Raw genomic sequence first — 55,322 nt, 5'->3', positions numbered from 1 at the left:
GAGCGCGGGTGGCGGAAGCCGCCCTGGCCGCCGGTGCGGCGGTGGTCAACGACGTCTCCGGCGGGCTGGCCGACCCGGACATGGCCCGCGTGGTCCGCGACGCCCACTGCCCCTGGGTGTTGATGCACTGGCGGGGGCACTCCCGCACGATGCGCGAGCTGGCCACCTACACCGACGTGGTCGCCGACGTCCGAGCCGAGCTGGCCCAACGCATCGACGCGGCGCTCGACGCCGGGGTGGCCGCCGACCGTCTCGTCGTCGACCCCGGCCTCGGCTTCGCCAAGACGGCCGCGCACAACTGGGAGCTCAGCGCCCGACTGCCGGAACTGCTGGACCTCGGCTACCCGCTGCTCTTCGGGGCCAGCCGCAAGTCCTACCTCGGTGGGCTGCTGGCCGCCCCCGACGGCACCCCACGGCCGACCGCCGAGCGGGAGGCGGCCACCGTGGCCACCAGCGTGCTGGCGGTGGCCGCGGGCGCCTGGGGCGTACGCGTGCACGACGTGCGGGCCACCGCCGACGCGCTCGCCGTCTGGGCCGCGACCGGCAGCCCGCGCCTGGCCGGCGCCCACCACGACCGCCAGCAGGACGCGCGCCACCACCACCGGCAAGAGGTGCAACGATGACGACGGACCGCATCCAGCTGACCGGCCTGCGGGCCCACGGCCGGCACGGGGTGTACGACTTCGAGCGGGCGCAGGGGCAGGACTTCGTGGTCGACGCCGTCCTCGAACTGGACCTCGCCCCGGCCGCCGCCAGCGACGACGTCACCGACACCGTCCACTACGGGGAGTTGGCCGAACGCCTGGTCGCCGTGGTGACCGGCGAGCCGGTCAACCTGATCGAGACCCTCGCGGACCGGCTCCTCGCGGTCTGCCTGGCCGACGAGCGGGTCGGCGTCGCCACGATCACCGTGCACAAACCAGAGGCCCCGGTGCCGCACACCTTCAGCGACGTGGCCGTCACGATGACCCGGGCGCGTGCCCGGTGACCCGAGCCGTGCTGTCGCTCGGCAGCAACCTGGGCGACCGTCTGGAGCACCTGCGCACGGCTGTCGCCACGCTCGGCGACGCCGTGCTCGTGCTCTCCGGGGTGTACGAGACTCCACCGTGGGGCGACGCCGACCAGCCCGCGTACCTCAATGCGGTGTTGCTGGCCCAGGACGAGACCGCGACCCCGCGCGACTGGCTGGAGCGGGCCCGCGACGCGGAGCGCGCGGCCGGTCGCGTGCGTGACCCGCAGCGGCGGTTCGGGCCGCGCACCCTGGACGTGGACGTGATCGCCGTGTGGGGCGACGACGACGAGCCGGTGCTCAGCGACGACCCGGAGCTGACCCTGCCGCACCCACGGGCGCACCTGCGGGCCTTCGTGCTGCGACCGTGGATCGACATCCAGCCGTACGGTCGGCTGCCCGGTCACGGCTGGCTGACCGACCTGCTGACCACCGGCCCCGCGGCGGACGAGGCGCTGGAACTGCGTCCTCGGCCGGAGTTGGCGTTAGAGTCGACGGCATGACCGAGCGGAGCCGGCCGGCATGACGCAGGCGAAGTCCCCACCACCGGGCGGGTCGGGCCCGGATCGGTCCCGGATGGGTCCCACCCGGATCTCGACCCTGGTCGTGGCCGCCCTGGCCGCCGCGGCGGTGGCCTGGCTGCTGATCAGCACTCTCTACTACAGCGGCATCCCCCGGCTGCCCTGGCTGCCGGTGGTGACGCTGGCCGGGCTCGCCGTGCTCGAGGCGTACGCCGCGATCAACACCCGGGGCCGGATCGAGCGCAAGCCCGGCCGGGAGCCGGTCAACCCGCTGATGGTCGCCCGTTTCGTGGTGCTGGCCAAGGCGTCGGCGCTGGCCGCGGCCATCTTCGCGGGGTTCTACGCGGGACTCACCGGCTGGCTCTTCGTGGAGACCACCCGCGCCGCCCTCGACGACCGTCCGGCGGCGGCCGGGGGCCTGCTCGCCTCGCTGGCTCTGGTCGGTGCCGCGCTGTGGCTGGAGCGTTCCTGCCGGGTGCCGGAACGCCCGGACGACGAGCGCGAGCAGGACCCACGCGAGAGCCGCCCCGGCCAGCGCTGAGCAGGGGGTTACGCCCGGCTGCGGGCGCGGGTACGGTGCCTGCGATCGGGGAGCAAGGGCCGCCCCCTGTTCGTCCGCGCGCCGGACCGGGGACGGCCGGCCACTGGGGAGGCGGCGTATGGGGTACGAAGAAGCGGGCCGGGACCGGTCGGCGGAACCCTCGTCAGGGGTGCCCGCCGCCGTTCTGGAGAACGTCTTCGACGACCCCACCCATGGAGAGCCCGGCCGGGATCGGCTCGGCGTGCACCTGGGATGGGAGTTTCTGCTGCTGGCCGGGCTGGCGGCCCTGGGCTGGCTGCTCTGGCAGGAAGACTCGGCCGCCCTGCGCGGCGACAATCTGCGGACGCTGCTGGTCGCTGCGGTCGGGCTGGGGTTGCTCGCCCTGGCTGCCGGGCTGAGCCTGCGGACGGCGGCACCGAACCTGGCCGTCGGGCCGATCGCGCTCGCCGCCGCCCTGCACTACGCCGAGCAGGGCGATCGGGGCCTGCCGGCGTCGGTCGGCCCGGCCGTGGGCGTCGCCGCGCTGGGTGGGCTGGCGCTGGCGCTGGTCGTGGTGGTGCTGCACGTGCCCGGTTGGGCTGCCAGCCTGGCCGGCGCGGCCGGTGTGGTGGTGTACATCGAACGTCGGTCGGCGCCCGTGCTGGTGCAGGGCGACTACGACCCCGGGCGCAACGCCGGGTACCTCATCGCCGGCTTCGCCGCGGTGGCCATCCTCGGCGGGCTGTTCGGCGCCACCCGGGCTGTTCGCCGGCTGGTCGGCCGGTACCGGCCGATCGCCGATCCGGCCCGTCGGCGGGGCACGTTGGCCGCCGTGGTCACCGCTGTCGCGTTGGTCGGTTCCAGCGCGCTGGCCGCCCTCGCCGGCGTGCTGTTCGCCGCCAACGGCCTCGAAGCGGTCGCGCCCACCTCCGGCCTGGACTGGACGGTGCTGGCGATGGGGGTGGCCATGCTCGCCGGCACCAGCGCGTACGGCCGTCGGGGCGGGGTGTTCGGCACGGTGCTGGCGGTCGGCGTGGTCACCCTCTTCCAGACGTACGCGCCGGAGCGTGGCTGGACGCTGAGCAACTGGGCGGTCGGCGGGGTGGCGCTCGGCGTCGGCGTGCTGGTCACCCGGCTGGTCGAGACCTTCGGGCGGCCCCGACCGGGCAGCACCGACCGGCCCGAGCCGGTCGGCGACGGCACGATCAGCACGGGTTGGACCATGCCTCAGTCGCAGCCGGTCGACAACTGGCCCCCGACGCTGCCGACTCCCGCCGCGCCCCAACCGGCCGACCCGTGGCGGGATCCGCGCTGGGAGGACAGCCCACGCCGGTGGGACACCGACGAGCGGTGAGCCGCGTCGCGTCCGCCGGGCCGGGGCTGATCTCGACCGTTAGGCTCGGCGACATGACCGACACACCTGCCGCCGCCCCCGGCGGAACCTCGTTCGAGGAACTCGACGCGTTGTCCACCGAGGAGCTGCGGGAACGGGCGTTCGCCCTGGCCCGGGAGCGTCGCGACGTCAAGTTCTACTGGTCGGTGCTGCGGCACCTGCCGAACGCGGACGAGGCCACGGTGCTGGACGGCGCACCGAACTCGATCGGCCCGACGATCGACGAGGCCAACGCGCTGTGGCGGGAGCTGACCGGTCACGGTTATGAGGAGTCCGCGCCACTGCTGCGGGCCGCCTTCATCGACTACCTGATGAAGCACTGAGCCGCTCGGGACAGCCCAGGTCCGCCCGAACGACCGGTTCGGGGCCTGGGCGGATCACGTCGCTCATGCACCGATCCGGCCCGGTCGGCCGCTACGGCACGGCGGCCGGCACCGGCGCTCTCGCCGTGTTGCTGCTGGTCGGCATCTGTGGCAGCCCGGCCTTCACCAGCTGGGCCGGTACGCAGACCGACCCGAACTCGGCCGCCGCCTTCTACGTGCGCCTGCTTGCGTGGCCGGCCTGGCGGCTCGACGCGGACGGGCAGGCCGGCGGGTTGTTCGCCGCCGACGTACGGGCTGTGCTGCTGGTGGTCCTCGCGGTGGGCCTGCTCTATCTGTTGCCCGCCGCCCAGGTGGCCCGGGTGCCCGGCTCGGTCAGCCAGTTCTTCTCCGGCTGGGCCGCGTACGTGCTGGCCGGCGGGCTCGCCGCCGTGCTCGCGGCGCTGCTCGGGCCGACCCCGTCGATGCTGGGCGCTCTGCAGGATGCCAGCACGGGCGCCGGCTACGGCTTCCTCACCGGGTGGATCATCGGCACCGCCAGCCTCGGCGGTCGCGCCTGAGCCGGTCGGCACGGTCGCCCGGCGGCCACCTGGACGTGACCGCCTCCGGCAGCGGGACCGGGCCGCCGACTGCGGCAGCCCGGTCTTCGTCAGTTCAGTTTGCCGGGCGGCCGAGGTCGAGCAGCCGCTGTCGGCTGAGCGTGCCCACCGGTCGGCCGCCGTCGGTCACCACGAGCTGGTCCCGCCCCGAGGTGAGCAGCACCGCCAGCGCGTCGTACGCGGAGCCGTCCAGCGCGACGGTCGGCAGGTCCGCCGCGGCGTCCCCGGGTACGGGTTCGAGCGACTCCCGGTCCAGCGGAGTGACCGCCAGCCGGCGGATGCCCCGGTCGGCGCCGACGAACTCGCGTACGAACGGGGTGGCGGGTGCGCCGAGCAACGCGGCGGGCGTGTCGTACTGCTCCAGGTGCCCGCCCTCGGAGAGCACCGCGATCCGGTCGCCGAGCCGGACGGCCTCGTCGAGGTCGTGGGTGACCAGCACGATCGTCTTGCGGACCTCGGCCTGGAGGCGGAGGAACTCCTCCTGGAGGCGCGCCCGCACGATCGGGTCGACGGCCGAGAACGGCTCGTCCATCAGCAGCACCACCGGGTCGGCGGCGAGTGCCCGCGCCACCCCGACCCGCTGCCGCTGGCCGCCGGACAGCTCGTGCGGGTAGCGACCGCCGAACTCGGCCGGGTCCAGCCCGACGAGGTCGAGCAGTTCGTCGACCCGTGCCCGGGTCTGGCCCTTGGGCCATCGCAGCAGGCCCGGCACTGTGGCCACGTTGGCCCGGACCGTCTGGTGTGGAAAGAGGCCGACGTTCTGGATCACGTAGCCGATTCGGCGGCGCAGTTGGACCGGGTCCACGTCGGTGACGTCCTCGTCGCCCAGCAGGATCCGGCCGGCGGTCGGCTCGATCAGGCGATTGATCATGCGCAGCACTGTCGACTTGCCGCAGCCGGAGGGGCCGATCAGCACGACCAGCTCGCCGGCCCGGACGTCCAGGCTGAGGTCCCGGACGGCCTCGGTGCCGTTCGGGTAGCGCTTCTGGATGCCCTGTAGGCGGATCTGCGCCGCGCGAGGGGATTCGGCCACGTCGGCAGCCTCCGGGGTAACGTCCACGTATGTCCTTCCGCCTGAGCTACCGGGCCGACCCGGGTAACCCCTGGTTCTCCTGGCAGTACGTGCGGGACAACTCTGACACGATCCTCGCCGCGGTGCGCGAACACGCCTCCCTCACCGGGCGAGCGGTGCTGTTCGCGGTGTTGATCGCCCTGCCGTTGTCCGTTCTGGCGTACTGGTTCCGCCCGCTCGCCGGCCCGATCCTCGCCGTCAGCGGGGTGGCCTACACCATCCCGTCGCTGGCGCTCTTCGCGTTCATCGCCCCCTACCTGGGCACCGGGACGACCACGGTGCTGGTCGGGCTGGTCCTCTACGCGTTGCTGCTGATCGTGCGCAACGTGGTGGCCGGGCTCAACCAGGTGCCTCCGGAGGTCGGCGAGGCCGCCGAGGGCATGGGCTACGGCCGGTGGGGTCGGCTGTTCCGGATCGATCTGCCACTGGCCCTGCCGGGCATCGTCACCGGCGTACGGTTGGCGACCGTCTCGACCGTGGCGTTGGTCACAGTCGGGGTGCTGGTCGGGCACGGCGGCCTCGGGCAGTTGATCTTCGCGGGTTTCCAGAACAACCTCTACAAGGCTGAGATCATGACCGCCGCGCTGCTCTGCGTGGCGCTCGCGCTCGTGCTCGACCTGCTGCTCGTCCTGGTCGCCCGGCTGGTGACCCCCTGGTCCGCCCGGAGGGCACGGTGAGCGTCGCGGACAACCCGATCGGCCAGGCGATCGTCTGGATCAACGACCCACTGAACTGGACCAACCCCGGCGGCATGCTGGACCGCCTCGGTGAGCACCTGACGATCTCGGCGATGGCGGTGGCGCTCGGCTGCCTGGTGGCCTGGCCGCTCGGGCTCTGGCTGGGGCACCTCGGCCGGGGCGGTGGCCTGGTGGTGCTGGTGTCCAACGCCACCCTGGCCATCCCCACCCTGGCGCTGCTGACCATCCTGCCGGTGGTCTTCGCCAGCGGCTTCGGGCGTACGCCGGTCGTGGTGGCGTTGGCCGTCTTCGCCGTGCCACCGCTGCTGGCCAACGCGTACACCGGGGTGCGGCAGGTGGACCCTGAGGCCCGCGACGCGGCCCGGGGGATGGGCCTGTCCGGCGGGCAGTTGCTGCGCCGGGTCGAGTTGCCGCTCGCAGTGCCCTACCTGGCGGCGGGTTTCCGGACAGCGGCGGTCCAGGTGATCGCGACCGCGGCGCTGGCCTCGTTCGTCAACGGCGGTGGCCTCGGCCAGATCATCCGAACCGGCTTCGGTATCGGTATCGCCGCCGGTGGCGGGCAGATCGTCGCCGGCGGCCTGCTGGTGGCCGGGCTCGCGCTGCTGGCCGAGGTGGTCCTCGGCGGCGTCGAACGACTGGTCACCCCCCGACCGCTGCGGCGCGGCCGGCAGCGCCTCGGACGGCCCCGGCCCGCCGACGCCACCGGGAGCGCCTGACCCGTCCGGGTGAGCCCCGCGTCGAGCCGGCGGCCCGTGCCCATCCGATCGGTGACGATGCGGTGACGAAGTCCACCTCAGGTTGTCGGTCGGGTGCGGACAATGTTGGGTGGATATTCGCGGGCGACCGACAGTCAGGATCGCCCGTCGGACACGCGGCCGGCCCGGAACGGGCCGCGCCGGGACACGGAAGGCGGGCACATGCGCGCAGGTTCACGTCTGGCGATCGGCGCTGTCGGCGTCGTCGCCGGGGCAGCGCTCCTCACCGGTTGCGGTGGCGCCGGCTCGTCCGGCACCGACGCACCCGCAACCAGCGCCTCGGGCGCCGGGTGCGCCCCGGTCGCCGGTCAGCAGCTCATCGCTCTGCAGGACGACAAGAAGCTCCAGAACTCCGACAACGTCATTCCCGCGGTCAACAGCAAGGCGGCCAACCCGCAGCTGATCGCCGCACTGGACAAGGTCTCCACCTCGCTCGACACCCCGAAGCTGATCCAGCTCAACAAGGCCGTGAACGAGGACCGCAAGACCCCCAAGGTGGCCGCCGAGGAGTTCGCCAGCGCCAACAACCTCACCGCGGGCATCGCGAAGGGGTCGGGCGGCGACATCACCGTTGGTGCCGGCAACTTCGCCGAGAGCCAGATTCTGGGTGAGCTGTACCGGATCGCGCTCACCGCTGCGGGCTACCAGGTCAAGGTGCAGCAGATCGGCAACCGTGAGCTGTACGCGCCGGCGCTGGAGAAGGGTGAGATCCAGGTCGTCCCGGAGTACGCGGCGACCATGGCCGAGTTCCTCAACACCAAGGCCAACGGCGCCAACGCCCAGCCGATCTCCTCGCCCGACATCAACACGACGGTGACCGCGCTGAAGACCGAGGGCGACAAGGCCGGCCTCACCTTCGGCACCCCGGCCGCCGCCCAGGACCAGAACGCCTTCGCGGTGACCCAGGCCTTCGCCGACAAGTACGGCGTTCGGACCCTGTCCGAGTTGGCCGCGAAGTGCTCCGGCAGCGCGACCGTGCTGGGCGGCCCGCCGGAGTGCGAGCAGCGTCCGTTCTGCAAGCCGGGTCTGGAGAAGACCTACGGGCTGTCGGTGGGCAAGTTCTCCTCGCTGGACCAGGGCGGACCGCTGACCAAGAGCGGCCTGCGCGACGGTTCGATCAGCGTGGGCCTGATCTTCTCCTCGGACGGTGCCTTCGCCACGAGCTGACCTCTCCTGAGGCGCTGAGGACGCCCCCGCCCCGACCCGGGCGGGGGCGTCCGTGCGTCCGGGGACCCGTTCCCTCCGGCGGATCTCCTCGGTAGGCTGCACATCCATGCCAGCCCCGGCCACCTCTGACGCCCGACGTCAACCACAGCTGTTGACCATGCTCTTCTGGGCGGGCGTCGCTCTGGCGCCGGTGGCGGCGCTGATCCTGCTGGTCGCTGACGGCAACGGCCCGCTCCGCTTCGCCGCGGTGCTCGCGATTCTCGCGGTGGTGCTGATCGGTCTCTCCATCGCGTTGCGTCCCGACGCGGAGGGCGCCTCGGCACGAGCCGACGAGCTGCTGGATGAGATCGAGGAACTCCGCCGGGAGTTGCACGCCGAGATCGTGGCCGCCGCCCAGCGCGGCAACCAGGCACTCGACCAGGCGCAACGTGCCCAGGAGGGGATCGTCGCGGTCCGCCGTCGTCTCGACGCCAGCGGTGCTGCCCTCGCCGGCGCCGCCCCCGAGCCGGCAGGCGCCGGGCGGGCGCGGGTGCCAGCCGTCGAGCCACCAGTGGACGACGTGCCGGTGGCCCGTAGCCGGGTCCAGGCACCGGGTGACCCGTCCGCGGGCCGCGCCCGGGTCGCGAGCCCGGCCGAAGCACCCCGGCGGGGTCGATCCGAGCACAGGGAGGACGACGAGCCGGCGTACCCACGGGAGGCCGCCACGCCGCCGGCCGCCTCCGGGATGTACGGCGCGGAACGGCCGGCCGCCGCCGCGTACGGCTCAGCCCGCCCCCGGGAGCACGACCGCCCCGAGCCGGGGCACCGGCCGGGCGTGGTCCGGCACACCGAAACCGTGCACGTCACCACCAGGCACACGGTGGTGGATGGCGGGCCGGCCGAGCCGGCTGGGCGCTACGGCGGTGGATACGCGGGCCAGTGGACCCCGCCAGCGCAGGAGTGGAGTCGAGGCGCCGGCGCGGACGAACGTCCCCGCGCGGCCGGTCGTTCGAGGGGCGAGCCGGAGGAGCGCCCCGGAACCGGCTACGGCGACGACCGGCCGCACCCCGGTGACGGCCGAGCCCGTCCCGACAACCGCTCCTGGGGTGCGCAGCCCGCGACCCGCGATGAGCCGGAGTGGACCGATCCGCGCGACGCGTACGCCCAGCCCGACGAGCCCAGCCGGTCGCACCGCACCCCGGAGAGGCCCGACGCGCCCTCCTGGGGCAGCCCGGAGGATCGTGGCTGGTCCGAGCAGCGCGATCGGGCGGGTGCCGCACCGCAGCCCGGGCCGCCTCTGCGAGCCGACGACACCGGCGAGTACTGGTCGCAGTTGCGGGCCGGTGACCGGTGGGCTGCCGTCCGCGACGACGAGAACGGCCGTGAGCTGCGGGTCGGCGAGCGCCGGGCCGAGGTGCACGCCGACGCCACCGGCACCGAATACCGGGTGGCCGACCGCTGGGCCGAGGTCCGCCACGAGGAACCGCGCCGCCATGACGCGCCGCGTCAACACGAGGATCCGCGCCGCTACGACGAACCGCGCCGCTACGACGAACCGCGTCGCTACGACGAACCGCGCCGGTACGAGGAACGCGAGTCGTACCACCGGGCCGAGCCGACGGACCGGCCGGCGCTGCCGATGGGTGGCGTCCCGGTGCCGGACGAGTGGCGTCCACCGCGCCAGCGCGGCCACCAGGCCGAACCCGCCCCGGAACGGACCGGTCGACGCCGGGTCGACGAGCGCTACGGCTACCCGCCGCAGGACGACGTACCACGTGCCGGTGGCACCCCGCCCGGCGACCGCTGGCGCTGACCGGTCAGCCGGCCCCGCTCACTTGTCGATGTCGCCGACAACGAAGAACATCGAGCCGAGGATCGCGATCAGATCCGGCACCAGGCAGCCGGGGAGCAGGGTGGCCAGCGCCTGCACGTTCGCGTACGAGGCGGTGCGCAACTTCAACCGCCACGGCGTCTTCTCACCCCGGGACACCAGGTAGTAGCCGTTGATGCCGAGCGGGTTCTCCGTCCAGGCGTACGTGTGCCCCTCCGGCGCCTTGAGCACCTTCGGTAGCCGGGTGTTGATCGGCCCGGTCAGCTGGTCCACCCGGTCCAGGCACTGCTCGGCGAGGTCGAGCGACGCGTACACCTGGTCCAGCAGCACCTCGAAGCGAGCGTGGCAGTCGCCGGCGGTGCGCGTGACCACCGGCACGTCCAGCTCGTCGTACGCCAGGTAGGGGTCGTCGCGGCGCAGGTCCAGGTCGAGCCCGGAGGCGCGGGCCACCGGACCGGACGCCCCGAACGCCGCGGCGTCCGCAGCGGACAGCACGCCCACGCCCACCGTCCGGGCCAGGAAGATCTCGTTGCGCCGGATCAGGTGGTCCAGATCGGGCAGCCGCCGACGTACCTCGCCGATCGCCGCGCGGGCCCGACCGGTCCAGCCGTACGGCACCTCTTCCTTGAGGCCGCCCACCCGGTTGAACATGTAGTGGATCCGGCCGCCGGAGACCTCCTCCATCACCGCCTGGATCGTCTCCCGCTCCCGGAAGGCGTAGAAGATCGGGGTGATCGCCCCGATCTCCAGCGGGTACGAGCCGAGGAACATCAGGTGGTTGAGCACCCGGTTCAGCTCAGCGAGGGCCATCCGCAGCCAGGTGGCCCGCTCCGGCACCTCCATGCCCATCAGGCGTTCCACAGCGAGCACCACACCCAGCTCGTTGGAGAACGCCGAGAGCCAGTCGTGCCGGTTGGCCAGCACGATGATCTGCCGGTAGTCACGCACCTCGAACAGCTTCTCCGCGCCCCGGTGCATGTAACCGATGATCGGTTCGCAGGCGACCACCCGCTCGCCGTCGAGCACCAGCTTCAGCCGCAGCACACCGTGCGTCGAGGGGTGCTGCGGGCCGATGTTCAACACCATGTCGGTGCCGAGTTGCTGGTCGCCGGTGCCGGCGACCAGCCCGGCCCCGGTGCCGACGGTCAGTTCGCGAAGGTCCCCGGCGTCGGTGGTCATGCCCGTCATCGTGCCACGGCCGGCTCCTGCGGGATGCCGACCGGTTGCCGCAGCCACCAGTGCCCGCCGAGCCCGGCCGGGTCGGTCAGCTCGGCCACCGCCGACGCCGCGGCCAACGCCCGCACGTACCCCGCCGGGTCGGTGCCGGCCAGGCTGAGCGGCGGTCGGCCGCCGTCGGCCCCGAGCGCCCGCAGCGCCTCCCGCTGAAGGACCAGGGAGTACGCGCACCGGGCGACCTCGGAACCAGCGGAGGCGACCGAGTCCATGGCCACGTGCGCTGTCACATCACTCGACCCGTCCGGCACCGGAGGCACCTGCCGCCCACCCCGATACCCGGTCAACGTCCCGTCAACGGGCCGGTCGCCGCTCAGGTGCCCGTAGTCCACGGCCAGCGCGAGCCCTCGGCTGATCTTTCCGACCGCGTTGGCCCAGGCTTCGTCTCTCGTCCTTCCGATTTCTGCCCTGAAACCCGACTCGCTGTCGCTGGTCGCGTCGGTCCAGGGCAGCCCCGGCCTCGGGTCACTGTCCGTACCGGGCGAGGGGTCGGGGCTGGACCACCAGGTCGTGAGCCAGTCGAGATCAGCGGGGCTGACCAGCTCGCCAATGGATTCGGCACCGCTGCCGGGGTCGACCAGGACATATCGCCAGCCATCGGCGGTGTGCACCGCCGCGTCCAACGGGACGTTGTCCAGCCATTCGGTAGCGATCAACAGTCCGGTGATCCCCTCGGGAATCTCAGACACCCAGTTGATCTCTTCGGGCAGGTTCTCGGGGCGCTCGGCGTACTCCACAGCTGTGAAGCGGACACGTTCCGCAAGTGACGGACGAACGGTGCCCGACGACGGATCGGAGCCCAACGCACGGGCGGACGCTGCGGGAGTCAGGGTTTCCGGGGAGCCCGCCCACGGAGGGATCAAGCCTGACCGCCCGGAGTGGGCGGGCTCCCCGGAAACCCCCACCGCAACCCCCGCGAGAGAACTCAGCAACTCCCCCCGCCCCGCACCCACGTCGACCACGTCGAGCCGCGCAGGGTGGCCGAGGGCCGCGTCGACCTGTGTGAGCAGGCGCAGCAGGGCGGTGGCGAACGCCGGGGACGCGTGCACGCTGGTCCGGAAGTGGGCGGCGGGTCCGCCGCCGGCCACGAAGAAGCCGCCCGGCCCGTAGAGGGCGTGGCTCATCGCGTCCCGCCACCGGATCGGCATCGTCCTCCTCCAGGTTCAGCATGAGTAGCCGTGCCGACCCTACGGTCCCCGCCGGGCGGCTTCCGGGTTCAGGCCCGAAAGTAGTGGCCTTCGTGCAGGTCGGCGATCAGGCCGGGGTGGGTGGGGGTCCAGCCGAGCAGTTCGCGGGTGATGGCGGACGAGGTGGGGTTGTCGATCTGGACGAACGATCCGAGGAAGCCGAAGTGGTCGTCGGCCTCGACGGGACTGATGCTCCGGACCGGGATGCCGAGGTTGTCGCCGATGGCCGCCGCGATCTGCTGGAAGGGGACGCCTTCGTCGTCGGCTCCGTGCAGGCGCGTACCGGCTGGGGCCTTCTCCAGGGCGAGTCGGTAGAGCGCTGCCGCGTCGAGTGTGTGGACGGCGGGCCAGCGGTTGGTGCCCTCGCCGACGTATGCGGCGCAACCCTTGCGTCGGGCTGCGGCGATGATGGCGGTGATGAAGCCGTTGCGGTCGAGCGAGCTGTGCACAGTGGGCGCGAGCCGGACGATGGAGGAGCGCACGCCGCTGGTGGCGAGGTCGGCGACGAAGTTCTCCGCATCGATCCGGTAGCCGCCGCTGGGGAAGGTGTCGCGCTCGGTGCCGGCGCGGCCGACGACGCCGCCCATCACGAGCATCGCCGTTCCGCCCGTGCCGACGAGGGGCTTGCCGGAGCCGGCCAGGCCGTCGGCGATCGCCGTGAGGGCGTCCAGGTCGGCCTTGGCGGCGCCGGGCAGGTCGCCGTCGACCATGAGGTCGTGGCGGAACGCCAGGTGGATCACCCCGTCGGAGGCGTTCGCCTCTTCCCGCAGCACGTCGAGGTCGGACAGGTCGCCGCGGCGTACCTGGGCGCCGAGCTTCTCGATGGCGGCGGCGGACGTGTCGGAGCGGGCCAGGCCGGTGACCTCGTGCCCGGCGGAGAGCAGTTCCGGGACGACTGCCGAGCCGAGGTGGCCGGAGGCGCCTGTGACGAATACGCGCATCGTAGTTCCTTCGTGAGTGCCGATGTCACCTTGCGACATCACCGTACCTCGGGTGATGTCGCACCGCGACATGCGGCTGGATTTAATGTCGCAGTGTGACGTCGGATACCATCGGCGCATGGCCCGCTGGCAACCGGACGCGCGCGGCCGCCTGGAGGCGGCCGCCTTCGAGTTGTTCCGTGAGCGCGGCTTCGAACAGACCACCGTCGCCGACATCGCCGCCCGTGCCGGTCTGGACAAACGCACCTTCTACCGGCACTTCGGCGACAAGCGCGAAGCGCTCTTCAGCGGCAGCGGGCACCTGGAGGAGGTCCTGGTCCGGGCGGTGACCGAGTCCGACGCCGGCCCGTTCGAGGCTGTCGTCGCCGCCTTCCGCCTGGTGGCGGAGGAGGTCTTCGCGGACCGTCTCGACCTGGTCCGGGCCCGGCAGGCCATCATCGAGAGCAGCCCGGAGCTGCTGGAGCGAGAACTGCGCAAGACTGGCGCACTGGTGGCCGCTGTCACCGCCGCCCTGCGGGCCAAGGGCCTCGACGAGACAACTGCCACCCTGGCCACCGAGTCGGGTGCCACAGTCTTCCGAATCGCGTACGCCCGCTGGGTCGCGCCGGACAGCGCCACCCCGCTCAGCGACCTGATCGCCGAGGTGGCCGCGGAGCTGCGCGCCATCACGTCCGCGTCGACGCCCTGATCCGGACGACCCTGATCGAGCCGTCTCGGCGGTGGTGAAGGTTTTCACACATGCTTGTCCCGGTTCGGCGGGCCGGGCGCATACTTGCGATCGACCGGTACCCCTTCTCGAGGACTGGATCATCGTCATGAGCGCACCGCTGCGCCCGCGTCCGGCCGCCCCACACGGGCCCGCCGCATCGCGGGATCGCGCCGTACTCGGCGCCTCCGCCACCCCCCGCCTGCTCACCGTCGGTGTCATCGGCGCCGGTCGGGTCGGAGCCGTGCTGGGCGCCGCACTCGCCGCCGCCGGGCATCGGGTGGCCGCGGTCGCCGGCGGCTCCAGCGCCAGCCGCGCCCGACTGGCGCTGCTGCTGCCCGAGGTGCCGCGCCGCTCGGTCACCGCCGTGGCCCACGCCGCCGCCGACCTGCTGCTGATCGCGGTGCCCGACGACGCCCTGGCCGGTGTGGTGGCCGACCTCGCCGACCGGGGTGCGCTGCGCCCCGGCCAGGTGGTCGCGCACACCTCCGGCGCGCACGGCCTCGCCGTGCTGGCGCCAGCCGCCGAGGTCGGTGCCCGACCGCTCGCCCTGCACCCCGCGATGACCTTCACCGGTACGCCGGACGACCTGACCCGGCTGGCCGGCATCTCGTACGGGGTGACCGCCCCGGCCGAGCTGCGTCCACTGGCCGCCCGACTGGTCGCCGACCTGGGCGGCGTGCCCGAGTGGGTGGCCGAGTCGGACCGCCCGCTGTACCACGCCGCGCTGGCCCACGGCGCGAACCACCTGGTGACCCTGGTGAACGAGGCGGCCGACCGGCTGCGCGACGCCGGGGTGGACCGGCCGGAGAAGGTGCTGGCCCCGCTGCTGCGGGCCGCCCTGGAGAACGCCCTGCGGCTCGGCGACGACGCCCTGACCGGCCCGGTCTCTCGGGGCGACGCGGGCACCGTTGCGCGGCACCTGGCCCGGTTGGCGGCCACCGCGCCGGAATCCGTCCCCGCGTACCTGGCGTTGGCCCGGCGTACCGCCGACCGGGCGATCGCCGCCGGCCGGCTCCGGCCGGTGGACGCGCAGTCGCTGCTCGGCGTGCTGGCCGACAACGGTAGGGAGGTGGCGGCATGACGCAGCTCGTGCACACGCGCGCCGAGTTGGCCGAGGCTCGGGCCGCGCTGAAGGGCACGGTCGGGGTGGTGATGACCATGGGGGCGCTGCACTCCGGGCACGAGACGTTGCTGCGCGCGGCCCGGGAACAGGCCGACCACGTGCTGGTCACGATCTTCGTGAACCCGTTGCAGTTCGGGCCGAACGAGGACTTCGACCGCTACCCGCGCACCCTCGACGCGGACCTGGAGGTGTGCCGCCGGGCGGGCGCCGACCTGGTCTTCGCCCCGTCGGTCGCCGACATGTATCCGGACGGCCAGCCCCGCGTACGCCTCGACCCGGGCCCGCTCGGCGCGGAGCTGGAGGGCGCGAGCCGACCCGGCTTCTTCCACGGCGTACTCACCGTCGTGTTGAAGCTGCTCCAGCTCACCCGGCCGGACCTGGCGTTCTTCGGCGAGAAGGACTACCAGCAACTGACCCTGGTCCGGCGGATGACCCGGGACCTGGACGTGCCGGTCGAGGTGGTCGGCGTGCCGACCGTCCGGGAGTCGGACGGGTTGGCGTTGTCGAGCCGCAACCGCTACCTGAGCGAGCCGGAGCGGGCCGCCGCGCTGAGCCTGTCCGCCGCGCTGCGGGCCGGTGCGCGGGCCGCCGACGACGGCCGCGACGCGGGGGCGGTGCTGACCGCCGCGCACGCCGCGTTCGGTGCCGGTACGCCCGGCGCCCGCCTCGACTACCTGGTGCTCACCGACCCCGAGCTGGAGCCAGGGCCGGTTTCCGGGCCGGCCCGGCTGGTGATCGCCGCCTGGGTGGGCGCCACCCGGTTGATCGACAACGCGGCCATCCACCTCGCCCCGCGTTCCTGACCCGGCCGTCACCCTCCACCAATCCGCGAAAGGCCACCCCGATGTTCCGGACCATGCTCAAGTCGAAGATCCACCGAGCCACCGTGACCCAGGCCGACCTGCACTACGTCGGTTCCGTGACGGTGGACGAGGATCTGCTCGACGCCGCCGACCTGCTCCCCGGCGAGCAGGTGGCGATCGTGGACATCACCAACGGTGCCCGACTGGAGACGTACGTGATCCCGGGTGAGCGGGGCAGCGGCGTGATCGGCATCAACGGTGCCGCCGCGCACCTGGTGCACCCCGGTGACCTGGTCATCCTGATCTCGTACGGGCAGATGGACGACGCCGAGGCCCGGTCGTACCGGCCGCGAGTGGTGCACGTGGACGCCGACAACCGGGTGATCGAGTTGGGTGCGGATCCGGCCGGCGTGGCACCCGGCATGGCCGGTGACCCGGTGCCCAGCCCGTTGGCTGTGTCCGCCGTCTGACCCCGAGCGGCCCGATTCCGCTCTGTCACCAGAAGGTCATTTGCGGTTACCCTGGGCGCGCTGGCGTAAGCCGGCGGGTGGCTGGGGGAGGCCGCTATATGCGCAGTGCCATGACGACTCTGTTCGCCGCTGCCGTGACGGCAACGTTGCTGGTCGGCTGTGCCGGCTCCGGCGGCCTGGATGGTGATCTGACCGACGACTGGGCGGCCCTGCCGCCACCGTCGGCGTTCACCCCGGCCGCCGGCGTGTGTCAGGCCGCCGATTTCACCGACGTGGTCACCCTCGCCGCCTATGAGCCGGTGGACTGCGCCGGCCCGCACCGGGTGGAGACCGTGCACGTGGGGGCGTTCCCCGTCGAGCGGGCGAGTGCCCCGGCGGGTGGCTCGGCCGAGCTGCGGGGCGCGTTCGCCGAGTGCGACACCCGCGCGACCGGCTACGTGGGCGACGAATGGCGGGTTGGTCGGCTGCGGCTGTCCGTGGCGTTGCCCTCCGGGCCGGGCTGGGCGGCTGGCTCCCGCTGGTTCCGGTGCGATCTGACGGAGCTGACCACCGTGGAGGCGGCGGCCACCGTGGTCGTCCGGTCGGGCAGCCTGCGGGACACGTTGAAGGGGGCCTCGGGGCTGCGGCTGGGGTGCCAGCAGACCGGCCGCACCGCCAGCCGGGTGCAGACGCTGGTGCCAGTGGAGTGCGGCAAGCAGCACGACGCCGAGTTCGTCGGGGTGTGGCGCGCGCCGGACACGGCGTACCCGACGAGGGACAGCGACTGGTCCCCGCTGTACGACGGCTGTCGCAGCGTCCTCGGCCGGTACGTGGGCGTGCCGGACGACGCCGACCTGAGCTTCCGCAGCGGCGTGGTGGTCCGTCCGCCGGGTGCGGGGCGTTGGCGGGTCGGTGACCGAGGCGTCCGCTGCTACCTGTGGCTCAGCGACCGTACGGTGACCGCGTCCCTGAAGGGCGCAGGCCCGGCCGGCCTTCCGGTCCGGACGAAATGACCGCAGGGCCCCGGCTGACGCGGCGTGGACGGCGCCGGACGGGGTAGCCGAAAACACTCGTCCCGCCCCCGCCGCCCCGACCGAGGATCGTTCGGGTTGACTGGGAGGATGGACGTTCCGACCGTCGACCTGCCGGCCCTGCCCGCGTTACTGGCCGCGCCCGCGCCCGGCTGGGTCGAGACCACCGATGTGATCGTGGTGGGCTCCGGGGTGGCCGGGTTGACCGCGGCGCTGCACCTGCGTGAGGCGGGTCTGCACGTCACGGTGGTCACCAAGGTCAACATCGATGACGGCTCGACCAGGTGGGCACAGGGCGGCATCGCCGCCGTGCTCGACCCGACGGACACCCCGGCGGCCCATGCCCGGGACACCGAGATCGCGGGAGTCGGGCTCTGCGACCCGGCGGCGGTCCGGGTGCTGGTCGACGAGGGCCCGACCCGACTGCGGGAACTGATGCGCATCGGCGCCGAGTTCGATCGCCACCCCGACGGTTCGTTGATGCTGACCCGTGAGGGCGGCCACCGGGCGGACCGGATCGTGCACGCGGGCGGGGACGCGACCGGCGCCGAGGTGCAGAGAGCCCTGCACGCCGCCGTGCAGCGCGACCCGTGGATCCGGCTGGTCGAGCACGCCCTGGTGCTGGACCTGCTGCGAGCCCCGGGCGACGGCCCGGACGGGCTCGGCCCGGCCTGCGGGATCACCCTGCACGTGCTCGGCGAGGGCAGCGAGGACGGCGTCGGCGCGCTGCTGGCCCGCGCGGTGGTGCTCGCCACCGGCGGCATGGGGCAGATCTTCTCGGCCACCACCAACCCGGCGGTCTCCACCGGGGACGGGGTGGCGCTGGCGCTGCGGGCCGGAGCGGCGGTGACCGACGTGGAGTTCGTCCAGTTCCACCCGACCGCGCTGATCACCCCGCCCGGCGCGGGGGTGCCCGGTGCCGGGCACGCGCAGCAGCCGCTGGTCTCCGAGGCGCTGCGCGGCGAGGGCGCCTACCTGGTGGACGCCGACGGCAAGCGGTTCATGGTGGGTCAGCACGAGCTGGCCGAGCTGGCCCCCCGGGACGTGGTGGCCAAGGGCATCCACCGGGTGCTGCTGGCCTCCGGAGCGGACAATGTCTTCCTCGACGCGCGGCACCTGGGCGGAGACTTCCTGGCCGGGCGGTTCCCCACCATCGTGGCGTCCTGCCTGGCGATCGGCGTGGACCCGGCGACCGACCTGATCCCGGTGGCGCCGGCCGCCCACTACGCCTCCGGCGGTGTCCGCACCGACCTGAGTGGCCGCACCTCCATCCCGGGCCTGTACGCGTGCGGCGAGGTGGCCTGCACGGGTGTGCACGGCGCGAACCGGCTGGCCAGCAACTCGCTGCTGGAGGGTCTGGTCTTCTCCCGGCGGATCGCCGAGGACATCGCGGCCGGCCTGCCCGAGCAGGCTCAGCCGGCAGACACCGGCGCCTGGCGCGGTGGTGCGGGCTGGGTGCTCCCCGCGGAGGTGACGCCGACCCTGCAACGGGCGATGACCCGGGGGGCCGGGGTGCTCCGGTCCGCGGCGACGCTGGCGGAGACGGCCGCGACGCTGACAGAGCTGGGCGCGGCCCGGGGCCGGCCGCGGACCGCCGACTGGGAGGCGACGAACCTGCTCACCGTGGCGTCGACGCTGGTCGCTGCCGCGTACGCCCGTGGTGAGACCCGGGGCTGTCACTGGCGGGAGGACTTCCCGACGGCCGACGAGCGGTGGCTGGGCCACCTGCTCGGGTCGGTCGGGGCGCAGGGCCGGGTGACGCAACAGTGGGAGGGGAACTCATGGTGAGCGCGAGGAGTGAGCCGGGGTTGCGAGCCCCGCAGTCGCGAACGGAGATGACATTGACGGGGTCGACAGAGGCGGCATTGCGGGCGGCCGGCCTGGATCCGGCGCAGGTACGGCGGGTGATCGAGACCGCGCTGGTCGAGGATCTCGGCCCGGACTTCCTCGACGTCACCAGCGTGGCCACCATCGGTGCGGAGCAGACCGACACCGCCGACCTGGTGGCCCGCGCGGACGGGGTGTTGGCCGGGATGGCCGTGGCCGCCGCCGTGTTCGAGCTGGTGGGCGAGGTGACGGGCTTCGGTCGTACCGTCGAGGTGTCGGTGCTGGCCCGCGACGGCGAGCGGGTGGCCCGCGGCGACGTGCTGGCCACGGTGACCGGCCCGACCCGGCTGCTGCTCACGGCCGAGCGGACGGCGCTCAACCTGCTCTGCCGGATGTCCGGCGTCGCCACCCACACCCGTGCCTGGGCCGACGCCCTGGCCGGCACGAAGGCGATGGTGCTGGACACCCGCAAGACGACGCCGGGCCTGCGGGCGCTGGAGAAGTACGCGGTGCGCGCCGGCGGGGGCACCAACAAGCGGATGGGTCTCTACGACGTGGCCATGATCAAGGACAACCACAAGCTGGCGGCCGGGGGCATCACGGCGGCGTACCGGCGGGTCCGGGAGGCTTTCCCGGAGGTGCCTGTCCAGGTCGAGGTGACCACCGTCGAGGAGGCGGTGGAAGCGGTGGAGGCCGGGGCGGACTTCCTGCTCTGCGACAACATGACGCCCGAGGTGTTGGCCGAGGCGGTGGCCGCGGTGGGTGACCGGGCCGAGTTGGAGGCGACCGGCGGGCTGACCCTGGAGGTCGCGGGCCGCTACGCGGCCACCGGCGTCGACTTCCTCTCGGTGGGCGCGTTGACCCACTCCTCGCCGATCCTGGACATCGCGCTGGACCTGCGCACCGAGTAGTTGTCTAGGCTGCGTGCGTGCTGCTCTGCATCGACATCGGAAACACCAACACCGTGCTGGCGACCTTCGACGGCGACAAGCTGGTGCACTCCTGGCGGATCAAGACCGATGCCCGTTCGACGGCGGACGAGTTGGGTCTGATGTTCCGGGGCCTGCTCGCCGGGGACAACGTCGAGATCACCGGCGTGGCCGCCTGCTCCACGGTGCCGGCGGCGCTGCGGTCGCTGCGCACCATGCTCGGCCGTTACTACGCCGACCTGCCGAGTGTCGTCGTCGAGCCCGGGGTGCGGACCGGGGTGCAGTTGGCGATCGACAACCCGAAGGAGGTGGGCGCCGACCGGGTGGTGAACACCCTGGCCGCGTACACCCTCTACGGCGGGCCGTCGATCGTGGTGGACTTCGGCACCACCACCAACTTCGACGTGATCAGCGGTCGGGGCGAGTTCCTCGGCGGCGCGTTCGCCCCGGGCATCGAGATCTCCTTCGACGCGCTGGCCGCCCGGGCCGCGCAGCTGCGCAAGGTCGAGGCCACCAAGCCTCGCTCGGTGATCGGCAAGAACACCGTGGAGTGCCTCCAGGCCGGCCTGTACTTCGGCTTCGCCGGTCAGGTTGACCGGATCGTCGAGCGGATGACCGAGGAGTTGGGCGAGGTGCGGGCGGTGATCGCCACCGGCGGCCTGGCCTCCCTGGTGATCAACGAGTGTCACACCATCACCCACCACGAGCCGATGATCACGCTGATCGGCCTGCGGATGGTCTACGAGCGCAACCTCTGACCCGGCCCACGCGGAGTCGGTGGTCGCGGTGGTGTCAGCGCCGCCGGGCCCGCAGGACGATCGTGCGGTACGGCAGCTCGACGGTCTCCCGACCGGTCAGTTCGGGGTGGGTGGCCAGGAGCTTCCGCAGCTCCTGGTCGATCGTCGCCCGCCGCTCCGCCGGGGCGGTGAGCCAGTACGAGCGCGTGTGCAGCATCGCGACGATGTCGGCCGGTGTGAGCGTGGTGTGGTGGTTGAACTCGCCCATCTCGATCGGCTCGAACGCGGGGCCGAAGTCGGTGTACCTCTCGATCACGTTGCCGGCGTTGTCCCCCAGGTGCGCGATCCGGCCCAGCTCGGCGACCCAGTCCACCCGATCGTCGCGCATGTTCCAGATCGGGGCGAACGTCCCGCCGGGCCGCAGCACCCGGGCGATCTCGACGTGCGCCAACTCCCGGTCGAACCAGTGGTACGCCTGCCCCACCACCACTGCGTCCGCGACCTCGTCGGGCAGGGGCACGGACTCCGCGCCACCGGCCAGCGCCGTGAGTCCCGGGGTGGCGGCTACCAGTTGGGCGCGCATGGCGGGATCCGGCTCCACGGGGGTCACCTCGTGGCCCAGGGCGAGCACGCCGCGGGTGAGGATGCCGGTGCCCGCGCCCAGGTCGACGATGCGGGCGGAACTCCCCAGCCCGTCCAGCGCCCACCGCACGGCCGGTTCCGGATAACGGGGGCGAAACCGGTCGTACTCTGCGGCCGCCGCACCGAATGAGAGAGCCTGAGTGTGATCCGCCATGCCGGGCAGGTTATCCGGTAACGACCCCCTGAGGGCTTGAGTACGCTCGGGCCTGACCCCTGTATCTCCCGTGACGAGGAAGCGTGCCGTGAGCGAGCAGAACCCCGTGCCAGTGGACCCCGCAGACGACCTTCCCGAGCAGATGAAGGTCCGCCGGGAGAAGCGGGACCGGATGCTCGCCGAGGGCGTCGAGCCCTACCCGGTCGGTTTCTCCCGCACGACCACCCTGGCGCAGGTCCGGGCGCGCTACGCCGACCTGCCGATCGACACCGCGACCGGTGACCAGGTCGCGGTCACCGGCCGGGTGATCTTCGTACGCAACACGGGCAAGCTCTGCTTCGCGACCCTCCGCGACGGCGACGGCACCGAGTTGCAGGCGATGCTCTCGCTGGACCGGGTCGGGCCGGAGCGACTGGAGGCCTGGAAGCGCCTGGTCGACCTCGGCGACCACGTCGGCGTCACCGGTGAGGTGATCACCAGCCGCCGGGGTGAGCTGTCGGTGCTGGCGCAGGAATGGGAGATAACCGCCAAGGCGCTGCGTCCGCTGCCGGTGGCGCACAAGCCGCTCTCCGAGGAGGCGCGCGTCCGGCAGCGTTACGTCGACCTGATCGTCCGGCCGCAGGCGCGGGAGATGGTTCGCACCCGGGCCGCCGCCGTACGTAGTCTGCGCGATTCACTGCACGGGCAGGGCTTCATCGAGGTGGAAACACCGATGTTGCAACTGCTGCATGGTGGCGCGGCGGCCCGACCGTTCGTGACCCACAGCAATGCGTTGAACACCGATCTGTATCTGCGAATCGCGCCGGAACTGTTTCTCAAGCGCGCTGTGGTCGGTGGCGTCGACCGCGTCTTCGAGATCAACCGCAACTTCCGTAATGAGGGCGTCGACTCTTCGCACTCGCCGGAGTTCGCGATGCTGGAGACGTACCAGGCCTACGGCGACTACAACACGATGGCCGAGTTGACCCGCAATCTCGTGCAACAGGCGGCGATCGCGGTCAGCGGCTCGATGGTGGTGACCCACGCCGACGGTCGGGAGTTCGACCTGGGCGGCGAGTGGCGATCCGTGACGCTGTTCGGTGTGCTTTCCGAAGCGCTGGGCGAGGAGGTCACGGTCCGCACCGATCGTTCCCGCCTGGTCGAGTACGCGGACAAGGTGGGATTGGCCGTGGACCCCAAGTGGGGGCCGGGCAAGCTGGCCGAGGAACTGTTCGAGGAGCTGGTTGTCCCCGGCCTTGAGGCGCCCACCTTCGTGCGCGACTACCCGGAGGAGACCAGCCCGCTCACCCGGGCCCACCGCAGCGAGCCGGGTCTGGCCGAGAAGTGGGACCTCTACGTGCTCGGCTTCGAGCTGGGCACCGCGTACTCCGAGCTGGTCGACCCGGTGGTGCAGCGCGAGCGGCTGGTGGCCCAGGCGCAGCTCGCCGCGCGGGGCGACGACGAGGCGATGCGTCTCGACGAGGACTTTCTCCGGGCGATGGAGTATGGAATGCCGCCGGCCGGCGGCATGGGAATGGGAATCGACCGGATGTTGATGGCCCTGACCGGGCTCGGAATTCGGGAAACGATCCTCTTCCCGTTGGTCCGCCCCGAGTAGTCCGGCCCGGCTCACGCCGGGCCGTAACGGCATCCTATTGACGCGGCGAGCGGCGCGCGGGTTATTGTGCTCTCGTTAAGCAGGAGCGCCCTGCTCGAAAGGAATGTGGGACGTGGCCAAGCAGATCATTCACAAGCTGGTCGATGACCTGGACGGCGGGGACGCTGACGAGACCGTCAAGTTCGCCCTCGACGGCGTTCAGTACGAGATCGACCTGTCGAAGGCCAACGCCGCTAAATTGCGCGACGCTTTTGCCGCGTACGTGGGCGCTGGCACGAAGGTCGGTCGCGGCGGCGTCGTGATCGGTGGGCGTGCCGCCCGCGGTCGGGGTGGCGCGACCGCCGATCGGGAGCAGAACAAGGCGATCCGCGAGTGGGCCAAGAAGTCCGGCAAGGACATCTCGGACCGGGGTCGTATCCCGCAGGAGATCGTCGACGAGTACCACGCGAAGCGCTGATCCGTCAGCGACCTGGTGGCTCTTCCGCCACCGCAGGCGACACCGACGCCGGGCCGGAGCACCTCTCCGGGCCGGCGTCGCCGCATCCGCTCAGGTCCGGCCGGGGGCCCGGGAAGCATTCGGCACCCGGCGGCGTTGTCCACAACCAGTGGAACAGCTATCCACAGCCTGTGGACAACCTTCCCAGGGTCGGGCGCGGCGTTCGTCGCGACCTCCGGTCCACCCCCTCCGAGCCCCTCGGAGGGGGTGGACGGCGCTTCCGAAGCCCGGATCGGGCTTCTGTCACGCCAGTCGGATTTCGCTCTGCGCGTAGCGACAGGGCTACCGGAACACCTCCTGAGCGCGGACGGTTGTCCAAAACGACGTGGAACCGACCCAGAGCAGAGACACACGACCTCAGCTGAGTCGGTCAACGACGATAGAGTAAGGAGGCACGGACGCCCGTCCCGGACGTTCGTGCACCGGCCCCGCCAAGATCTTGACCATCAAGGCGCACGGCACGTGAGGAGCACGAGGGCATGTTCGAGCGGTTCACCGACCGAGCGCGACGGGTTGTCGTCCTGGCCCAAGAAGAGGCCCGGATGCTCAACCACAACTACATCGGTACGGAACACATCCTGCTGGGCCTGATCCACGAAGGTGAAGGCGTCGCGGCAAAGGCCCTGGAGAGCCTCGGCATCTCCCTGGAGGGCGTCCGCCAGCAGGTCGAGGAGATCATCGGCCAGGGCCAGCAGGCGCCGAGCGGGCACATCCCGTTCACGCCGCGGGCCAAGAAGGTGCTGGAGCTGTCGCTGCGCGAGGCGCTGCAGCTCGGCCACAACTACATCGGCACGGAGCACATCCTGCTCGGGCTGATCCGTGAGGGCGAGGGCGTCGCCGCCCAGGTGCTGGTCAAGCTCGGCGCCGACCTCAACCGGGTCCGCCAGCAGGTGATCCAGCTGCTTTCCGGCTACCAGGGCAAGGAGCCTGCTGCTGCGGGCGCCGCGCCGGGTGAGGCCGCGCCGTCGACCAGCCTGGTGCTGGACCAGTTCGGCCGCAACCTGACTCAGGCCGCCCGCGAGGGCAAGCTCGACCCGGTCATCGGGCGCGAGAAGGAAATCGAGCGGGTCATGCAGGTGCTCTCCCGCCGTACCAAGAACAACCCGGTCCTGATCGGTGAGCCCGGCGTCGGTAAGACCGCCGTGGTGGAGGGGCTTTCCCAAAAGATCATCAAGGGCGAGGTGCCCGAGACTCTGAAGGACAAGCAGCTCTACACGCTCGACCTGGGTGCGCTCGTCGCCGGTTCCCGCTACCGCGGTGACTTCGAGGAGCGCCTCAAGAAGGTGCTCAAGGAGATCCGCACCCGCGGCGACATCATCCTGTTCATCGACGAGATCCACACCCTGGTGGGTGCGGGTGCCGCCGAGGGCGCGATCGACGCCGCGAGCATCCTCAAGCCGATGCTGGCCCGTGGCGAGCTGCAGACCATCGGTGCCACCACCCTCGACGAATACCGCAAGCACCTGGAGAAGGACGCCGCTCTCGAGCGCCGCTTCCAGCCGATCCAGGTGGGTGAGCCGTCGCTGGCGCACACCATCGAGATCCTCAAGGGCCTGCGTGACCGCTACGAGGCGCACCACCGGGTGAGCATCACCGACGCCGCTCTCGTGGCTGCGGCGACGCTGGCCGACCGGTACATCTCCGACCGCTTCCTGCCGGACAAGGCGATCGACCTGATCGACGAGGCCGGTGCCCGGATGCGGATCCGTCGGATGACCGCGCCGCCAGACCTGCGTGACTTCGACGAGCGCATCGCCCAGGTGCGCCGCGACAAGGAGTCCGCGATCGACGCTCAGGACTTCGAGCGCGCCGCTCAGCTGCGTGACAAGGAGAAGCAGCTCCTTGGTCAGAAGGCTCAGCGGGAGAAGGAGTGGAAGGCCGGTGACCTGGACGTCGTCAGCGAGGTTGACGACGAGCAGATCGCCGAGGTTCTCGGCAACTGGACCGGCATCCCGGTCTACAAGCTGACCGAGGAGGAGACCTCACGCCTGCTGCGCATGGAGGACGAGCTGCACAAGCGCGTCATCGGCCAGGAGGACGCGGTCAAGGCGGTCTCGAAGGCGATCCGGCGTACCCGGGCCGGCCTGAAGGACCCGAAGCGCCCGTCGGGCTCGTTCATCTTCGCCGGTCCGTCCGGTGTCGGTAAGACCGAGCTGTCCAAGGCGCTCGCCGAGTTCCTCTTCGGCAGCGAGGATGCCCTCATCCAGCTGGACATGTCCGAGTTCCACGACCGCTACACGGTCTCCCGGCTCGTGGGTGCCCCTCCCGGCTACGTCGGTTACGACGAGGGCGGGCAGCTGACCGAGAAGGTGCGGCGTCGGCCGTTCTCGGTGGTCCTCTTCGACGAGATCGAGAAGGCCCACCCGGACGTCTTCAACACGCTGCTCCAGATCCTGGAGGACGGTCGGCTCACCGACGGTCAGGGTCGGATCGTGGACTTCAAGAACACGGTCATCATCCTGACCACCAACCTGGGCACCCGTGACGTCGCCAAGGCGGTGTCGCTGGGCTTCCAGCAGTCGGAGGACTCCGAGTCCAACTACGACCGGATGAAGCAGAAGGTCAACGACGAGCTCAAGCAGCACTTCCGGCCTGAGTTCCTCAACCGGATCGACGACACCATCGTCTTCCACCAGCTGCGTCAGACCGAGATCCTCTCGATCGTGGACATCATGATCCAGCGGATCGAGGGCCAGCTGCGCAACAAGGACATGGGTCTGGAGCTGACCGACAACGCCAAGAAGTACCTGGCGGCGAAGGGCTTCGACCCGGTGCTCGGTGCACGTCCGCTTCGTCGCACGATCCAGCGCGACATCGAGGACAACCTCTCCGAGCGGATCCTGTTCAACGAGCTGACCCCGGGTCAGATCGTCGTGGTGGACTGCGAGGGCGACCCGAACGACATCGACAAGTCCAAGCTCGTCTTCCGGGGTGCGGAGAAGCCGGTCGAGGTTCCGGACGCCGTTCCGGCCGACCTCGGTGGCACCGCCGCCGGCACCGCGGCAGCGGCGACGGACGAGGTGGCATAACCAGCAGCAAGGGGGCGGGGCCCCGGTGGCGTGAGCCACCGGGGCCCCGCCCTTTTTGCGCTACCCCCACAGGTCACACGCGCCCGCCGTGCCTGTCCGCGCCCGCCCTCGCCTGTCCGCCCCTGCCGCGTCTATCCGCGCCGCGACACGCAAGATCTACGCAACATCAGGGAAAGTGCTGGCTCGCGGCGTCCGGAGGCAGCAACTTCCCTGATGTTGTGGGCGGAGTGCGGCTGGCGGCGTGGAGTGGTGGGGCCCGGGGTGGCCTTGACGTCCCGCAGAGGCCGGCGACCGCAAGATCGCGCAATATCCAGGATGTAGTGGCCTCCAGCGCGCCCGAGACCACTACATCCAGGATCGAGCACGATCATGCGGCGCGGCGCGGCGCGGCGCGGGACGGGGGCGGCGCAGGACGGGGCGGCACGGCGCGGGACGGGGGCGGCGCGGGACGGGGTGGCGCGGGGCGGCGCGGCGCGGCGCGGGACGGGACGGGGCGGCGCGGCGCGGGACGGGGCGGCGCGGGGCCGCGTGGCGCGGCGCAGGGCGCGGCGGGGCGGCCCAGAGCAGGGCAGGGGCAGGGCAGGGCAGGGCGGGGCAGGTCAGGTGGTCAGGTCGGCTGTCGGGTGGGACGGGCCGTCGCCGACGAGGCGGAAGCTGTCGGCTCCGGCCGGTTCGACCAGCCCGTCCTGCACCAGGCCGGCCAGGGCTCGGGCACGCTGGACGTCATCGGTCCAGACCTGGTCCAACCGTTGGTGCGGGACCGGCCCGGTGGTCTCCCGGAGCACCCCGAGCAGGAGACCGCGTACCTGTCGGTCGGTGCCCGCGTACCGCTGGGGTCGCCGGGTTGGCCCTGCTGGCGCCTCCTGGCCGGAGGCCCGCCAGGCGCAGACCGACTCGACCGGGCAGGCCGTGCAGCGCGGTGACCGGGCAGTGCAGATCACCGCGCCCAGTTCCATGAACGCGGCGCTGGCGAGTGCCGCCGCGGCCGGTTCCACCGGGAGCAGCTCTTCGGTGGCGACCAGGTCGGCTGGCCGGGTGACCGGTCCGGCGTCCGGCTCGCCGGCCACCGCCCGGCAGACCACCCGGCGCACGTTGGTGTCGACCACCGGGTGCCGCTGCCCGTACGCGAAGGCGGCCACCGCCCGCGCCGTGTACGTGCCGACCCCGGGCAGTGCCAGCAGTTGCTCCAACCGGTCCGGCACCTGGCCGCCGTGCCGGTCCACGATCGCGACCGCGCACTCTCGCAGCCGCACCGCCCGACGGGGGTAGCCGAGACGTCCCCACATCCGGATCGCCTCGGCCGGGGTGTCCGCGGCCAGCGCCGCCGGGTCCGGCCAGCGGGCCAGCCATGCCTGCCAGGCCGGTACCACCCGGACCACGGGGGTCTGCTGGAGCATGACCTCGCTGACCAGGATGGCCCACGGGGTGACCCCGGGTGCACGCCACGGCAGGTCACGGGCGTGTTGCTGGAACCACCGGCTGACCAGGGTGGCGAAATCGGGTTGAGTCATGGCGCCGTCGATGATGTCACGCCTGGCGATCCCGCTGGTTGGGCGGCTCGGGCGGGGTGCCACGGCTGCGCCCGACGGATCGGAGAGAATGCCCGGATGAACGAGCTCGCGATCACTGTCATCGGTCGGGACCGGCCGGGCATCGTGGCCGACGTCGCCGAGGTGCTCGCCCGACTGGGTGCGAACCTCACCGACAGCACGATGACGCGGCTGCGGGGACATTTCGCGATGACCCTGATCTGCACCGGGCCGGCCTCCGCCGAGGTCGAGGCCGCGTTGGCGCCGCTGGCCGCCGAGGGGCAACTGCTGGCGACGGTACGCGCGGTCACGCCGGACGGCGAGGTGCCTGCGGCGGGTGAACCGTACGTGATGGCGGTGCACGGTTCGGACCGGATGGGCATCGTCGCGGCGATGACCCGGGTGCTGGTCGACGCCGGCGGAAACGTCACCGACCTGAGTACGCGGCTGGCCGGGTCGCTGTACGTGGTGCTGGCCGAGGTTGAGTTGCCGGTCGGTGTGGCCGACACACTGATTGACCGGTTGCACCGGACGGCTGCCGAGCTGGGCGTGGAGGTCACCCTCCGGCCGGCGGACCCGGATCTGTTGTGAGCGGCGAGGAGAACGGGTCGGACGTCGAGGCGTACGTCGGTCTGGGCGACTGGACACCCGAGTCGCTGGTCGTGCCCGGTGAGGTGCGGCCGGTGGTGTCGGCCCCCCATCCGGTGCTGAGTCGGGCGGCCGAGGAGGTCGATCCGACCGCGAAGGAGACCGTCCAGCTCGCGGCCGATCTGGTGGCGACGATGCGGGTGTCGCCGGGTTGCGTCGGGTTGGCTGCGCCGCAGGTCGGGGTGGGTGCGCGTGTCTTCGCCGTCGATGTGGCAGGGCACCCGAAGGCGGTCACGGTGCACGGCACCTTCGTGCTCTGCAACGCTCGGGTGGTTGAGGCGACGCGGTGGAAGCCCGGCCGGGAGGGGTGCATGTCGGTGCCGGACCTGACCGGGGATGTGAAGCGGGCCAGCCGGCTGGTGGTGGAGGGTGACCTGCCGGGCACCGGTGAGCCGGTCCGGTTGGTGACCGACGGCTTCGAGGCTCGGGCGTTGCAGCACGAGATCGACCACTGCGCGGGGTTGCTCTTCCTGGATCGGGTGGCCGGTGCGCACGCCGTCTACCAGCGCAAGGTCTACCTCTGATCGGCCGCTGCACGGTCGGCAGTTCTGTCCTGAGTGGAGAGTGGATCGGGTGCCCCTCGGCGGCCCCGGCGCGTCGCGCCGCACTGGCCGGGGGAGCGCGGCTACGGTGGGAGGCATCATGCGTCTGACGGTCGGCCCCCTGCCACCCGCCGTGTACTGGCGGCGTCGCGTCGTCGTACTCGGAGCGGGGCTACTTTTCCTGATTGTCCTGCTCTACTCGTGCACCCAGTCGGGTCGTTCCGGCGAGAAGCCGACGGCGGGGGCGACTTCGACGCCGACCTCCGCCGGCACGCCGGCTCCTGGCGGCCCGGTGCTGACCCCGGAGACCGGGGCCCCGCCGCCGTCCGCGTCCGCCGATCCGGCTGCGACGAGTCCGAGCCCCGCGATCACCAGCAACACACCTCCGCTGGGCGCGGCGGCCGGTTCGGAGGACGACGGCACCTGCACCGACGCGGAGATCAGCGTGGTCTCGTCGGCGAGCCCGACCTCGGTCCAGCGTGGGGCGGTGGTCGAGCTGCAACTCAAGATCAAGAACACGTCGGACCGCACGTGCAGTCGGAACGTCGGCGCTGACCTACAGGAGATCTTCATCAAGTCCGGTGCGGAGAAGATCTGGTCGTCGGACACCTGCGGCAAGGTCCAGGGCTCGGACGTGCAGTCCTTCACGCCGAACTTCGAGCGCGCCTACCAGGTGCCGTGGAACGGGCGGGACACCAGCCGGTGCGACGGTGCGCTGGCCGCCGGGCCGTTCCCGCCGCTCGGGTCGTACCAGGTGTTCGCTCGGGTCGGCACGAAGCTCAGTGACCCCGTCAAGCTCACCGTCACCGGCTGAGCCGGGGTCAGACGTACCGTTCCAGGATGGATGCCTCGGCGAGCCGGGACAGCCCCTCACGGACGCCCCGGGCCCGGGCGTCGCCGACGCCCTCGACGGCCTGCAGATCCTCCACGGTCGCGCCCAGCAGTCGCTGGAGGCTGCCGAAGTGCACCACCAGGCGGTCGACCACCGCGACCGGCAGCCGGGGCACCTTGGCCAGCAGCCGGAAGCCGCGAGGGCTGACCGCGGCGTCCAGCGCGTCGGACGCGGCCGGGTAGCCGATCGCCTTGGCCACCGCCACCAGGTCGATCAGCTCGGTGGCGCCGAGCAGGTCCAGCTCGACGAGTGCCTCGTCCAGGGTGCGCGACTTGCGGCCGATCGGGAGGTAGTCCCGGATGACCAGCGTGCGGTCGGCGTCCACGCCGGCCATCAGCTCGTCGAGTTGCAGGGCGAGCAGGCGACCGTCGGTGCCCAGCTCGACCACATAGCCGGCGATCTCGTCGGCGATCCGGCGAACCATCTCCAGTCGCTGCACCACGGCCACCGCGTCCCGTACGGTGACCAGGTCCTCGATCTCCAGTGCGGAGAGCGTGCCGGAGACCTCGTCCAGCCGGAGCTTGTAGCGCTCCAGGGTGGCGAGCGCCTGGTTGGCCCGGGAGAGGATGGCGGCCGAGTCGTCGAGCACGTGCCGCTGGCCGTTGACGTAGAGGCTGATGATCCGCATCGACTGGCTGACCGAGATGACCGGGTAGCCGGTCTGCCGGGCCACCCGCTCGGCGGTGCGGTGCCGAGTGCCGGACTCTTCGGTCGGGATCGACGGGTCGGGCATCAGGTGCACGGCAGCCCGGACGATCCTGGTGCCGTCGCTGGAGAGCACGACGGCGCCGTCCATCTTGCACAGCTCCCGGACGCGCGTCGCGGAGAACTCCACGTCCAGCGGGAAGCCCCCGGTGCACAGGCCCTCGACGACCTTGTCGTAGCCGAGCACGATGAGCGCGCCGGTGCGGCCGCGCAGGATGCGCTCCAGACCGTCGCGTAGGGCGGTGCCCGGGGCCATCAGGGCGAGGTTGGCCCGCAACGGGTCCCCGGCGCTTCCGGCGGCTCCCGCGGTCACGCTCACGCTGATCGGGCGGGCGGGCGAGCCCACGGCGCCGGTGCGGGCCTGGGGCGGCGCGCCGGCTGGCTTGGTGGTTTCGCGGTCGATCGGCACGGGCACAGTCTACGGACTGCCGTGCGGTGGGTGCTGTCGTGGTTACTGTGATGTGTCACGATGCGGCCCTTCCAACCGATTCCCGCTTGCGACGTGCTGTCCGGTATCGCCGTCCCCGTCGGCACGGTGCGTCACTCGGCGGACGCGCGGGCCGCATGGTGCAGTGCCGAACGGACGTCCGTGACCTCGGTCACCCGCATGTGCTCGGGGCCGGCACCGGTGCTGGTCGGCCCGCAACCGGGCGGCACCAGGGCCACCTTGAACCCCAGCCGGGCCGCTTCGGCCAGCCGGCGCGGCACCGCCCCGACCCGGCGCACCTCGCCGGTCAGCCCCACCTCACCGATCGCCACCAGGTGCGGCGCGATGGCCAGGTTGAGCCCGCCGGAGGCGACCGCCAACGCGACCGCCAGGTCGGCGGCCGGCTCCACCACCCGGATCCCGCCCACCGTGGCAGCGAAGACCTCCCGGTCGTGCAGGGTCAGTCGCTCGGTGCGTCTCTGCAGCACCGCGAGCACCATCGCCAGACGCGCCGAGTCGAGGCCGGAGACGGTGCGCCGAGGTGAGCCGGCCACCGTTGCGCCGATCAGGGCCTGCACCTCGGTGACCAGGGCCCGCCGCCCCTCCATGGCCACTGTCACACAGGTGCCCGGGACGGGCTCCGCGTAGCGGGTCAGGAACAGCCCGGACGGGTCGGCCAGGCTGCTGATGCCGCCCTCGTGCATCTCGAAGCAGCCGACCTCGTCGGCCGCGCCGAACCGGTTCTTCACGCCGCGCACCAGGCGGAGCGACGAATGCTTGTCGCCCTCGAAGTGCAGCACCACGTCGACCAGGTGCTCCAGCACCCGGGGCCCGGCCACCTGGCCGTCCTTGGTGACGTGCCCGACCAGCACGGTGGCGATGCCCCGCTCCTTGGCGACCGAGACCAGCGCGGCGGTCACCGCGCGCACCTGGGTCACCCCACCGGGCACGCCCTCGGTGCCGGTGGTCGAGATGGTCTGCACCGAGTCGAGCACCAACAGGCCCGGCTTGACCGCGTCGAGGTGACCGAGCACCGAGGCCAGGTCGTTCTCCGCCGCGAGGTAGAGCTGGTCGTGCAGCGTGCCCATCCGCTCCGCGCGCAGGCGCACCTGACTGACCGACTCTTCGCCACTGACCACCAGCGAGGGGCTGCCGGCGCCGACCGCCCACTGCTGAGCCACGTCCAGCAGCAGGGTCGACTTGCCCACGCCGGGCTCGCCGGCGAGCAGCACCACGGCACCGGGGACCAGGCCGCCGCCGAGCACCCGGTCGAGCTCGCTCACCCCGGTCGGGCGGGCGCGGGCCGGAGCGGCGCTGATGGTGGCGATCGGCCGGGCCGGCTCGGTCGGCATCCGGGAACTGACCACGCGACCGGAGACGGTCGGGCCGGTCACCGTGCTCTCGACCACCGCGCCCCACTCGCCGCACTCCGGGCAGCGCCCCACCCACTTGGGCGGCTGGTGCCCGCAGGCGTCGCACTGGTAGGCCGGACGCGGGTCGCGGGCGGCGGACCGGCCACGGGCGGCACCGGCGGTGCTGCCGCGCGAAGGGGTCGATCGGGAGGTGGTCACATCAGGACGGTAGCCCTCGCGTACGACGAAAACACCCCGGCGTGGTGGTCACCACGCCGGGGCGTTTGTCGATGTGCGGTCGGGTCACTCGTGGTTCGAGCCGCCCGCTTCATCCCCGTAGCCGCCCTCGCGCTCGATGATCGGCGAGGGGGGTGCGGCCGGGGTGAGCGGCACCGCGATCGGCGCCTGGCCGGTGACCGTGTTGCCGTTGCCGAAGTCGAAGGTCACGAGGACGTTCTGCCCGGAGCGCAGCGCCTCGGTCAGACCGACCAGCCGGAGCTGCGTGGTGGCCTCGGAGTTGAACTGCACGTAGCTCAGCGGGGCCAGCTCGATCCGGGCCGGCGTGCCCGGAGCGGAGGGGCTGGCCGAACCGGACGCCCGCGCCGACTCCGGGGCGGACGGGGTGGCCGAGGACGACCCGGTCTCGGACGGGGTCGCCGACGGGCTGGCCGAGCCGGACCCGGAGGTCGACGGGCTGGCCGAGCCGGAGGGAGACGGGCTCGTGGAGGCGGACCCCGAGGCGGACGGCGACGGGCTCGCCGAGCCGCCGCTGATCACCAGCTCACGGGCGCTCTCGGTGGTGACGGTGACCGTCACCGTCTCCTTCGAGTCGTTGTAGATCACCGCGCTGAGCCCAGCGTCCTGGCCGGCCCGGTAGCCCTCGGTGCCCGGGTAGTCCACGAGCAGGCCACGCACGGAGAAGGAACCGTTGTTGGTGGTGAGGCTGACGCCCTGGACCGACGCCTCCTTGGTGGCGGTCTCGGCGATCTGGCCGGCGCCGCAGCCGGATGTCAGCAGACTGGCCGCCGCAATCCCGGACAGCAACAGGGCCGCACGCCGGGATCCCCTGATCGAGCGCGTCACGTCGGTCCTCCTCGTCACAATCCCCACCCGGGCCGCACGCCGGGCACGGTGGCCATACCCGCGCAGACCGCGCTCCAGGGTAGTTGGGGCTGATCGAGGCCCGCACGCGGACCCGGCAATGCCACCTGCCCGGGTGCCGTTCACACCACCCGACCGCTCGCGACCAGCAGGACCACGTCGATGAGGGCCACCAGCATCACCGCCCGGAAGGCCGACACCGGCCGCCGGCCGGCCCGGACCGCCGAGCGCCCGGCGTACCAGCTCAGCGGTGGCACCACGGCGGCCGTGACGACCGCCGCCACCCCGATCGCCGACGGCGGCCCGGGTGGCCCGAGGACCAGGGCCGCGGTCGCCGCGAGGAGCAGGCCGGCCGCCGCGACCCGGCTGCCGGCGGCGCCCAGCCGGTGCGGCAGGCCGCGCACCCCGGTCCGTGCGTCGTCGGCCAGGTCGGGCAGCACGTTGGCGAAGTGCGCCCCGGCCCCCAGGAACGCCGCCGCGACCAGCAGCCAGACGGGTGGGGTCGGCTGACCGGGCAGCGCCAGGACCACGAAGGCGGGCAGCGCGCCGAACGAGACGGCGTAGGGCAGGACCGAGAACGCGGTGGCCTTGAGCGGCCAGTCGTAGAGCAGCGCCGAGACCAGGGCGACGGTCAACCAGAACGCCGCCGTGGGATTCGTGGTCAGCGCCAGCAACGGACAGGCCACCGCGGCCACCGCCGCGGCCCAGGCCGTGGTGCGCCGACCGACCGCGCCGGCGGCGACCGGTTTGTCGGTACGCCCCACAGTGGCGTCCCGCTCGGCGTCCAGCGCGTCGTTGGTCCAGCCGACAGCGAGCTGGCTGGCAAGCACGGCGAGCACGACGGAGACGATTCCGGTCGGCCGATGACCCACTCCCCAGGCCAGCAGGCCGGAAACCGCGGTCACCGCTGCGGCCGGTTCCGGATGGCTCGCTCTGACCAGCCCTAACACCCTCGACGACATAAGGGAAGTCTGGTCGTTACCGAGCAGTCGTGCCACGCTCGGTGCCATGCGAGACGTGGCTGCGTCCGCGGCGTCCACCGGCCCCCGGGTGCTGCCGCGTAACGATCCGCGCCAGTACGACGACCTGGCCGGTGAGTGGTGGCGGCCCGATGGCGCGTTCGCGATGCTGCACTGGCTGGCGGAGGCCCGCGCGGCGCTGGTGCCACCGGCCACCCGTCCGGACGCGCTGCTGGTCGATCTGGGTTGCGGTGCCGGTCTGCTCGCGCCGCACCTGGCCGGCAAGGGTTACCGCCACGTCGGGGTGGATCTGACCCGCTCGGCGCTGGTCCAGGCGGCCGAGCACGGGGTGCGCGTGGTCCAGGGCGACGTCACCGCCGTTCCGCTGCCGAGCGGTTGCGCAGACGTGGTCTCCGCAGGTGAGCTGCTGGAGCATGTGCCGGCCTGGCCGCGTGCGGTGGCCGAGGCGTGCCGTCTGCTGCGCCCGGGCGGCCTGCTGGTGTTGGACACCCTGAACGACACGGCGCTGGCCCGGCTCGTCGCGGTACGGATCGCCGAGCGGCTGCCGACCGTGCCGCGTGGCATCCACGATCCACGGTTGTTCGTGGACGCCCGGGCACTGGTGGCCGAGTGTGCCCGGCACGGTGTCGACCTGCGGCTGCGAGGCATCCGTCCGCAGGTCGGAGGCATGCTTGCCTGGTTGCTGCGCCGGGCCCGCGCGACCCGGACGTCCGGTGCGACGTCCACGGGTCGCGCGCCGCGCATCGTGCCGACCCGGTCCACCGCCGTGCTCTACCAGGGCCGGGGGATCCGCAAAGGATAGTCCGGGCGTGGCGGGGTATGGGACGCCGAGGAGGAGACGATATGACGGTGCAGGCGCTTGAGGCGGCCCGCCGGTTGGCGCCGCGGTTCGCCGCGCGTGCGGCGGAGCACGACCGGGACGGTTCCTTCCCCATCGAGGACTTCCGTGACCTGCGGGAGGCCGGCCTTTTCGGGTTGATGGTGCCCCGCGCGCTGGGTGGCATGGAGGCCAGCTTCGCCGAGTACGCCGCGGTGGCCACCGAGCTTGCCCGAGGCAACGGCGCGACGGCCCTGGTGTTCAACATGCACGCCTCGGTGACCGGTGCCCTGGGCGCGGTCACCGAGGAACTGGCCGAGGCGTTGGGTGTGCCGGACGAGGCGCTGGCCGCCCGGGACCGGCTGCTCACCGCCGCGGCTCAGGGCTCCTGGTACGCGGTCGCGATGAGCGAGCGTGGCGCCGGCGCCCGGCTGTCCCAGCTGACCACGGCGTACGAGGCGACCGACGAGGGGTGGCATCTCAAGGGCAGCAAGACCTTCTGCTCCGGCGCCGGGCATGCCGACGGTTACCTGGTGGCGGCGCGCAGCGCGGCCGACCAGTCGGTGGTCTCGCAGTTCCTGGTGCCGGCCGGTGACGGGTTGACCGTGGAGCCGACCTGGGATTCGCTCGGCATGCGCGCCACCTCCTCCCACGACCTGCACCTGGACGTCACGGTTCCGACCGACCGGCTGCTCGGCGGTGTGGAGGGGCTGGCGCTGGTGGTCGCCCAACTGATGCCGCACTGGCTGGTGGCCAGCTACGCCGCCGTCTACGTGGGGGTGGCCCGGGCGGCGATCGACGCGGCGGCCGAGCACCTCAACGCCCGCAACCTGGCCGGTCTGCCGGCGGTGCGGGCCCGACTGGGCCGGGCGGACGCAGCCACGGCGGCCGCCCAGTTGGTGGTCGCCGAGGCGGCCCGCCGGGTGGACGAGGCGCCGGGTGACGAGGAGACCAATCGCTGGGTGTGGCGGGCGAAGCTGCTCGCCGGCACCACGGCCGCCGAGGTGGCGGCGTCGGTGTTGGAGGCGGCGGGCACCTCGGCGACCCGACGTGGTCATCCGTTGGAACGGCTCTACCGCGATGCCCGCTGCGGCTCGCTGCACCCGGCCACGTCGGATGTCTGCGCCGACTGGCTGGGCATCGCCGCTCTGGGCGGCGACCCGGACCGCGACGGATCGGCACCGCGTTGGTGAGCCGGCCCGGGACTCGCACGCAAGATGGGCCAGCCGAGGCGGCTGGTGGGACGGCCAGGGGGAGGACAGCATCTGACGAGAGGTGGGGATCGTGTCCGTACCAGTGATCGCGGGGCTCGGGACTGCACAGCCGCCGTCCGCTTCGCAGGACGAGTTGTGGGAGGGCTTCTTCTCCCGGCACTTCACCGGCACCACCAGGTCGTTGGCCCAGCGGATCTTCGCGCACTCCGGGGTGACCCGGCGCCAGGCCGCGGTCAACCCGCTGTTGGAGGACGTGTCGGACTGGCCTACCGAGCGCCGGATGCGTCGCTACCAGGTCGAGGCGCTGCCGCTGGGCAAGGAGGCGGTGGGCCGCGCGTTGACCGCAGCCGGGTTGGACGCCAGCGACATCGGGCTGTTCATCGTCTGCTCCTGCACGGGCTACGCCACCCCCGGGCTGGACATCCTGCTCGCCCGGGACCTCGGCATGGCCACGGACACGCAGCGGATGGTCATCGGCCACATGGGCTGTTACGCGGCGCTGCCGGGCCTCGGTGCGGCGAGTGACTTCGTCACCGCGCGAGGGCGACCGGCGCTGCTGCTCTGCGCGGAGCTGACCAGCCTGCACATCCAACCGTCGAGTGCCAGGGTGGACACCCAGCAGATCGTCTCCCACGCGCTCTTCTCGGATGCGGCGGTCGCCGCCGTGGTCACGCCGGGCGGCCCGGGGTACGCGTTGCGCGAGGTCACGTCCGTCACCGACACCTCGACAGCCGACCACATGACCTGGGACGTCACCGACGCCGGTTTCCGGATGGGGCTGTCACCGAAGGTGCCGCAGGTGCTGTCGAGGCACGTCCGTGGGCTGGTCGACGACCTGTTGGCCCGGCACGGCCTGACCAGTTCCGAGGTGGACGGCTGGGCGGTGCATCCGGGCGGCCCGAGAATTCTCAACGTGGTGGAGCGCGAGTTGGCGTTGCCGCCGCAGGGTCTGGCGGCGTCCCGGGCGACGCTCGACGAGCACGGCAACTGCTCGTCCCCGACGGTGCTGCTGATCCTGGACCGGCTGGGCCGTGCGACGCCGGCGGCTCGACGCGTCGTCATGTTGGCGTTCGGCCCCGGCCTCACCCTGTACGCCGCTCTGCTCGATCGACAGGACTGATCAGCTCCTCATCCGGCCGGTACGCTCGCTGGATGGATACGACGGCGGACGACCGACTGCGTTCGGCTGTCCTGGTGGGTGCCGCGGTGGCCGTGCTGGCCGTTGGTGGCTGGTGGTGGCAGGCTGCCGCGCCGGCCTCGACGGCCAGGTCGGCTGCTCCGGCGATCGTGCCGTCCGCCGGGCCGAGTGTGAGCACGGCGTTGGAACGCGCCCTGGTCACCGCGGTGCCCGGTGAGCGGCTGATGATGCGAGTGGACGCGAGCGGCGAGGTCGTCAGCATCCCGGAGGGCGTGCGGCCGGAGTTCGACCCCGAAACCGGCATGATCGTCGACATCCACGGTGATCCCGCTGCGCTCTCCTTCGAGGGCGAGCTGCCCTCGTTCCGCGACACGGTGTGGCAGGAGCGGGCGGCACTCGCTCCGGGGCAGAGCGTGGTCCGACAGGCACCGGGCGACAGTGGCCGTCACCTCCTGCAATACCGGTGCACCAGGCCGGGCACGATGCTGGTGAGCGTCTCCGGGGCCGGGCTCGCCGGGCCGTCCCGGATCGCCTGCGACGGCACGATCGCCAACGCCGAGGTGCTGGCGCACGGCAGGCCGTTCCGGGTGTCGCTGTCGACGGCGGTGGAGCGGGAGATCGATGTGCAGGCGCAGCTCGTCCTCCTGCCCCGCTAGGCCGTCAGGCCGCGCTCAGGCGCGTCGCGCCGGACCCCAGGCGCTGAGCCGCGACCAGGCCGTCCAGGCGCCGAACCGCGCTCAGGCGCCGAGGGCGGTCAGCTCACCTCGGTAGGTGTCGACCGGCCCCAGGTCGGGCAGCACCAGGGTCACCGTGCCAGCGCGGTCGACCAGCAGGGCGGTCGCGACGCCGGGGCGGGCCGGTTGGCCCAGGAACGAGCGCAGCCCTCCGGCGGGGTCGGCCAGCGCCCGGACCTGCGGTCGGTTGGTCGGTGGGGCTGGCGCCGTCCGGCCGCCGCTGATGGTCACCACGGTGACCCCGGCGGGCGCAGCCGTCAGGGCGTCGGCTACGCGGTCCGGGCAGGGACAGCCGTCCAACAGGATGATCATGGCGGGCAGCAGGCCGCGCAGTGGCACCGGTGCCTGGCCGGCGTCGACCAGGTCCAGCGCGGGCAGGGCCGCCCCGGCGAGGGTCGCGGGTGGCGAGTAGGGCGCCGGGGTCGGACGGTCGCTGCGGCTGGCGCGTGGCCAGGTGACCGCGACCAGGCCGGTCAGCGTGGTGAGGACCGCCACCAGCAGGACCAGCAGCGGTAGGCCCAGAGCGCGGCTGCGGGGTCGGCCGTCGGCCCTGCGCAGTTCACGGCGGATCTGGGCGGCCTCGGCGGCGAGCGCGGAGGCGTCGTCGGGAACCACGACCCGGCCCCACTCGGGCGGCAGGCCGGGCAGGCCGTCGGTCGGCCCGTGGCCCTCTGCGTCCGGCTTGCCCATCGGACCTCCTGGAAGCGTCTCGAGAGCGGAGTGCGGCTCGGTCTCCAGGGTCGCGCACCAGGGGCTCCTCCCGCTACACCTGGGCGCAGTCCCGCTGGCCGGGCTACCATGGGAGGAGCGCGTAGCCCTTGATCTCGACGTTCCGTTCACCCGTACCGGGCAGTCATTCGTTCGTTACGGAGCGTGTTCGAACCATTGGTTTGACCGCCTGTCAAGCTGAAGCAACACCTCTCACAGGGCCCCTGAGCTGCGCCAATGGTCAGGACATCGGAGAGACATCAGTGCCTGACCGTGTTACCCTAGACACAGCGAAAGGGGTTTCGAACCTATGGTTTTCAGTGTCGGCGAGACCGTTGTTTACCCCCACCACGGGGCCGCACTCATCGAGGCAATCGAGACTCGGATCATCAAGGGCGAGCCTAAGAAATACCTCGTCCTGAGGGTCGCGCAGGGTGACCTGACGGTCCGGGTGCCCGCCGAGAATGCCGAGATCGTGGGTGTGCGCGAGGTGGTCGGCGAAGAAGGCCTGGGCAAGGTCTTCGACGTTCTCCGGGCTCCGCACACCGAGGAGCCGACCAACTGGTCGCGGCGTTACAAGGCCAACCTGGAAAAGCTGGCCTCCGGCAACCCGCTGAAGGTCGCCGAGGTCGTTCGCGACCTGTGGCGCCGGGAGCGGGAGCGGGGCCTTTCCGCTGGTGAGAAGCGGATGCTGGCCAAGGCCCGCGACATTCTCGTCGGTGAGGTCGCGCTGGCTGAGAAGAGCACCAAGGACGAGGCGGAGACGCTGCTCGACAAGGTCCTCACCGAGGCCTAGTCCGCACAGCATCGTCGTACCCACTTCGTAGCAAAGAAACCACCGAGGACCGTGACGTGACCGCGCAGCTCAATCCGCGCGGTGACGTCGCGGTCCTCGTGCCTGCGGCGGGTGCCGGCGTACGCCTCGGCCCCGGCCGACCCAAGGCGCTGCGCCTGCTCGGCGGCGAGCCGCTCCTCGTGCACGCCGTGCGACGGCTGGCCGCCGCACCGTCGGTGCACACGATCGTGGTGGCCGCGCCGGTCGCCGAGGTGGCGGCCGTCCGTGAGCTGCTGGCCCCGGTCGCGCCGGTGATCGTGGTGGCTGGCGGCGCGGAGCGACAGGCGTCGGTGGCTGCCGCGCTGGCCGCGGTGCCCGCTGGCCCGACGATCATCCTGGTGCACGACGCCGCCCGCGCGCTCACGCCGCCCGAGCTGGTCGAATCCGTCGCCGCGGCAGTCCGTGACGGGCGCGACGCGGTGATCCCGGTCCTGCCGGTCGTCGACACGATCAAGGAGGTCGGCGCCGGCGACGTGGTGCTCGGCACCGTCGACCGTTCCGCCCTGCGCGCGGTGCAGACCCCGCAGGGTTTCCGCCGGGCGGTGCTCAGCGCCGCGCACGCCGCAGCCGGTGACTCCCTCACTGACGACGCCGGTCTCGTCGAGAAGCAGGGCGTCACGGTGAGCTGCGTGCCGGGCTCGGAGTACGCACTGAAAATCACCCGACCGTTCGACCTGGCTCTGGCGGAGCATCTGCTTGCCGCCGGCGGTTGACGCGTACGCTCTGCTCATGATCGTTCCCCGGGTGGCCATCGGCACCGACGTGCACGCGTTCGAGCCGGGTCGGCCCTGCTGGGTGGCCGGGCTGCTCTGGCCCGACCAGGACGGCCTCGCCGGGCACTCGGACGCCGACGTGGTCGCGCACGCCGCCTGCAACGCGCTGCTCTCCGCCGCCGGCCTCGGTGATCTCGGCGCCGTCTTCGGGGTGGGTGAACCGGAGTGGGCCGGCGCGTCCGGTGTGGCGCTGCTGACCGAGACGGCCCGCCGGGTGCGGGCCGCCGGCCTGGAGATCGGCAACGTGTCCGTGCAGGTCATCGGCAACCGTCCCAAGATCGGCAAGCGTCGTGCGGAGGCGCAGGAGGTGCTCTCCTCCGCCGTCGGCGCCCCGGTCACGCTGTCCGCCGCGACCACCGACGGGCTCGGTTTCACCGGCCGCGAGGAAGGGCTCACCGGCATCGCGGTGGCTCTGGTGTACGACGCGCCGGCCGCCTAAGCTCGCCGCGATGTCCAGCGACCCCGCTCCCGACCAGTCCGCCGCCGACGGCTACGTCCAGCGCGCCCAACTCCTCGCCGAGCTCGGCCGCCACGACGAAGCGGCCGGCGAGCTGACCTACGGGCTGGCCCTCCAGCCGGACGACGTGGATGCCCTCACCCTGCTGGCCCGGGTGCACCTGGCCGCCGACCGTCCGGCCGAGGCGCTCACCGCCGCGGACACGGCCGTGGCCACCGCACCGGAGGCCCTCCCGCCGCTGGTCGCCCGGGGCATGGCCCTGGCCGACCTGGAGCGCTACGCCGAGTCGGCTGCCACCGCAGACCGGATCCTCGCCCTCGGCCCGGCCGACGCGTACGCCCAGCGCAGCGCGGCGGCGATCCTGGCCGGCGCCCGCAACGGCCAGCCGGCGCTGAACGCGGCCTGGCGCGGGGTCGAACTGGCCCCGGAGGAGCCGCAGGCCCATCTGGTGCTCAGCCTGGTCGCCGCCCGACTGGACCTGTTCGACCTGGCCGAGCGGGCCTACCGGGAGGCGTTGCGGCTCGACCCGCGCCTCGCCGAGGCCGGGCACGACGTCGGTGTCATGCGTCTGGAGCAGCGCCGCTGGTCGGAGGCGTTGGCGCACGTGGCGGACGCGGTGTCCATCAGCCCGAGCCGAGTCGACTCGCCGCGAACCCTCGCGTCCGGCCTGCACCGCCTCGTGCTCTACGGGGCGGGCTGGTCCCTGGTGGCGGCGGTGCTGGTCGCGGTCGCGGCGTCGGCGAGCGACGGGTTCTCCCGCATGCTGGCGGTGCTCGCCGCGCTCACCGGTGGGATCGTCGTCTGGCAGCTCGCGGCCCGGTTGCCCGGGCTGGCCCGGACCGTCCTGCCCGCCATGCTGCACTCGGACCGCGCGATGGCCCTGGCGGTCTACGCCGTGGCCGCCGCGCCGATGCTGCTGCTGGTGTACGCGGTGATCGGCTCGCCATGGCCGCTGGTGCTGGCCATCGCCGCCACGGCGATCGCCGAGTTCGCCGTCTTCACCAGAACCGCGATCCGCTAGCCGCGCCGCGCCCAGGTCCAGGCGTATCCCTCGTCCTCGCAGCCGGTGGCGGCGTCGCAGAGATCCAGGGGGCGGAACGTGTCGACCATGACGGCCAACTCGTCGAAGTAGTCCGCACCGATGGAACGCTCGGCGGCACCCGGCTGGGGGCCGTGGGTGAACCCGGACGGGTGCAGGGAGATCGAGCCCTGCTCGATGCCGGAGCCGCGCCGGGCCTCGTAGTTGCCGCCGGTGTAGAAGAGCATCTCGTCGGAGTCGACGTTGTGGTGGTTGTACGGCACCGGGATCGCGTCCGGGTGGTAGTCGACCTTGCGGGGCACGAACGAGCAGATGACGAAGTTCGGGCCCTGGAAGGTCTGGTGCACCGGCGGGGGTTGGTGGATGCGCCCGGTGATCGGCTCGAAGTCGTGGATGGAGAACGCCCACGGGTAGAGGTGCCCGTCCCAGCCGACCACGTCGAACGGGTGGTTCGCGTAGACGTAGCGGGTCCAACCACGCCGGTGGCGGACCAGCACCTCGACCTCCTCACCATCGACGAGCAGCGGCGAGTCGGGACCGCGGACGTCGCGCTCGCAGTACGGCGAGTGCTCCAGGAACTGGCCGCGCACGGAGAGGTAGCGCTTGGGTGGGCCGATGTGCCCGGACGCCTCGACGGTGAGCAGGCGGACGGGCTGCTCACCGGTGGGCACCAGCCGGTGGATGGTCGAGGTGGGGATGATGACGTAGTCGCCGGCCACGGCGTCCAGCACCCCGAACGGGGACTCGACCCGCAGGCTGCCCGACTCGACGTAGAGGCAGTGGTCGCCGGTGGCGTCGCGGAACAGCGGTGAGGGCCGGTCGGCGAGCACGTAGCCGATCCGTACGTCGTCGTTGGCGAGCAGGTACTGCCGGCCGAGGACGGGGTCGGAGCCGCCGGTGTCCAGCTTGTGGGTGCGCAGGTGGCGGGGCTTGAGCGGCAGGTTCGGTGCCCGGGTGAACGCGGGCGGGGTGAACTCGTCGGCGGCCAGGATCGCCGTGGGCGCGTGCCGGTGGTAGAGCAGGGACGAGTCGGAGGAGAAGCCCTCCTGGCCCATCAGCTCCTCGGCGTAGAGGGTGCCGTCGGGCTGGCGGAACTGGGTGTGGCGCTTGCGCGGCACGTCGCCGACGCTGCGGTAATACGGCATCTCGCCTCCCGATATGTTCCGTTCACCGATCAATGGCGTCCGATAATCGGACGCTGTTGTCCGTTCCTCGTAGCGTCCCGTACATTCTTGTTCCGTGTCAACGCAGGTGCCCGCACTCCTCGACGGCCTGGTGGACGACGCCGCCGTCTTCCCTCCGGGCAGCGCCACGCTGCCTGACGCGCTGACCTCCCACCGCCGGCACCGCGCAGCCTGGTACGCCAACCTGGTCGGCCCGCTGCTGATCCCCGCCTCAACCGTCTCGGCAGGCGAGCTGAGTGGTCCGGTCGACCCGGGTGAGGGCCTGGTGATCGGGCTGATCGGTGACACCGGGATCGGGAACCTGCCGTTCGCGCTCTCGTTTCTCGCCCCGGACGGCGTCACCGCCCGCCAGGTCGAGGTGGCGGTGGCCAAGCGCGGCGAGGACCCGCTGCCCGGCATCGCCGAGCTGCTGCGGCTGACCGATGCACTGCCGGACGTCGAGGCCGTCTACGCCGAGCTGCCGCTGACCTTCGGGCTGATGGGCGCGCTGGACGCACTCGCCGCGGCCCGGAACGCCGGGGTGCCCATCGCGGCCAAGTTCCGCACCGGTGGCCTGGCCGCCGAACTCTTTCCCACGCCAGCCGAGCTGGCCGCCGTGATCTGCGCCTGCCGCGACCGGGGCCTGCCGTTCAAGCTCACCGCCGGGCTGCACCAGGCGGTCCGGCACCTGGACCCGGAGACCGGGTTCACCCACCACGGCTACGCCAACGTGCTGGCCGCCACCCTGGCAGCCGCCGACGGTGACGGCGTGGGGGCGGTCGCCGAGCTGCTGACGCTGGTCGACCCGCGCCCACTGGTGGAGCGGGCGACGGCGCGACTGGACGTACCGCGCCCACTGTGGGTGGGCTTCGGCTCGTGCAGCATCCTGGAACCACTGACCGATCTGATCCGGCTGGGGCTGGTGAACGGGGGCTACGACGTATGACCTGGGTGACCGGCGCTGACGGATCGCCGTACGGGGTGACGAACCTGCCGTACGGGGTGTTCCGGTCCGACGAGGGCCAGCCGCGGATCGGCGTTCGGATCGGGTCCTGGGTGTTCGACCTGGCCGCCGCGGAGGCAGCCGACCTGGTGCTGGCCGCCGGTGCGCTGCGCCGGCCCACCCTCAACGACTTCATGGCGCTGGGCCGTCCGCAGTGGACGGCAGTGCGGCAGCGCATCACCGAGCTGCTGACCGACCCGGCTCACCGACCCACGGTGGAGCCGCTGCTGGTGCCCCTCGACGACGTGGAGATGCTGCTCCCGATCGAGGTGGCCGACTACGTCGACTTCTACTCGTCCGAGCACCACGCGTCGAACGTCGGGCAGATCTTCCGGCCCGGCCAGCCGCCGCTGCTGCCGAACTGGAAGCACCTGCCGATCGGCTACCACGGGCGGGCCGGCACCGTCGTCGTCTCCGGCACGCCGGTGATTCGACCGACCGGGCAGCGCGCCTCCGCCGAGGGCCCGGTGACGGGCCCGTCCGTACGCCTCGACATCGAGGCCGAGGTCGGCTTCGTGGTGGGCGTGCCCAGCCCATTGGGCCGTCGGGTGTCGGTCGACGACTTCGCCGACCACGTCTTCGGGGTGGTGCTGGTCAACGACTGGTCGGCCCGTGACATCCAGGCGTGGGAGTACCAGCCGCTCGGGCCGTTCCTCGGCAAGTCGTTCGCCACCTCGGTCTCGGCCTGGGTGACGCCGCTGGACGCGCTCGGCGACGCGTTCGTGCCCGCCCCCGACCAGGACCCGCCGGTGGTCGACTACCTGCGGGACGTGCCGCACCTGGGCCTGGACCTCCGACTGGCAGTCGAGTGGAACGGCGAGCAGGTCAGTGAGCCGCCGTTCGCCACCATGTACTGGACTCCGGCTCAGCAGTTGGCGCACCTCACCGTCAACGGCGCGTCACTGCGCACCGGCGACCTGTACGCCTCCGGCACCGTCTCCGGCCCGGACCGATCGCAGGTCGGCTCGTTCCTGGAATTGACCTGGGGCGGGGCGGAGCCGGTCAAGGTGGGCGACGAGAGCCGTACCTTCCTCGCCGACGGCGACACGGTGACCATCACCGCCACCGCGCCCGGTCCGGACGGCACCACCATCGCCCTTGGCGAGGTCAGCGGCACCATCCGTCCAGCCAACTGAGCGGTCGTATTCCATCCGTCTCGTGCACGGGACCGGTCATCGCACAGCTCGTGCGATAACCGGTCCCGGTTGACCCGTTGATCGTCCGGATCCCGTTGCCTTGCCGCGCGATCCGGGCCGGGCTCCGCCCGGCTCTCAGCGGTGGGGCATCCATTGCACACGGAGGTAACGACGATGCACGATCTTACGGGCGCGATCTGGCGTACCAGCAGCCGTTCCAACGACCAGGGGCTCTGCGTGGAGGTCGCGGACAACCTGGTTGACGTCCACGGTCTGGTCGCGGTCCGCGACTCCAAGGACCAGGCCGGCCCCACGCTCGCGGTGAGCCCGCCGGGGTGGACAGCCTTCATCGGCGCGATCCGGGCCGGTCGATTCGAGCACTGACCGGAGCATCGGCACCGGTCGACGACGTCCGGTGCCGAGCAACGGTCCAATCGGACAGCGTGGCCTCCGGGTGGGTGGAAATTCCGTCCCGGGGGCCCCGTCCGGCCCTCACTCCGCGTACCGTCGGGGACACGGGAGGGTGGCATGTCGACGGTGGCGGTTACCGGGTTCATCGAGGCGCACGCTGTCGATGTCTGGCGTCTGCTGACCGACCTGCCCGGCCGTGCGGCCCGGCTGACCGCGGCCGGCCCGATCGAGGTGCTCACCCCGGGGCCGTTCGGCCCGGGCACCGCCTGGCGCGAGGAGCGCGCCCAGCCGGGCGGCGGCACGCTGAGCGAGGAGTTCCTGGTGGTGGAGGCAGTGGCTCCCCACCGGATGGTGCTCTGTTCCTCCGGTGCCGGCGTGGATTACCGCATCACCTGGAGCCTGCGTCCGGTCCGACGTCGCCGCCGGGGTTGCACGGCGATCACCGTCACCCAGGAGGCGGCGCCGACCGACCCGTACGGTCGCGTGGTGGCGCTGCTGCTCGGCGGCCTCGCCGCGCGGGCGGTCGAGGTGGCGCTGCGACGTGATCTCGCCGACCTGACCGTCGCGGCCGGCGTCCTCGGCTCGGTCGAAGCCGCCTGAGCGCCGAAGAATCAGATCCGCCCTCTGCGCGACCGTCGTCGCCGTGACCTGAGCGGGGTGCGGCCGGTTCCGCTGGGTAGGGTGCCGGTCGGAGGTGCGGCATGGGGTTCCCGAGGGGTCGGCGACGGCTCGTGATGGCGGTCGCGGCGCTGCTCGCGATCGCAGCTGTCGCGGTCATCGTCCACCGGGTGCTCGCACCGGCGGAGGTGAGCACGCCGGCGCGGGGGGACTACCCGGCCCCGGCCCGACCGGCCGCCGGAGTGATCGGTCGGCTGCCGGTCGCCCCGTTGATCGTGGACGGGAGACTGCGGGTGTACGCCGCACACCGCCAGGTCTACGCCGACCGGCCGGTCGACGGGCGGTACCGGACCAGCCCGTACTGGTCGTACCGGCGCTGGCCCGCCGAGCTGACCGGGATCGTCGCCAGCGGCAGCACGGTGGTCAGCCGTTGGTCCGACGGCCAACTCGTCGCCCTCGACGCGCGGACCGGCGGGGTGCTCTGGAAGGCCGACGGGCCGAAGCCAGCCGCAAGCACGGCGGTGGTGCGACGTACCTGGGCGGCCCCGGTGTGGGACCCGCGCGGGCTCCAGCTCGCCGACCTCCCGGGCGGTCGAACGGTGCTGCTGGTCAGCGGGGACGCCCAGGCGCGCGGGGTCGAGTTGAGCGATGGTCGGGAGCTGTGGCGGGTCGACCTGCCGGGCAGGTGCCGCAGCGACGTCGGCACCAGCTCCTCCGGACAGCTGATCGGCCTGGACACCTGCGCCGGGCCGGCCACTGTCGAGTTCCGGGACGCCGCGACCGGCGTGGTGCGCGAGCGCTGGCGACCGCCGGGTGGCCCGGACGAGTTGGTGGTGACTCCGCTCGGGTGCCGTACCGGCCAGTCGGACTGCCTGGCCCTGCGGACCTCCGGTCCGGGCGACGAGGGCGGCCGGGGTTGGTTGCTGGGTGCCGGTGTGCCGGTCGCCGCCCCGGCGCTGGATCCGGCCGGCGGGGTGCTGGTCGGTGACCAGGCAGTTGTCGTGCTCGACGGGGTCGCGGTGGGCCGGTCGGCGGCCACCGGCACCGAGCTGTGGCGGTCCGAGGGCCTGGGTGGGGCCCGGGTGCTGGCCGCACAGCCTGGCCGGGTGCACCTGCTGACCGAGGCGAACGACCTGGTGACGCTCGACCCGGCGACGGGTACGCAGTTGTCCCGGTTCCTGCTCAACGTCGGCTCGGACGGGACCGGCTGGGCCCCCGGGGCGGTGGCGGCGGCGGACGGTTACGTCGCAATCGAACGACTCCGCAAGCCGGTCGACCCGGACGGTGACGACCAGCGCTACTACTACACCGGCGAAGCGGTGATCCTGGCTGCCACCTGATCGTGGCGTCTTCGGCACCTGAACCCTCGACTCGCTCATACCCTTTGTCCATAAAGGGTAGGTTTTTCATGGTTCGGGTTCCCGGGAAAGGGGTCGGCGCATGGGTCGGACAGCAGCCAGCTACCTCGTGGGCGGCGCGCTCGCCGCGACCGCGAGCCTCGTGCTGGCGGTCCCGCCGGTGCTGAGCGCCGACCCCGCATCGGCCCGCGGGATCAGCGCCGCCCGGGCCGAGCCGTCGGCGGACACCGGCGTCACCTTCGAGATCCTGCCGGCATCGCCGACACCCACGCCGACGCAACCCGGGCCACCCACGCCCACGCCGACGCAACCCACGCCGGCACCACCTCAGCCCACGCCCAGCCACGGTGGCCAGCTGCCGGTCACCGGTTCGGGCGGGTCGACGTTGCTGCCCACCGGGCTGGGGGTGACCCTGCTGATCGTCGGCGGGCTCGCCGCCCGCCGCCGCCGGACGGTCTGACGTAACGCCGCCGGCGGCGGGTCTGACGTAACGCCGCCGGCGGCCGGTGGGAGCCTGCTGGCGGCCGATCCGATGCGCGGCCGACGGCGTGGTGTCACCGTCCGGCCGGGATCCGCTCCCGTGGCCTGCCGGTGGGGGGCCGAGGGGGCTGACGGGATCGGCGGGCCAGCACCGCGAGACCGATGACCAACAGCAGGCCCGCGACGGCCGCTCCCACGGCCCAGCCGGACACGATCCGGCTGGCGACGCTGCCCCGTTCTCCGACCTGACCCGCAGCGGGGAACTGGATCTGCGCGGTGACGCTCCGCTTCACCAGCCCGCTCTCCAGGTTCACCTCCGCTTTCCAGGGGCCGTTCGGCAACTCGACCGGGAATCGGGCGATGACCTGCCCGGCGTCACCCGGTGCCAGCGTGACGCCCTGGCCGATCGGGAAGGGGCCGGCCGGCTGCCGGCTGGACCGTCGGTCAGGGAGACCGTGCCGGTCAGATCGAGGGCGCGGCCGCCGGTGTTGCGGACCTGGACGGTCACCGACGGGTCACCCTCCGGGCCACGGGCGGGACGTACCTCACCGATCGAGACGTCGGAGGTCGGTTCGCCGCCGAGCCCGATGTCGAGGTACATCCGGACGCCGACCCGGTGGACCTGTGTCACCTCACCGCTGGCCCGGGGTGCCGAAGCGGTGGACGCCCAGAGCACCCCGTACCTCTCGCCCTTCGAGGCGGCCGGCGGCACCGTGACGGTCGCCCGGACCCGGGCCTCGCCCCACGGCTTTAGTTCGACCGCGCGCTGGTCCAGGGTGACCCAGGAGGTCAGCTCGTTCTCGGCGCGACCCTCGCCGAAGCGGAACGCCGAGGCTTCCAGGGTCGCGGCTGCCGGATACACGTCGACGCGACGGGTCTCGTCGGTGCGGTTGACGATCAGCAGTTGCCGATTGATGGTGGTGCCCGGCGGTAGGTGGTCGACGATGTAGCGCAGCGCCCGAGGATCGGTGCGGCGGTCGGCCGGGGCTTCCAACAGTCGGATCCCGATGGCCCCGTCGTCCGACCCCGCGTCCGGTTCGACCGCGCCGGCCCGGGTCGACAGACCCGGACCGGCGAGGCAGAAAAGAGCGAGCGCGACCGCGATGGTCGACCGCCCCCGGGGGCTACGCCACCGAATGCGTCACCGTGCCGGTGTAGACGCCCGCGATGCTGTCCAGCGGGACGTTGACCACCAGGGTGGGGTTCCAGCTGGCGGTGTTGCCGCCGGTGCCGCCGGCGTGGGTGAACGCGGTGAGCGGGGTGACGCTGGACAGCGGATCGGCGTCGCCGGCGGTGGCCTGTCCCGGAGTGAAGCTGCCGTCGCCGGTGGACGCCGTCAGCGGGCCGGACCAGTAGTTGATCTCCTCCGGAAGGACCGTTTCGGGCGGTGAGCCACCGCCGGTCTGGAAGACCGTCGCCGTCACCGAGGCCACCCAGGACGCGTCGGTGGCGCCCCGGGAGTCGGTGACGGTCACCGTGCCGAGCTGGCCGGTGATGGTGCCGCCGGGGGCGCCATCACCGAGGTCGGCGGCGGCCGGCGCGTCGATGTCGAGGGTGCCGGCGAGCACCTCGAAGGTGGTGGTCGTGGTGTCGGTCGGCGCGGCAGCGGCCGGTGCGGCGAGGAATCCCACCATCGCGGCGGCGGCCGCCCCGGCGAGACAGATCTTGGCAGTACGCACTGTTCGTTACCCCGTTTTCTCGAAGTGAGCCGGCGTGGGTCTTCGATACAACCGGCTACTTCGGAAGATAGGGCCGAAAGTGCGCGAAACGGGACAAACGCCGCTTATGTCACGTATTCGTCACAGATGCCAGGCCGACACTCAGGTCAGCGCCGCCTCGGCGGCGGCCAGGAACGCGTCGTTCTCGGCCGGGGTGCCGATGGTGACCCGGACGCCGTCCCCGGCGAACGGCCGGACGATCACGCCACGCGCCTCGCACGCCTTGCCGAACGCCACCGCGCGGTCGGCCAGCGGGAGCCACACGAAGTTGGCCTGACTCGTCGGCACGTCCGGCACGAACTTGCGCATGGCCTCGGTGACCCGGTCCCGCTCGGCGACGACCAGGGCGCAGCGGCGCTCCATCTCGGCGGCCTGGGCCAGCGCGGCAAGTGCACCGGCCTGGGCCGCCGTGCTGCTGGAGAACGGCGTCGCCACCTTGCGGATGGCGGCGGCCACCACCGGCTGGGCGACCAACCAGCCCATTCGCAGCCCGGCGAGCCCCCATGCCTTCGACAGCGTGCGCAGCACCGCCACGTTGGGCCGGTCCAGGTAGTCGAGCCCGTCCGGCACCTCCGGGTCGGTGACGAACTCCCGGTACGCCTCGTCGATCACCACCAGCACGTCGTCCGGCACCGCGTCGAGGAACCGGTCCAGCTCGGCCCGGCGCAACGCCGTACCCGTTGGGTTGTTCGGGTTGCAGACGAAAATCACCCGGGTCCGGTCGGTCACCGCCGCGGCCATCGCCGCCAGGTCGTGCCCGTGCCCGGCGTCGTTGGGCACCCGCACGCTGGTCGCGCCGCTGGTCGCCACGATGATCGGGTACGCCTCGAACGACCGCCACGAGTAGAGCACCTCGTCGCCGGGCAGGCAGGTGGCCCGCACCAGGTGCTCGGCCAGCGCCACCGAACCGCAGCCGGTGGCGATCCGGTCGGCGTCCACGCCGTACCGCTGGGCCAGCGCGTCACGCAGCGCGACCACGCCCATGTCCGGGTAGCGGTGCGAGGTGGTGATCGCCTCGGTGACCGCCTCCACCACGCCGGGCAGCGGTCCGTAGGGAACCTCGTTGCTGGCCAGCTTGATGGCCTCCGGCAGCCCCAACTCCCGAGCCAGGTCGGCAGGGCTGCGCCCCGGCACGTAGTTGGGCAGCGCGTCCAGGTCGGCGCGGGTCAGCCGCAGCGCCGGCTGGTGACGTCCGGAGTCGGTCATGGGGTGTCTCCCGGGGGCTGGTCGCGGTCGTTCGAGGGGGCGGAAGCGGGGCGGTAGGGGACCTCGACGACCACCGTCTGCGCGCGCTTGTCGTGCAGCGCCTGGCGCAGGGGGTGGTCCCAGAGGGGGGACAGGGCATCGACGAATTGCAGCACCAGGCCGATCCCGGCGCAGTACCAGAGCAGCGTCGGCAGGCCCAGCGTGCTCCACCGGCTCAACGCCCGGCCGAAGCCCAACGGCTGGTCAGCGGCCATCGGCACCGCCCGGATCCGCATCACCCGCTTGCCGACGGTCTGCCCACCGGCGGCCATGGCGGGCACCTCGAACGCCAGCCACAGCGCGGTGGCGATCAGCAGGATCACCACGAGGAGCGACCCTGCCTGCTCGCCAGGAAGGGGCAGGCCCTCGGCGGAGGTGTCGCCCCGCGCGGCGCGCCGGAACAACTCCTGCCAGTACGGCGCCCACTCCTGTGCCCAGCGCCAGACGAACCAGCCGTTGACCACCACGTTCAGTGCGAGGAGGAGCGCGAGGTCGATCAGCCGCGCGGTGAGCCGGCGGCCGTAACCGGCCAGCCTGAGGCCGTGCGGCCGAGGCTCGGGCGGTCGTATCACCCAGCCGGGGTGACCAGCCGGAGGCGTCCAGCCGGGTTGACCGGCCGGAGGCGTCCCGGCGGACTGGTCACCCGGAGGGGCCCAGCCGGGAGGGCCACCCTGCGGTCCCCACCCGGGCGGGCCGGCTTGCGGTCCCCACCCGGGCGGGCCGGCTTGCGGTCCCCAGCCCGGGCCGTGACCCGGCGGCGGGCCGTACCCCGGTTGTGGGCCCTGGTGTGGCGGCCAGCCGGGTGCGACGGGCCCCGGGGAGGTCGGGCCGGAGGTTGGGGGCGTGGGCGGCTCGGGCGGCGTGACCGGCTCGGGCGGCGGTGGGCCGTCCGGCGGGGTGGCGTCGACGGGAATGGGCGCGCCGAGCCAACCCTCGCCGTCCCAGTAACGCCGGGTCTCGGTGTCGGCGGGGTCGACGTACCAGCCGGGTTGCACACTCACGCCGTCGCTCCGCTTCGCCGCGCGACGGCGCGAGGCGCCACGCTACTGAGCCTGCTGGTTCGCTCGCTCCGCTCGCTCACGAGGACACCTTAACGACGACCGTTTCGGCGAACTTGTCGTGGAGGCACTGCTGCCACGGCTTGTCCCAGAGCTGCCAGAGCCCATCGAGGTAGCTGCTCCCGGGGACCAGCGAGCCCGCCAGATGCTGCACCACCCACCGTCGGCCGGCCATCCCCCGGTTGAGCGTGCGGGTCGGATCGAGCGGCACGACCCGCAGCTTCATGACCTTCTTGCCGAGCGTCTGACCGCCGCGCTTGAGGTATTCCACGTGGTAGAGCCAGTAGAGCCCGAGCATCACCACGAGGATCCCGAACTGGAGCAACACCATCGGCAGGAAGAAGTCCACGAGGAAGATGCCCGGGTCGGGTTCCACGAAGGTCCCGTCCGGGTTGGTCCGGGTCATCTCGTTGAACATCCGCAACCACAGGATGATGAAGAACGGGCTGAACAACGCCAGCGACACGGCGGTCGCCAGCGCCGTGTCGACCAGCCAGGCCAGCAGCCGGTCGGCGAAGCTGGCCAGCGGCTGACCACCCGGGCTCAGCGGCGGGGGCAGCGGGCCGGGTCGTCCGGCGTGCCACTGCGGCGGGGCGTACCCGGGTGGGGCGTACTGCGGCGGCGCGGCGTACCCCTGCGGGTGTGGTCCGGGCGGCGGCGCGACGGCGCCGACGGCGGGCTGAGGCCCACCGACCGGCGGCGTCGGGTACGACGGAGGCTGCGTCACGCTCGCAAGTGTTACAGGTTGCCGCGGGCTTCCTGCTCCCGCTCGATCGCCTGGAAGAGCGCCTTGAAGTTGCCCTTGCCGAAGCCCAGCGAGCCGTGCCGCTCGATCAGCTCGAAGAAGACCGTCGGGCGGTCCTGCACCGGCTTGGTGAAGATCTGGAGCAGGTAGCCGTCCTCGTCCCGGTCGACCAGGATCTTGCGGGCCTTCAGCTCCTCGATCGGCACCCGCACGTTGCCGATGCGGGCGCGCAGCTCCGGGTCCTCGTAGTACGAGTCCGGGGTGTCCAGGAACTCGACGCCGGCGGCGCGCATCGCGTCGACGCTGGCCAGGATGTCGTTGGTGGCGACGGCGATGTGCTGGGCGCCGGGGCCCTGGTAGAACTCCAGGTACTCGTCGATCTGGGACTTCTTGCGGGCGATCGCCGGCTCGTTGAGCGGGAACTTGACCTTGCGGGTGCCGTTCGCCACGACCTTGCTCATCAGTGCCGAGTAGTCGGTGGCGATGTCGTCGCCGATGAACTCCGCCATGTTGGAGAAGCCCATAACCCGCTTGTAGAACTCGACCCACTCGTCCATCCGGCCCAGCTCCACGTTGCCGACCACGTGGTCGACGGCCTGGAAGAAGCGCTTCGGCTGGATGCCCGCGTCGATCATCGGCTGACGGTTCACGATCGGGCCACGGGCCACGAAGCCGGGCAGGAACGGGCCGGTGTAGCGGGACCGGTCGACCAGGGTGTGCCGGGTGTCGCCGTACGCGGCGATGGCGGCCATCCGGACCGTGCCGTGCTCGTCGGTCACCTCGTGCGGCTCGACGACGCTGGCGGCGCCCTGCGCGACGGCGTGAGCGTACGCGGCGTCCACGTCCGGGACCTCCAGCGCGATGTCGCTGATCCCGTCGCTGTGCCGGGCCACGTGGTCGGCGCCGTCGGCGTCCGGGCGCACCATGCCGGTCAGCACGAAACGGGCCGAGCCGCTGGTCAGCACGTACTGGGCGTGGTCCCGGTAGCCCTGCTCGGGGCCCCGGTACGCCACGCAGGTCATGCCGAACGCGGTGGAGTAGTAGTGGGCGGCCTGCTTGGCGTTGCCGACCAGGAAGTGCACGTGGTCGAGGCCCCGGACCGGGAACGGGTCGTGGCTGATGTCGTGGTCGACTGCGCCGACGAGCCGGTCGACGTCGACGTCCTCGGTCGACTGGGGTCGGTCGATCGCCTGGGTCATGGTGGGCTCCCTCGCGTACCGGCCGGCCTTGTGGGCCGCCGTGGTCGGTTCTTGTGGCGAGGATCGCTGGCCCGGCACCGGGTGGGCAACTGTTGGCGGAAACGCTGGTCAGGTTGCGCATTCGGTATGGTTGACACCCATGAATGGTGAGCAGAATGTACAGCCCGACGGGCTCGATGTGCGCTTGATCGAACTGCTCGCCGAGGAACCGCGGATCGGGGTGCTGGAGTGCTCCCGCCGGCTCGGGGTGGCCCGGGGCACCGTGCAGGCCCGGCTGGACAAGCTGGTCGAGCGGCGGGTCATCGTGGGCTTCGGCCCGGAGATCTCACCGGCCGCGATCGGGTTCGGAGTGACCAGCTTCGTCACCCTGGAGATCAGCCAGCGGCACGGCCACGACCCGGTCACCGCCCACCTCGCCGCCATCCCCGAGGTGCTGGAGGCGCACACCATCACCGGCTCCAGCGACCTGCTCTGCCGGATCGTGGCCCGCTCCAACACCGACCTGCAACGGGTCATCGACCAGATCGTCTCGTCCGCCGGCATCAC

General features: G+C 72.3%; 59 protein-coding genes (2 of these 59 only partly in view). 40 read left to right on the top strand and 19 right to left on the bottom strand.

Features of this window, described 5'->3' with window-relative positions; translation table 11 throughout:
• The 7 genes from folP to HNR22_RS17660 form a co-directional block, all read left to right on the top strand.
• Positions 1-623 carry the 3' portion of a dihydropteroate synthase gene (gene folP / locus HNR22_RS17690; RefSeq protein WP_179781293.1) on the top strand. Its footprint begins 277 nt before the window's first position, so only the last 623 of its 900 coding nucleotides appear in the window; the start codon falls outside the window, past its left edge; its stop codon occupies positions 621-623.
• On the top strand, positions 620-988 hold the full coding sequence (gene folB, locus HNR22_RS17685) for a dihydroneopterin aldolase (RefSeq protein ID WP_099849121.1): 369 nt from the start codon (positions 620-622) through the stop codon (positions 986-988). The genes folP and folB overlap by 4 nt, the downstream gene beginning before the upstream one ends.
• Positions 985-1,512 carry a 2-amino-4-hydroxy-6-hydroxymethyldihydropteridine diphosphokinase gene (folK, locus tag HNR22_RS17680; protein ID WP_179781292.1) on the top strand — a complete coding sequence of 176 codons (528 nt, stop codon included), beginning with the start codon at positions 985-987 and terminating at the stop codon, positions 1,510-1,512. The genes folB and folK overlap by 4 nt, the downstream gene beginning before the upstream one ends.
• A 19-nt stretch (positions 1,513-1,531) precedes the next feature.
• A complete protein-coding gene (locus tag HNR22_RS17675) occupies positions 1,532-2,071 on the top strand; it encodes a DUF3180 domain-containing protein (protein ID WP_088950531.1) in 540 nt (179 codons plus the stop codon).
• Between the two features lie 118 nt (positions 2,072-2,189).
• Positions 2,190-3,404: an ABC transporter permease gene (locus HNR22_RS17670; RefSeq protein ID WP_179781291.1), complete on the top strand. Its 1,215-nt coding sequence runs from the start codon at positions 2,190-2,192 to the stop codon at positions 3,402-3,404.
• Positions 3,405-3,457: 53 nt separating this feature from the next.
• A complete protein-coding gene (locus HNR22_RS17665; RefSeq protein WP_088952069.1) occupies positions 3,458-3,766 on the top strand; it encodes a hypothetical protein in 309 nt (102 codons plus the stop codon).
• 65 nt (positions 3,767-3,831) lie between these two features.
• Positions 3,832-4,323 carry a hypothetical protein gene (locus HNR22_RS17660; RefSeq protein WP_179781290.1) on the top strand — a complete coding sequence of 164 codons (492 nt, stop codon included), beginning with the start codon at positions 3,832-3,834 and terminating at the stop codon, positions 4,321-4,323.
• 94 nt (positions 4,324-4,417) lie between these two features.
• Here HNR22_RS17660 and HNR22_RS17655 read toward each other — a convergent pair whose 3' ends face one another.
• Complete coding sequence (locus HNR22_RS17655) at positions 4,418-5,422, bottom strand: ABC transporter ATP-binding protein (protein ID WP_179781289.1); 1,005 nt, start codon at positions 5,420-5,422, stop codon at positions 4,418-4,420.
• 2 nt (positions 5,423-5,424) lie between these two features.
• Between HNR22_RS17655 and HNR22_RS17650 the strand changes: the two genes are divergently transcribed.
• The 4 genes from HNR22_RS17650 to HNR22_RS17635 all read left to right on the top strand — a co-directional run bounded on the left by HNR22_RS17650 (position 5,425) and on the right by HNR22_RS17635 (position 9,846).
• Positions 5,425-6,111 carry an ABC transporter permease gene (locus HNR22_RS17650; RefSeq protein ID WP_179781288.1) on the top strand — a complete coding sequence of 229 codons (687 nt, stop codon included), beginning with the start codon at positions 5,425-5,427 and terminating at the stop codon, positions 6,109-6,111.
• The gene (locus HNR22_RS17645; RefSeq protein WP_179781287.1) at positions 6,108-6,848 is read left to right on the top strand and encodes an ABC transporter permease subunit; all 741 of its coding nucleotides are present in this window, start codon (positions 6,108-6,110) and stop codon (positions 6,846-6,848) included. Before HNR22_RS17650 ends, HNR22_RS17645 begins: the two co-directional genes overlap by 4 nt.
• A gap of 201 nt (positions 6,849-7,049) precedes the next feature.
• On the top strand, positions 7,050-8,054 hold the full coding sequence (locus HNR22_RS17640) for a glycine betaine ABC transporter substrate-binding protein (protein WP_179781286.1): 1,005 nt from the start codon (positions 7,050-7,052) through the stop codon (positions 8,052-8,054).
• Positions 8,055-8,160: 106 nt separating this feature from the next.
• Positions 8,161-9,846, top strand: a complete 1,686-nt coding sequence (locus tag HNR22_RS17635) for a hypothetical protein (protein ID WP_179781285.1) — start codon at positions 8,161-8,163, stop codon at positions 9,844-9,846.
• Positions 9,847-9,864: 18 nt separating this feature from the next.
• On the opposite strand, the gene HNR22_RS17630 is transcribed toward HNR22_RS17635, so the two are convergent.
• The 3 genes from HNR22_RS17630 to HNR22_RS17620 all read right to left on the bottom strand — a co-directional run bounded on the left by HNR22_RS17630 (position 9,865) and on the right by HNR22_RS17620 (position 13,225).
• On the bottom strand, positions 9,865-11,052 hold the full coding sequence (locus HNR22_RS17630; RefSeq protein WP_179781284.1) for an NADH-quinone oxidoreductase subunit D: 1,188 nt from the start codon (positions 11,050-11,052) through the stop codon (positions 9,865-9,867).
• Positions 11,049-12,245 (bottom strand): SAM-dependent methyltransferase, encoded by a 1,197-nt coding sequence (locus tag HNR22_RS17625; RefSeq protein WP_179781283.1) that lies wholly within the window; start codon positions 12,243-12,245, stop codon positions 11,049-11,051. The genes HNR22_RS17630 and HNR22_RS17625 overlap by 4 nt, the downstream gene beginning before the upstream one ends.
• A 68-nt stretch (positions 12,246-12,313) precedes the next feature.
• Positions 12,314-13,225 carry an SDR family oxidoreductase gene (locus HNR22_RS17620; protein ID WP_179781282.1) on the bottom strand — a complete coding sequence of 304 codons (912 nt, stop codon included), beginning with the start codon at positions 13,223-13,225 and terminating at the stop codon, positions 12,314-12,316.
• 118 nt (positions 13,226-13,343) lie between these two features.
• On the opposite strand from HNR22_RS17620, the gene HNR22_RS17615 reads away from it, so the two are divergent.
• The 8 genes from HNR22_RS17615 to HNR22_RS17580 all read left to right on the top strand — a co-directional run bounded on the left by HNR22_RS17615 (position 13,344) and on the right by HNR22_RS17580 (position 20,854).
• The gene (locus tag HNR22_RS17615) at positions 13,344-13,913 is read left to right on the top strand and encodes a TetR family transcriptional regulator (protein ID WP_179781281.1); all 570 of its coding nucleotides are present in this window, start codon (positions 13,344-13,346) and stop codon (positions 13,911-13,913) included.
• A 127-nt stretch (positions 13,914-14,040) separates the two neighbouring features.
• Positions 14,041-15,015, top strand: coding sequence for a Rossmann-like and DUF2520 domain-containing protein (locus tag HNR22_RS17610; protein WP_179781280.1), 975 nt, complete (start codon positions 14,041-14,043; stop codon positions 15,013-15,015).
• Positions 15,012-15,860: a pantoate--beta-alanine ligase gene (gene panC / locus HNR22_RS17605; RefSeq protein WP_179781279.1), complete on the top strand. Its 849-nt coding sequence runs from the start codon at positions 15,012-15,014 to the stop codon at positions 15,858-15,860. Before HNR22_RS17610 ends, panC begins: the two co-directional genes overlap by 4 nt.
• A gap of 41 nt (positions 15,861-15,901) precedes the next feature.
• Positions 15,902-16,330 carry an aspartate 1-decarboxylase gene (panD, locus tag HNR22_RS17600; RefSeq protein ID WP_088950520.1) on the top strand — a complete coding sequence of 143 codons (429 nt, stop codon included), beginning with the start codon at positions 15,902-15,904 and terminating at the stop codon, positions 16,328-16,330.
• A gap of 98 nt (positions 16,331-16,428) precedes the next feature.
• The gene (locus HNR22_RS17595; RefSeq protein ID WP_179781278.1) at positions 16,429-17,322 is read left to right on the top strand and encodes a septum formation family protein; all 894 of its coding nucleotides are present in this window, start codon (positions 16,429-16,431) and stop codon (positions 17,320-17,322) included.
• A 108-nt stretch (positions 17,323-17,430) separates the two neighbouring features.
• Complete coding sequence (locus HNR22_RS17590; RefSeq protein ID WP_179781277.1) at positions 17,431-19,128, top strand: L-aspartate oxidase; 1,698 nt, start codon at positions 17,431-17,433, stop codon at positions 19,126-19,128.
• A gap of 53 nt (positions 19,129-19,181) precedes the next feature.
• The gene (gene nadC / locus HNR22_RS17585) at positions 19,182-20,078 is read left to right on the top strand and encodes a carboxylating nicotinate-nucleotide diphosphorylase (RefSeq protein ID WP_179781276.1); all 897 of its coding nucleotides are present in this window, start codon (positions 19,182-19,184) and stop codon (positions 20,076-20,078) included.
• 17 nt (positions 20,079-20,095) lie between these two features.
• Positions 20,096-20,854 carry a type III pantothenate kinase gene (locus tag HNR22_RS17580; RefSeq protein ID WP_088950515.1) on the top strand — a complete coding sequence of 253 codons (759 nt, stop codon included), beginning with the start codon at positions 20,096-20,098 and terminating at the stop codon, positions 20,852-20,854.
• Between the two features lie 34 nt (positions 20,855-20,888).
• Here the strand turns inward: HNR22_RS17580 and HNR22_RS17575 are convergent, their stop codons facing one another.
• Positions 20,889-21,629, bottom strand: coding sequence for a class I SAM-dependent methyltransferase (locus HNR22_RS17575; RefSeq protein WP_179781275.1), 741 nt, complete (start codon positions 21,627-21,629; stop codon positions 20,889-20,891).
• Positions 21,630-21,717: 88 nt separating this feature from the next.
• Between HNR22_RS17575 and lysS the strand changes: the two genes are divergently transcribed.
• The 3 genes from lysS (at position 21,718) to HNR22_RS17560 (ending at position 26,751) form a co-directional block, all read left to right on the top strand.
• Positions 21,718-23,226 (top strand): lysine--tRNA ligase, encoded by a 1,509-nt coding sequence (gene lysS, locus HNR22_RS17570; protein WP_179781274.1) that lies wholly within the window; start codon positions 21,718-21,720, stop codon positions 23,224-23,226.
• Positions 23,227-23,338: 112 nt separating this feature from the next.
• Entirely contained in the window at positions 23,339-23,683 is a 345-nt protein-coding gene (locus HNR22_RS17565) for a histone-like nucleoid-structuring protein Lsr2 (protein ID WP_088952068.1), read from the top strand.
• A gap of 518 nt (positions 23,684-24,201) precedes the next feature.
• Positions 24,202-26,751, top strand: a complete 2,550-nt coding sequence (locus HNR22_RS17560) for an ATP-dependent Clp protease ATP-binding subunit (protein WP_179781273.1) — start codon at positions 24,202-24,204, stop codon at positions 26,749-26,751.
• 599 nt (positions 26,752-27,350) lie between these two features.
• Here the strand turns inward: HNR22_RS17560 and HNR22_RS17555 are convergent.
• On the bottom strand, positions 27,351-28,262 hold the full coding sequence (locus HNR22_RS17555) for an A/G-specific adenine glycosylase (RefSeq protein WP_179781272.1): 912 nt from the start codon (positions 28,260-28,262) through the stop codon (positions 27,351-27,353).
• A gap of 96 nt (positions 28,263-28,358) precedes the next feature.
• Here HNR22_RS17555 and HNR22_RS17550 point away from each other — a divergent pair, with 96 nt between their 5' ends.
• From HNR22_RS17550 to HNR22_RS17540, 3 genes are all read left to right on the top strand, one after another.
• Positions 28,359-28,871 (top strand): glycine cleavage system transcriptional repressor, encoded by a 513-nt coding sequence (locus HNR22_RS17550; protein ID WP_179781271.1) that lies wholly within the window; start codon positions 28,359-28,361, stop codon positions 28,869-28,871.
• Positions 28,868-29,452 (top strand): peptide deformylase, encoded by a 585-nt coding sequence (locus tag HNR22_RS17545; protein WP_179781270.1) that lies wholly within the window; start codon positions 28,868-28,870, stop codon positions 29,450-29,452. Before HNR22_RS17550 ends, HNR22_RS17545 begins: the two co-directional genes overlap by 4 nt.
• Positions 29,453-29,570: 118 nt before the next feature.
• A complete protein-coding gene (locus tag HNR22_RS17540) occupies positions 29,571-30,284 on the top strand; it encodes an RAD23 family protein (RefSeq protein WP_179781269.1) in 714 nt (237 codons plus the stop codon).
• A 7-nt stretch (positions 30,285-30,291) separates the two neighbouring features.
• Here HNR22_RS17540 and disA read toward each other — a convergent pair whose 3' ends face one another.
• From disA to HNR22_RS17520, 4 genes are all read right to left on the bottom strand, one after another.
• On the bottom strand, positions 30,292-31,476 hold the full coding sequence (gene disA / locus HNR22_RS17535; protein WP_088952067.1) for a DNA integrity scanning diadenylate cyclase DisA: 1,185 nt from the start codon (positions 31,474-31,476) through the stop codon (positions 30,292-30,294).
• A 131-nt stretch (positions 31,477-31,607) separates the two neighbouring features.
• On the bottom strand, positions 31,608-33,065 hold the full coding sequence (gene radA / locus HNR22_RS17530) for a DNA repair protein RadA (RefSeq protein WP_179781268.1): 1,458 nt from the start codon (positions 33,063-33,065) through the stop codon (positions 31,608-31,610).
• An 84-nt stretch (positions 33,066-33,149) separates the two neighbouring features.
• Positions 33,150-33,929 (bottom strand): hypothetical protein, encoded by a 780-nt coding sequence (locus HNR22_RS17525; RefSeq protein ID WP_179781267.1) that lies wholly within the window; start codon positions 33,927-33,929, stop codon positions 33,150-33,152.
• A 140-nt stretch (positions 33,930-34,069) separates the two neighbouring features.
• Positions 34,070-34,909, bottom strand: a complete 840-nt coding sequence (locus tag HNR22_RS17520) for a UbiA family prenyltransferase (protein WP_425488062.1) — start codon at positions 34,907-34,909, stop codon at positions 34,070-34,072.
• A gap of 46 nt (positions 34,910-34,955) precedes the next feature.
• Between HNR22_RS17520 and HNR22_RS17515 the strand changes: the two genes are divergently transcribed.
• The 4 genes from HNR22_RS17515 (at position 34,956) to HNR22_RS17500 (ending at position 38,752) form a co-directional block, all read left to right on the top strand.
• On the top strand, positions 34,956-35,729 hold the full coding sequence (locus tag HNR22_RS17515) for a class I SAM-dependent methyltransferase (protein WP_179781266.1): 774 nt from the start codon (positions 34,956-34,958) through the stop codon (positions 35,727-35,729).
• 41 nt (positions 35,730-35,770) lie between these two features.
• The gene (locus HNR22_RS17510) at positions 35,771-36,937 is read left to right on the top strand and encodes an acyl-CoA dehydrogenase family protein (protein WP_179781265.1); all 1,167 of its coding nucleotides are present in this window, start codon (positions 35,771-35,773) and stop codon (positions 36,935-36,937) included.
• Between the two features lie 91 nt (positions 36,938-37,028).
• A complete protein-coding gene (locus HNR22_RS17505; RefSeq protein ID WP_179781264.1) occupies positions 37,029-38,078 on the top strand; it encodes a 3-oxoacyl-[acyl-carrier-protein] synthase III C-terminal domain-containing protein in 1,050 nt (349 codons plus the stop codon).
• 32 nt (positions 38,079-38,110) lie between these two features.
• Positions 38,111-38,752, top strand: a complete 642-nt coding sequence (locus HNR22_RS17500; RefSeq protein ID WP_179781263.1) for a hypothetical protein — start codon at positions 38,111-38,113, stop codon at positions 38,750-38,752.
• An 81-nt stretch (positions 38,753-38,833) separates the two neighbouring features.
• Here the strand turns inward: HNR22_RS17500 and HNR22_RS17495 are convergent, their stop codons facing one another.
• Positions 38,834-39,520: a hypothetical protein gene (locus HNR22_RS17495; RefSeq protein WP_179781262.1), complete on the bottom strand. Its 687-nt coding sequence runs from the start codon at positions 39,518-39,520 to the stop codon at positions 38,834-38,836.
• Positions 39,521-39,848: 328 nt separating this feature from the next.
• On the opposite strand from HNR22_RS17495, the gene HNR22_RS17490 reads away from it, so the two are divergent.
• The 4 genes from HNR22_RS17490 to HNR22_RS17475 are packed head-to-tail and all read left to right on the top strand — an operon-like array spanning position 39,849 to position 42,624.
• Complete coding sequence (locus HNR22_RS17490; protein ID WP_088950500.1) at positions 39,849-40,334, top strand: CarD family transcriptional regulator; 486 nt, start codon at positions 39,849-39,851, stop codon at positions 40,332-40,334.
• A gap of 56 nt (positions 40,335-40,390) precedes the next feature.
• Complete coding sequence (gene ispD, locus HNR22_RS17485; protein ID WP_179781261.1) at positions 40,391-41,086, top strand: 2-C-methyl-D-erythritol 4-phosphate cytidylyltransferase; 696 nt, start codon at positions 40,391-40,393, stop codon at positions 41,084-41,086.
• Between the two features lie 16 nt (positions 41,087-41,102).
• Positions 41,103-41,585: a 2-C-methyl-D-erythritol 2,4-cyclodiphosphate synthase gene (ispF, locus tag HNR22_RS17480; protein WP_088952065.1), complete on the top strand. Its 483-nt coding sequence runs from the start codon at positions 41,103-41,105 to the stop codon at positions 41,583-41,585.
• A gap of 10 nt (positions 41,586-41,595) precedes the next feature.
• Positions 41,596-42,624, top strand: coding sequence for a tetratricopeptide repeat protein (locus HNR22_RS17475; RefSeq protein WP_179781260.1), 1,029 nt, complete (start codon positions 41,596-41,598; stop codon positions 42,622-42,624).
• On the opposite strand, the gene HNR22_RS17470 is transcribed toward HNR22_RS17475, so the two are convergent.
• Positions 42,621-43,787 carry a homogentisate 1,2-dioxygenase gene (locus tag HNR22_RS17470; protein ID WP_179781259.1) on the bottom strand — a complete coding sequence of 389 codons (1,167 nt, stop codon included), beginning with the start codon at positions 43,785-43,787 and terminating at the stop codon, positions 42,621-42,623. The genes HNR22_RS17475 and HNR22_RS17470 overlap by 4 nt on opposite strands.
• 94 nt (positions 43,788-43,881) lie before the next feature.
• Between HNR22_RS17470 and HNR22_RS17465 the strand changes: the two genes are divergently transcribed.
• From HNR22_RS17465 to HNR22_RS17440, 6 genes are all read left to right on the top strand, one after another.
• Positions 43,882-44,751 carry a hypothetical protein gene (locus tag HNR22_RS17465; RefSeq protein WP_179781258.1) on the top strand — a complete coding sequence of 290 codons (870 nt, stop codon included), beginning with the start codon at positions 43,882-43,884 and terminating at the stop codon, positions 44,749-44,751.
• Positions 44,748-45,944, top strand: coding sequence for a fumarylacetoacetase (gene fahA / locus HNR22_RS17460; protein WP_179781257.1), 1,197 nt, complete (start codon positions 44,748-44,750; stop codon positions 45,942-45,944). The genes HNR22_RS17465 and fahA overlap by 4 nt, the downstream gene beginning before the upstream one ends.
• Positions 45,945-46,118: 174 nt before the next feature.
• Positions 46,119-46,328, top strand: coding sequence for a DUF397 domain-containing protein (locus HNR22_RS17455; RefSeq protein WP_088950494.1), 210 nt, complete (start codon positions 46,119-46,121; stop codon positions 46,326-46,328).
• A 144-nt stretch (positions 46,329-46,472) separates the two neighbouring features.
• A complete protein-coding gene (locus HNR22_RS17450) occupies positions 46,473-46,955 on the top strand; it encodes an SRPBCC family protein (protein WP_179781256.1) in 483 nt (160 codons plus the stop codon).
• 101 nt (positions 46,956-47,056) lie between these two features.
• Positions 47,057-48,313: an outer membrane protein assembly factor BamB family protein gene (locus tag HNR22_RS17445; RefSeq protein WP_179781255.1), complete on the top strand. Its 1,257-nt coding sequence runs from the start codon at positions 47,057-47,059 to the stop codon at positions 48,311-48,313.
• A gap of 100 nt (positions 48,314-48,413) precedes the next feature.
• Positions 48,414-48,791, top strand: coding sequence for an LPXTG cell wall anchor domain-containing protein (locus HNR22_RS17440; RefSeq protein ID WP_179781254.1), 378 nt, complete (start codon positions 48,414-48,416; stop codon positions 48,789-48,791).
• Positions 48,792-48,885: 94 nt separating this feature from the next.
• Here the strand turns inward: HNR22_RS17440 and HNR22_RS17435 are convergent, their stop codons facing one another.
• The 7 genes from HNR22_RS17435 to hppD form a co-directional block, all read right to left on the bottom strand.
• Positions 48,886-49,125, bottom strand: coding sequence for a hypothetical protein (locus HNR22_RS17435; RefSeq protein WP_179781253.1), 240 nt, complete (start codon positions 49,123-49,125; stop codon positions 48,886-48,888).
• The gene (locus HNR22_RS17430; RefSeq protein ID WP_179781252.1) at positions 49,122-49,805 is read right to left on the bottom strand and encodes a hypothetical protein; all 684 of its coding nucleotides are present in this window, start codon (positions 49,803-49,805) and stop codon (positions 49,122-49,124) included. Before HNR22_RS17430 ends, HNR22_RS17435 begins: the two co-directional genes overlap by 4 nt.
• Before the next feature lie 130 nt (positions 49,806-49,935).
• Positions 49,936-50,490, bottom strand: a complete 555-nt coding sequence (locus tag HNR22_RS17425) for a hypothetical protein (RefSeq protein WP_343059855.1) — start codon at positions 50,488-50,490, stop codon at positions 49,936-49,938.
• A gap of 141 nt (positions 50,491-50,631) precedes the next feature.
• Positions 50,632-51,735, bottom strand: coding sequence for a histidinol-phosphate transaminase (hisC, locus tag HNR22_RS17420; protein WP_179781251.1), 1,104 nt, complete (start codon positions 51,733-51,735; stop codon positions 50,632-50,634).
• Positions 51,732-52,775: an RDD family protein gene (locus tag HNR22_RS17415; RefSeq protein ID WP_179781250.1), complete on the bottom strand. Its 1,044-nt coding sequence runs from the start codon at positions 52,773-52,775 to the stop codon at positions 51,732-51,734. The genes hisC and HNR22_RS17415 overlap by 4 nt, the downstream gene beginning before the upstream one ends.
• A 76-nt stretch (positions 52,776-52,851) precedes the next feature.
• Positions 52,852-53,559 carry an RDD family protein gene (locus HNR22_RS17410; RefSeq protein ID WP_179781249.1) on the bottom strand — a complete coding sequence of 236 codons (708 nt, stop codon included), beginning with the start codon at positions 53,557-53,559 and terminating at the stop codon, positions 52,852-52,854.
• An 11-nt stretch (positions 53,560-53,570) separates the two neighbouring features.
• The gene (hppD, locus tag HNR22_RS17405) at positions 53,571-54,776 is read right to left on the bottom strand and encodes a 4-hydroxyphenylpyruvate dioxygenase (RefSeq protein ID WP_179781248.1); all 1,206 of its coding nucleotides are present in this window, start codon (positions 54,774-54,776) and stop codon (positions 53,571-53,573) included.
• A gap of 139 nt (positions 54,777-54,915) precedes the next feature.
• Between hppD and HNR22_RS17400 the strand changes: the two genes are divergently transcribed.
• Positions 54,916-55,322 carry the 5' portion of an Lrp/AsnC family transcriptional regulator gene (locus tag HNR22_RS17400; protein WP_179781247.1) on the top strand. The gene runs 97 nt beyond the window's last position, so 407 of the gene's 504 nt are visible here — the first part of the coding sequence; it begins with the start codon at positions 54,916-54,918; the stop codon falls past the right edge of the window.

The sequence above is a fragment of the Micromonospora jinlongensis genome (assembly GCF_013410645.1).
Lineage (GTDB): Bacteria > Actinomycetota > Actinomycetes > Mycobacteriales > Micromonosporaceae > Micromonospora > Micromonospora zamorensis.
The sequence above is the reverse complement of the archived record's forward strand: the minus strand, read 5'-3'. Positions and strand labels throughout refer to the sequence as shown.

Bases quoted from the DNA above. Each gene is read 5' to 3' on its own strand.
- folB (WP_099849121.1), top strand. From the start codon at position 620: ATGACGACGGACCGCATCCAGCTGACCGGCCTGCGGGCCCACGGCCGG.
- HNR22_RS17675 (WP_088950531.1), top strand. From the start codon at position 1,532: ATGACGCAGGCGAAGTCCCCACCACCGGGCGGGTCGGGCCCGGATCGG.
- HNR22_RS17670 (WP_179781291.1), top strand. From the start codon at position 2,190: ATGGGGTACGAAGAAGCGGGCCGGGACCGGTCGGCGGAACCCTCGTCA.
- HNR22_RS17665 (WP_088952069.1), top strand. From the start codon at position 3,458: ATGACCGACACACCTGCCGCCGCCCCCGGCGGAACCTCGTTCGAGGAA.
- HNR22_RS17660 (WP_179781290.1), top strand. From the start codon at position 3,832: ATGCACCGATCCGGCCCGGTCGGCCGCTACGGCACGGCGGCCGGCACC.
- HNR22_RS17650 (WP_179781288.1), top strand. From the start codon at position 5,425: ATGTCCTTCCGCCTGAGCTACCGGGCCGACCCGGGTAACCCCTGGTTC.
- HNR22_RS17640 (WP_179781286.1), top strand. From the start codon at position 7,050: ATGCGCGCAGGTTCACGTCTGGCGATCGGCGCTGTCGGCGTCGTCGCC.
- HNR22_RS17635 (WP_179781285.1), top strand. From the start codon at position 8,161: ATGCCAGCCCCGGCCACCTCTGACGCCCGACGTCAACCACAGCTGTTG.
- HNR22_RS17630 (WP_179781284.1), bottom strand. From the start codon at position 11,052: ATGACGGGCATGACCACCGACGCCGGGGACCTTCGCGAACTGACCGTC.
- HNR22_RS17625 (WP_179781283.1), bottom strand. From the start codon at position 12,245: ATGCCGATCCGGTGGCGGGACGCGATGAGCCACGCCCTCTACGGGCCG.
- HNR22_RS17620 (WP_179781282.1), bottom strand. From the start codon at position 13,225: ATGCGCGTATTCGTCACAGGCGCCTCCGGCCACCTCGGCTCGGCAGTC.
- HNR22_RS17615 (WP_179781281.1), top strand. From the start codon at position 13,344: ATGGCCCGCTGGCAACCGGACGCGCGCGGCCGCCTGGAGGCGGCCGCC.
- HNR22_RS17610 (WP_179781280.1), top strand. From the start codon at position 14,041: ATGAGCGCACCGCTGCGCCCGCGTCCGGCCGCCCCACACGGGCCCGCC.
- panC (WP_179781279.1), top strand. From the start codon at position 15,012: ATGACGCAGCTCGTGCACACGCGCGCCGAGTTGGCCGAGGCTCGGGCC.
- panD (WP_088950520.1), top strand. From the start codon at position 15,902: ATGTTCCGGACCATGCTCAAGTCGAAGATCCACCGAGCCACCGTGACC.
- HNR22_RS17595 (WP_179781278.1), top strand. From the start codon at position 16,429: ATGCGCAGTGCCATGACGACTCTGTTCGCCGCTGCCGTGACGGCAACG.
- HNR22_RS17590 (WP_179781277.1), top strand. From the start codon at position 17,431: ATGGACGTTCCGACCGTCGACCTGCCGGCCCTGCCCGCGTTACTGGCC.
- HNR22_RS17575 (WP_179781275.1), bottom strand. From the start codon at position 21,629: ATGGCGGATCACACTCAGGCTCTCTCATTCGGTGCGGCGGCCGCAGAG.
- HNR22_RS17560 (WP_179781273.1), top strand. From the start codon at position 24,202: ATGTTCGAGCGGTTCACCGACCGAGCGCGACGGGTTGTCGTCCTGGCC.
- HNR22_RS17555 (WP_179781272.1), bottom strand. From the start codon at position 28,262: ATGACTCAACCCGATTTCGCCACCCTGGTCAGCCGGTGGTTCCAGCAA.
- HNR22_RS17550 (WP_179781271.1), top strand. From the start codon at position 28,359: ATGAACGAGCTCGCGATCACTGTCATCGGTCGGGACCGGCCGGGCATC.
- HNR22_RS17540 (WP_179781269.1), top strand. From the start codon at position 29,571: ATGCGTCTGACGGTCGGCCCCCTGCCACCCGCCGTGTACTGGCGGCGT.
- HNR22_RS17520 (WP_425488062.1), bottom strand. From the start codon at position 34,909: ATGTCGTCGAGGGTGTTAGGGCTGGTCAGAGCGAGCCATCCGGAACCG.
- HNR22_RS17515 (WP_179781266.1), top strand. From the start codon at position 34,956: ATGCGAGACGTGGCTGCGTCCGCGGCGTCCACCGGCCCCCGGGTGCTG.
- HNR22_RS17510 (WP_179781265.1), top strand. From the start codon at position 35,771: ATGACGGTGCAGGCGCTTGAGGCGGCCCGCCGGTTGGCGCCGCGGTTC.
- HNR22_RS17500 (WP_179781263.1), top strand. From the start codon at position 38,111: ATGGATACGACGGCGGACGACCGACTGCGTTCGGCTGTCCTGGTGGGT.
- HNR22_RS17495 (WP_179781262.1), bottom strand. From the start codon at position 39,520: ATGGGCAAGCCGGACGCAGAGGGCCACGGGCCGACCGACGGCCTGCCC.
- HNR22_RS17490 (WP_088950500.1), top strand. From the start codon at position 39,849: ATGGTTTTCAGTGTCGGCGAGACCGTTGTTTACCCCCACCACGGGGCC.
- ispF (WP_088952065.1), top strand. From the start codon at position 41,103: ATGATCGTTCCCCGGGTGGCCATCGGCACCGACGTGCACGCGTTCGAG.
- HNR22_RS17475 (WP_179781260.1), top strand. From the start codon at position 41,596: ATGTCCAGCGACCCCGCTCCCGACCAGTCCGCCGCCGACGGCTACGTC.
- HNR22_RS17470 (WP_179781259.1), bottom strand. From the start codon at position 43,787: ATGCCGTATTACCGCAGCGTCGGCGACGTGCCGCGCAAGCGCCACACC.
- fahA (WP_179781257.1), top strand. From the start codon at position 44,748: ATGACCTGGGTGACCGGCGCTGACGGATCGCCGTACGGGGTGACGAAC.
- HNR22_RS17455 (WP_088950494.1), top strand. From the start codon at position 46,119: ATGCACGATCTTACGGGCGCGATCTGGCGTACCAGCAGCCGTTCCAAC.
- HNR22_RS17450 (WP_179781256.1), top strand. From the start codon at position 46,473: ATGTCGACGGTGGCGGTTACCGGGTTCATCGAGGCGCACGCTGTCGAT.
- HNR22_RS17445 (WP_179781255.1), top strand. From the start codon at position 47,057: ATGGGGTTCCCGAGGGGTCGGCGACGGCTCGTGATGGCGGTCGCGGCG.
- HNR22_RS17440 (WP_179781254.1), top strand. From the start codon at position 48,414: ATGGGTCGGACAGCAGCCAGCTACCTCGTGGGCGGCGCGCTCGCCGCG.
- hisC (WP_179781251.1), bottom strand. From the start codon at position 51,735: ATGACCGACTCCGGACGTCACCAGCCGGCGCTGCGGCTGACCCGCGCC.
- hppD (WP_179781248.1), bottom strand. From the start codon at position 54,776: ATGACCCAGGCGATCGACCGACCCCAGTCGACCGAGGACGTCGACGTC.